The sequence below is a fragment of the Chitinophaga sp. genome (assembly GCF_039596155.1).
Classification (GTDB): Bacteria; Bacteroidota; Bacteroidia; order Chitinophagales; family Chitinophagaceae; genus Chitinophaga.
This window is the reverse complement of the sequence record NZ_JBCNKF010000017.1, coordinates 57,672-115,342: the sequence shown is the minus strand read 5'-3', so window position 1 is coordinate 115,342 and position 57,671 is coordinate 57,672. Positions and strand designations below refer to the sequence as shown.

53 protein-coding genes and 1 pseudogene (2 of these 54 cut by a window edge) are annotated in these 57,671 nt (G+C 46.3%); 19 read left to right on the top strand and 35 right to left on the bottom strand.

Translation table 11 applies throughout. The annotated features are described in order from the left end of the window. Window positions 1–500, bottom strand: the 5' portion of a protein-coding gene (locus tag ABDW33_RS17490; protein ID WP_343691374.1) for an ABC transporter permease. Its footprint begins 286 nt before the window's first position; only the first 500 of its 786 coding nucleotides appear in the window; its start codon is at window positions 498–500; its stop codon lies beyond the left edge, outside the window. A 189-nt stretch (window positions 501–689) separates the two neighbouring features. On the opposite strand from ABDW33_RS17490, the gene ABDW33_RS17485 reads away from it, so the two are divergent. The 5 genes from ABDW33_RS17485 (at window position 690) to ABDW33_RS17465 (ending at window position 5,359) form a co-directional block, all read left to right on the top strand. Next, entirely contained in the window at window positions 690–2,336 is a 1,647-nt protein-coding gene (locus ABDW33_RS17485; protein WP_343691373.1) for a TPM domain-containing protein, read from the top strand. A gap of 61 nt (window positions 2,337–2,397) precedes the next feature. After that, on the top strand, window positions 2,398–3,327 hold the full coding sequence (locus tag ABDW33_RS17480; protein ID WP_343691372.1) for an acyl-CoA desaturase: 930 nt from the start codon (window positions 2,398–2,400) through the stop codon (window positions 3,325–3,327). A gap of 127 nt (window positions 3,328–3,454) precedes the next feature. Next, entirely contained in the window at window positions 3,455–4,108 is a 654-nt protein-coding gene (locus ABDW33_RS17475) for an FCD domain-containing protein (RefSeq protein WP_343691371.1), read from the top strand. A 10-nt stretch (window positions 4,109–4,118) separates the two neighbouring features. Next, the gene (locus ABDW33_RS17470) at window positions 4,119–4,955 is read left to right on the top strand and encodes a sulfite exporter TauE/SafE family protein (RefSeq protein WP_343691370.1); all 837 of its coding nucleotides are present in this window, start codon (window positions 4,119–4,121) and stop codon (window positions 4,953–4,955) included. A gap of 5 nt (window positions 4,956–4,960) precedes the next feature. Beyond that, on the top strand, window positions 4,961–5,359 hold the full coding sequence (locus tag ABDW33_RS17465) for a DUF1634 domain-containing protein (RefSeq protein WP_343691369.1): 399 nt from the start codon (window positions 4,961–4,963) through the stop codon (window positions 5,357–5,359). Window positions 5,360–5,439: 80 nt separating this feature from the next. Here the strand turns inward: ABDW33_RS17465 and ABDW33_RS17460 are convergent, their stop codons facing one another. After that, window positions 5,440–7,236 carry an ABC transporter ATP-binding protein gene (locus tag ABDW33_RS17460; protein ID WP_343691368.1) on the bottom strand — a complete coding sequence of 599 codons (1,797 nt, stop codon included), beginning with the start codon at window positions 7,234–7,236 and terminating at the stop codon, window positions 5,440–5,442. Next, window positions 7,178–8,935 carry an ABC transporter ATP-binding protein gene (locus ABDW33_RS17455; protein WP_343691367.1) on the bottom strand — a complete coding sequence of 586 codons (1,758 nt, stop codon included), beginning with the start codon at window positions 8,933–8,935 and terminating at the stop codon, window positions 7,178–7,180. Before ABDW33_RS17455 ends, ABDW33_RS17460 begins: the two co-directional genes overlap by 59 nt. A 129-nt stretch (window positions 8,936–9,064) precedes the next feature. Here ABDW33_RS17455 and ABDW33_RS17450 point away from each other — a divergent pair, with 129 nt between their 5' ends. Next, window positions 9,065–9,235: a hypothetical protein gene (locus ABDW33_RS17450; RefSeq protein ID WP_343691366.1), complete on the top strand. Its 171-nt coding sequence runs from the start codon at window positions 9,065–9,067 to the stop codon at window positions 9,233–9,235. Window positions 9,236–9,689: 454 nt separating this feature from the next. Here the strand turns inward: ABDW33_RS17450 and ABDW33_RS17445 are convergent, their stop codons facing one another. The 8 genes and pseudogenes from ABDW33_RS17445 to ABDW33_RS17410 all read right to left on the bottom strand — a co-directional run bounded on the left by ABDW33_RS17445 (window position 9,690) and on the right by ABDW33_RS17410 (window position 21,572). Further along, a complete protein-coding gene (locus ABDW33_RS17445; protein ID WP_343691365.1) occupies window positions 9,690–10,499 on the bottom strand; it encodes an SDR family NAD(P)-dependent oxidoreductase in 810 nt (269 codons plus the stop codon). 20 nt (window positions 10,500–10,519) lie between these two features. Then, window positions 10,520–11,365, bottom strand: a complete 846-nt coding sequence (locus ABDW33_RS17440) for an SDR family NAD(P)-dependent oxidoreductase (RefSeq protein ID WP_343691364.1) — start codon at window positions 11,363–11,365, stop codon at window positions 10,520–10,522. Between the two features lie 153 nt (window positions 11,366–11,518). Then, window positions 11,519–12,421 carry a helix-turn-helix transcriptional regulator gene (locus ABDW33_RS17435; protein WP_343691363.1) on the bottom strand — a complete coding sequence of 301 codons (903 nt, stop codon included), beginning with the start codon at window positions 12,419–12,421 and terminating at the stop codon, window positions 11,519–11,521. A gap of 18 nt (window positions 12,422–12,439) precedes the next feature. Continuing rightward, window positions 12,440–13,299 (bottom strand): annotated as a pseudogene (locus tag ABDW33_RS17430) (ADP-ribosylglycohydrolase family protein). Window positions 13,300–13,395: 96 nt separating this feature from the next. Then, window positions 13,396–15,942, bottom strand: a complete 2,547-nt coding sequence (locus tag ABDW33_RS17425) for a polynucleotide kinase-phosphatase (RefSeq protein WP_343691362.1) — start codon at window positions 15,940–15,942, stop codon at window positions 13,396–13,398. Between the two features lie 3 nt (window positions 15,943–15,945). After that, window positions 15,946–17,304, bottom strand: a complete 1,359-nt coding sequence (locus ABDW33_RS17420; RefSeq protein ID WP_343691361.1) for a 3' terminal RNA ribose 2'-O-methyltransferase Hen1 — start codon at window positions 17,302–17,304, stop codon at window positions 15,946–15,948. A 160-nt stretch (window positions 17,305–17,464) separates the two neighbouring features. Further along, the gene (locus ABDW33_RS17415; protein ID WP_343691360.1) at window positions 17,465–20,146 is read right to left on the bottom strand and encodes a glycosyl hydrolase; all 2,682 of its coding nucleotides are present in this window, start codon (window positions 20,144–20,146) and stop codon (window positions 17,465–17,467) included. A gap of 7 nt (window positions 20,147–20,153) precedes the next feature. Beyond that, window positions 20,154–21,572: an arylsulfatase gene (locus ABDW33_RS17410; RefSeq protein WP_343691359.1), complete on the bottom strand. Its 1,419-nt coding sequence runs from the start codon at window positions 21,570–21,572 to the stop codon at window positions 20,154–20,156. Window positions 21,573–21,796: 224 nt separating this feature from the next. Between ABDW33_RS17410 and ABDW33_RS17405 the strand changes: the two genes are divergently transcribed. After that, entirely contained in the window at window positions 21,797–22,267 is a 471-nt protein-coding gene (locus ABDW33_RS17405) for a hypothetical protein (RefSeq protein WP_343691358.1), read from the top strand. Between the two features lie 12 nt (window positions 22,268–22,279). Here ABDW33_RS17405 and ABDW33_RS17400 read toward each other — a convergent pair whose 3' ends face one another. The 5 genes from ABDW33_RS17400 to ABDW33_RS17380 form a co-directional block, all read right to left on the bottom strand. Further along, window positions 22,280–23,815 (bottom strand): M1 family metallopeptidase, encoded by a 1,536-nt coding sequence (locus ABDW33_RS17400; RefSeq protein WP_343691357.1) that lies wholly within the window; start codon window positions 23,813–23,815, stop codon window positions 22,280–22,282. Between the two features lie 9 nt (window positions 23,816–23,824). Further along, entirely contained in the window at window positions 23,825–24,247 is a 423-nt protein-coding gene (locus ABDW33_RS17395; RefSeq protein ID WP_343691356.1) for a secondary thiamine-phosphate synthase enzyme YjbQ, read from the bottom strand. A gap of 20 nt (window positions 24,248–24,267) precedes the next feature. Beyond that, a complete protein-coding gene (locus ABDW33_RS17390; RefSeq protein WP_343691355.1) occupies window positions 24,268–24,690 on the bottom strand; it encodes a hypothetical protein in 423 nt (140 codons plus the stop codon). Between the two features lie 47 nt (window positions 24,691–24,737). Beyond that, on the bottom strand, window positions 24,738–25,679 hold the full coding sequence (locus ABDW33_RS17385) for a glycosyl hydrolase family 18 protein (protein ID WP_343691354.1): 942 nt from the start codon (window positions 25,677–25,679) through the stop codon (window positions 24,738–24,740). Between the two features lie 141 nt (window positions 25,680–25,820). Beyond that, window positions 25,821–26,720: a hypothetical protein gene (locus ABDW33_RS17380; RefSeq protein ID WP_343691353.1), complete on the bottom strand. Its 900-nt coding sequence runs from the start codon at window positions 26,718–26,720 to the stop codon at window positions 25,821–25,823. Window positions 26,721–26,904: 184 nt separating this feature from the next. On the opposite strand from ABDW33_RS17380, the gene ABDW33_RS17375 reads away from it, so the two are divergent. Then, window positions 26,905–28,410, top strand: coding sequence for a S8 family serine peptidase (locus ABDW33_RS17375; protein WP_343691352.1), 1,506 nt, complete (start codon window positions 26,905–26,907; stop codon window positions 28,408–28,410). Window positions 28,411–28,564: 154 nt separating this feature from the next. Continuing rightward, window positions 28,565–29,980 carry an alpha-L-fucosidase gene (locus ABDW33_RS17370; RefSeq protein WP_343691351.1) on the top strand — a complete coding sequence of 472 codons (1,416 nt, stop codon included), beginning with the start codon at window positions 28,565–28,567 and terminating at the stop codon, window positions 29,978–29,980. Window positions 29,981–30,001: 21 nt separating this feature from the next. Here the strand turns inward: ABDW33_RS17370 and ABDW33_RS17365 are convergent, their stop codons facing one another. Continuing rightward, on the bottom strand, window positions 30,002–30,433 hold the full coding sequence (locus tag ABDW33_RS17365) for a response regulator (RefSeq protein ID WP_343691350.1): 432 nt from the start codon (window positions 30,431–30,433) through the stop codon (window positions 30,002–30,004). A gap of 211 nt (window positions 30,434–30,644) precedes the next feature. Here ABDW33_RS17365 and ABDW33_RS17360 point away from each other — a divergent pair, with 211 nt between their 5' ends. The 5 genes from ABDW33_RS17360 (at window position 30,645) to gpmA (ending at window position 37,008) form a co-directional block, all read left to right on the top strand. Continuing rightward, entirely contained in the window at window positions 30,645–32,654 is a 2,010-nt protein-coding gene (locus tag ABDW33_RS17360; RefSeq protein WP_343691349.1) for an OmpA family protein, read from the top strand. A 194-nt stretch (window positions 32,655–32,848) separates the two neighbouring features. After that, entirely contained in the window at window positions 32,849–34,006 is a 1,158-nt protein-coding gene (locus ABDW33_RS17355) for a zinc-dependent alcohol dehydrogenase (protein ID WP_343691348.1), read from the top strand. Window positions 34,007–34,035: 29 nt separating this feature from the next. Then, complete coding sequence (locus ABDW33_RS17350) at window positions 34,036–35,019, top strand: manganese catalase family protein (RefSeq protein ID WP_343691347.1); 984 nt, start codon at window positions 34,036–34,038, stop codon at window positions 35,017–35,019. Beyond that, window positions 34,991–35,671: a DsbA family protein gene (locus ABDW33_RS17345; RefSeq protein WP_343691346.1), complete on the top strand. Its 681-nt coding sequence runs from the start codon at window positions 34,991–34,993 to the stop codon at window positions 35,669–35,671. The genes ABDW33_RS17350 and ABDW33_RS17345 overlap by 29 nt, the downstream gene beginning before the upstream one ends. Before the next feature lie 647 nt (window positions 35,672–36,318). Further along, window positions 36,319–37,008 (top strand): 2,3-diphosphoglycerate-dependent phosphoglycerate mutase, encoded by a 690-nt coding sequence (gene gpmA, locus ABDW33_RS17340; protein ID WP_343691345.1) that lies wholly within the window; start codon window positions 36,319–36,321, stop codon window positions 37,006–37,008. 4 nt (window positions 37,009–37,012) lie between these two features. Here gpmA and ABDW33_RS17335 read toward each other — a convergent pair whose 3' ends face one another. The 9 genes from ABDW33_RS17335 to ABDW33_RS17295 all read right to left on the bottom strand — a co-directional run bounded on the left by ABDW33_RS17335 (window position 37,013) and on the right by ABDW33_RS17295 (window position 45,418). Next, window positions 37,013–37,990, bottom strand: coding sequence for a hypothetical protein (locus ABDW33_RS17335; protein ID WP_343691344.1), 978 nt, complete (start codon window positions 37,988–37,990; stop codon window positions 37,013–37,015). A gap of 28 nt (window positions 37,991–38,018) precedes the next feature. Next, window positions 38,019–38,561 carry an HAD-IIIA family hydrolase gene (locus ABDW33_RS17330; protein WP_343691343.1) on the bottom strand — a complete coding sequence of 181 codons (543 nt, stop codon included), beginning with the start codon at window positions 38,559–38,561 and terminating at the stop codon, window positions 38,019–38,021. Then, window positions 38,558–39,250 (bottom strand): nucleotidyltransferase family protein, encoded by a 693-nt coding sequence (locus ABDW33_RS17325; protein ID WP_343691342.1) that lies wholly within the window; start codon window positions 39,248–39,250, stop codon window positions 38,558–38,560. The genes ABDW33_RS17330 and ABDW33_RS17325 overlap by 4 nt, the downstream gene beginning before the upstream one ends. Beyond that, window positions 39,247–39,825, bottom strand: coding sequence for a D-sedoheptulose 7-phosphate isomerase (locus ABDW33_RS17320; protein WP_343691341.1), 579 nt, complete (start codon window positions 39,823–39,825; stop codon window positions 39,247–39,249). The genes ABDW33_RS17325 and ABDW33_RS17320 overlap by 4 nt, the downstream gene beginning before the upstream one ends. A 272-nt stretch (window positions 39,826–40,097) precedes the next feature. After that, complete coding sequence (locus tag ABDW33_RS17315) at window positions 40,098–41,114, bottom strand: dehydrogenase (protein ID WP_343691340.1); 1,017 nt, start codon at window positions 41,112–41,114, stop codon at window positions 40,098–40,100. Between the two features lie 324 nt (window positions 41,115–41,438). After that, window positions 41,439–42,569: a glycosyltransferase gene (locus ABDW33_RS17310; RefSeq protein ID WP_343691339.1), complete on the bottom strand. Its 1,131-nt coding sequence runs from the start codon at window positions 42,567–42,569 to the stop codon at window positions 41,439–41,441. A 7-nt stretch (window positions 42,570–42,576) separates the two neighbouring features. Next, complete coding sequence (locus ABDW33_RS17305; protein ID WP_343691338.1) at window positions 42,577–43,524, bottom strand: glycosyltransferase family 2 protein; 948 nt, start codon at window positions 43,522–43,524, stop codon at window positions 42,577–42,579. Between the two features lie 23 nt (window positions 43,525–43,547). Next, window positions 43,548–44,078 carry a DUF4199 domain-containing protein gene (locus ABDW33_RS17300; RefSeq protein ID WP_343691337.1) on the bottom strand — a complete coding sequence of 177 codons (531 nt, stop codon included), beginning with the start codon at window positions 44,076–44,078 and terminating at the stop codon, window positions 43,548–43,550. Window positions 44,079–44,143: 65 nt separating this feature from the next. Beyond that, window positions 44,144–45,418 carry a dihydroorotase gene (locus ABDW33_RS17295; RefSeq protein ID WP_343691336.1) on the bottom strand — a complete coding sequence of 425 codons (1,275 nt, stop codon included), beginning with the start codon at window positions 45,416–45,418 and terminating at the stop codon, window positions 44,144–44,146. Window positions 45,419–45,909: 491 nt separating this feature from the next. Here ABDW33_RS17295 and ABDW33_RS17290 point away from each other — a divergent pair, with 491 nt between their 5' ends. Then, window positions 45,910–46,053, top strand: a complete 144-nt coding sequence (locus ABDW33_RS17290; protein WP_343691335.1) for a hypothetical protein — start codon at window positions 45,910–45,912, stop codon at window positions 46,051–46,053. A 9-nt stretch (window positions 46,054–46,062) separates the two neighbouring features. Here ABDW33_RS17290 and ABDW33_RS17285 read toward each other — a convergent pair whose 3' ends face one another. Then, window positions 46,063–46,848, bottom strand: coding sequence for a hypothetical protein (locus tag ABDW33_RS17285; protein WP_343691334.1), 786 nt, complete (start codon window positions 46,846–46,848; stop codon window positions 46,063–46,065). Between the two features lie 69 nt (window positions 46,849–46,917). After that, entirely contained in the window at window positions 46,918–47,499 is a 582-nt protein-coding gene (locus tag ABDW33_RS17280) for a hypothetical protein (protein WP_343691333.1), read from the bottom strand. 211 nt (window positions 47,500–47,710) lie between these two features. On the opposite strand from ABDW33_RS17280, the gene ABDW33_RS17275 reads away from it, so the two are divergent. Both ABDW33_RS17275 and ABDW33_RS17270 read left to right on the top strand, forming a co-directional pair. Further along, on the top strand, window positions 47,711–49,714 hold the full coding sequence (locus ABDW33_RS17275; RefSeq protein ID WP_343691332.1) for an ATP-binding protein: 2,004 nt from the start codon (window positions 47,711–47,713) through the stop codon (window positions 49,712–49,714). Beyond that, window positions 49,707–50,336, top strand: a complete 630-nt coding sequence (locus ABDW33_RS17270) for a response regulator transcription factor (protein ID WP_343691331.1) — start codon at window positions 49,707–49,709, stop codon at window positions 50,334–50,336. The genes ABDW33_RS17275 and ABDW33_RS17270 overlap by 8 nt, the downstream gene beginning before the upstream one ends. 148 nt (window positions 50,337–50,484) lie before the next feature. Here ABDW33_RS17270 and ABDW33_RS17265 read toward each other — a convergent pair whose 3' ends face one another. Next, a complete protein-coding gene (locus ABDW33_RS17265; protein ID WP_343691330.1) occupies window positions 50,485–50,643 on the bottom strand; it encodes a DUF2256 domain-containing protein in 159 nt (52 codons plus the stop codon). Between the two features lie 226 nt (window positions 50,644–50,869). Here ABDW33_RS17265 and ABDW33_RS17260 point away from each other — a divergent pair, with 226 nt between their 5' ends. After that, window positions 50,870–52,486 carry a glycoside hydrolase 43 family protein gene (locus tag ABDW33_RS17260; protein ID WP_343691329.1) on the top strand — a complete coding sequence of 539 codons (1,617 nt, stop codon included), beginning with the start codon at window positions 50,870–50,872 and terminating at the stop codon, window positions 52,484–52,486. Window positions 52,487–52,511: 25 nt separating this feature from the next. On the opposite strand, the gene ABDW33_RS17255 is transcribed toward ABDW33_RS17260, so the two are convergent. The 3 genes from ABDW33_RS17255 to ABDW33_RS17245 form a co-directional block, all read right to left on the bottom strand. Then, window positions 52,512–52,700, bottom strand: a complete 189-nt coding sequence (locus ABDW33_RS17255) for an SDR family oxidoreductase (protein WP_343691328.1) — start codon at window positions 52,698–52,700, stop codon at window positions 52,512–52,514. A 74-nt stretch (window positions 52,701–52,774) separates the two neighbouring features. Next, window positions 52,775–53,734: a hypothetical protein gene (locus tag ABDW33_RS17250; RefSeq protein WP_343691327.1), complete on the bottom strand. Its 960-nt coding sequence runs from the start codon at window positions 53,732–53,734 to the stop codon at window positions 52,775–52,777. 12 nt (window positions 53,735–53,746) lie between these two features. Further along, a complete protein-coding gene (locus ABDW33_RS17245) occupies window positions 53,747–54,799 on the bottom strand; it encodes a hypothetical protein (protein ID WP_343691326.1) in 1,053 nt (350 codons plus the stop codon). Between the two features lie 376 nt (window positions 54,800–55,175). Here ABDW33_RS17245 and ABDW33_RS17240 point away from each other — a divergent pair, with 376 nt between their 5' ends. After that, entirely contained in the window at window positions 55,176–55,607 is a 432-nt protein-coding gene (locus ABDW33_RS17240) for a hypothetical protein (RefSeq protein ID WP_343691325.1), read from the top strand. 52 nt (window positions 55,608–55,659) lie between these two features. On the opposite strand, the gene ABDW33_RS17235 is transcribed toward ABDW33_RS17240, so the two are convergent. From ABDW33_RS17235 to ABDW33_RS17225, 3 genes are all read right to left on the bottom strand, one after another. Then, window positions 55,660–56,379, bottom strand: a complete 720-nt coding sequence (locus ABDW33_RS17235; RefSeq protein ID WP_343691324.1) for a HEAT repeat domain-containing protein — start codon at window positions 56,377–56,379, stop codon at window positions 55,660–55,662. A gap of 125 nt (window positions 56,380–56,504) precedes the next feature. After that, window positions 56,505–57,299, bottom strand: coding sequence for an SDR family oxidoreductase (locus ABDW33_RS17230; RefSeq protein ID WP_343691323.1), 795 nt, complete (start codon window positions 57,297–57,299; stop codon window positions 56,505–56,507). Window positions 57,300–57,349: 50 nt separating this feature from the next. Continuing rightward, window positions 57,350–57,671, bottom strand: partial view of a TetR/AcrR family transcriptional regulator gene (locus tag ABDW33_RS17225; RefSeq protein WP_343691322.1) — the 3' portion only. 260 nt of this gene lie beyond the right edge of the window; 322 of the gene's 582 nt are visible here — the last part of the coding sequence; the start codon falls outside the window, past its right edge; the stop codon is at window positions 57,350–57,352.

The following is a 57,671-nucleotide window of genomic DNA, read 5'->3' as shown; positions in this document are numbered from 1 at the left end:
AATGCCAGTGCATCGGCCATTACGGTAAGTAGCGGCACCATGAGTGTACAAGCCAGGATACGGGTCACTACCAGGTACTGAACAGGGTTGGCACTGGACACTTCCATGGCATCGATCTGTTCCGTCACTTTCATGCTACCCAGTTCTGCGCCTATACTGGATGCGATCTTTCCCGTACAGATCAGGGCAATGATCATAGGTCCTATTTCACGTACAATGGAAATAGCCACCATACCGGGTACGAAGCTCTCCGCACCAAACTGTTTCATGGTAGGCTGTGTCTGGAGGGTGAGCACAAACCCTATAATAAAACCGGAAATGGCGACCAGTGAAATAGAACGGACACCTACTATATAACATTGACGTAGAAATTCGTTCCATTCGAAACCATTCCGAAAAATATTCCGGCCAAACTTGCTGGCAAAAGCGACCTGCTCTCCCACCGCGGCCATGTATCTGTTTAAGGATGAAGTAATTGCACTAGCCATAATCGTTCGCATTGGTTAAGGTTTCATTCTGATGATGCTGCTAGTAGAAATAGATGTAATTTCATGCCACCCTTTTTTGCAGGTTTTTCATTAGAAAATAGCTGAGAAATGGGTATTATTATACACAATTGTAGTGATTCAGTGGGATGGGGACCGCAAAGCAGGGTGATCACTTACTTTTTTTATACTTTTGGACCCATCATGAGAAACAGAAAATGTCAGCTTTTCATTTTATTGCTCCTGTTACTGGTACAGTGTACTTCTAAAAAACACAATTACGCCGAAGAAATCCCTGATCCTATGAAACAGGGTGGATACGTGAGCAATCCGGATCATATTATTTCGGAGGATGCTACTGCGCAGCTCAACGACCTGCTTGGCAACCTGGATCAGACAGGCAAGGCACAGATTGCCGTAGTGCTGCTGAATAGTATTGGCAACCAGGTGATCGAGGATGTCTCGCACAATATATTTACCACCTGGAAGCCGGGCAATAAAGCCACTAACAATGGTTTAGTTGTATTGCTTGTAAAAGACCAGCACAAGATCCGGTTTGAAACCGGGTATGGCCTGGAAGGAGATCTGCCTGATGTGATCTGCTTTCGTATACAACAGGCGGTGATGTTGCCTTACTTTAAAAAGGATGATTATGACGCCGGCATAATAAAAGGCCTTCAGGCAGTAGCGACTGTGCTGACAAATCCGGAAGGCGCAGTAAACGTGGCTGACGATGGTGTGCTGACAGTTGATTCCTCCATACAGGCAGCGGCCGGAGACACAACTGCCGACATAGCAGAAGCGGGTCAGGCATTTGCCGGCCATGCAGCGCATGGGAGCAATCATACCACCGGGAATATGGATAGCACGCCGGATGGTGGTATTGTAATGAGTGATTCCCCTATGCCGGCAGCCGATAGTGCCAAAAGTGCCACAGAAGATGAAACTGCGGCATATATCCCGTCAGGGAATGACATTTCCCGCCCGGGGGTAGGCACGTTCGTTTTTTATATTTTTTATATCATCTTTAGTGCTATTTCATTTTTAGTACTGAAAGGCAACAAACACAAAGGAGACCTGTACAACACCACCTGGCTGGCAAGATGTTTTATCTTCTTTGTACCGGCTACCGTGATGCTGGTACTCTGCTACGGCCTTGATATATCGTATTCCATCTGGATGACCCTGGGGCTTTGCTACGGCGCCTGGATCGTATATCTCTCCTACCGGTACATGCTGGTAAATGCGAGGGAGCGGAAACTCGAAATGGCCGACAGGCATCAACGTTATGAAGCATTGAATATCGCACATAAGAACCTGCTCTTTACAGCCTTTGTATTTCCAATACCTTTCCTCGCTTATTATCGCTGGCATGAGCAGCGGATGAAGCAACTACGTTACCAGCCTTATAACTGCGACACCTGTTCACAACCAATGGTGCTGCTGAACAGAAATAAGAAGAAGCCTTTCCTGAACGCTATTCAGGCTGCAGAGGAGAAAGTTGGATCAGTCATTTACGATGTATGGGAATGTAAGCATTGCAATACACACAAGACAATCGGGTACGATAGTATTTATACCAAAGTGACGACCTGTCCAAAATGTAACAACAAAACCTTTGAAGCAACACATACGCAAACAGTGAAGCGTGCAACGCAACATTCACAGGGAGAAGGTATCCAGTTTTATGAGTGCAGATACTGTAATTATGTAAAAAAAGAGCCTTATGTTATAGCAAGGTTAAGTTCCTCATCATCCTCCTCTTCATCAGGCAGTTCTTCCTCCTCTTCTTCCGGCGGAAGCTGGGGTGGTGGCTCTTCTGGCGGCGGGGGCTCAACAAGTAGCTGGTAAAATGACCGGAGACTGATATTCGTCAGTGATATATATCAGGATAAATAAATACTTTTGTATTATGAATTCTGAAAAACAACTGAGGAAGAGCCCGAACTGGTGGCATCAAATTGACTTTTTAGGTATGCACTTACTGCCTTTACTGGCATTTTTCACGCATGTGACTACATTCGATTGGATATTGTGCGCATTTTTGTACGTAACAAGGATGTTTTTTGTCACCGGCGGATATCATCGCTATTTTTCTCATCGTACTTTTAAAACGTCCCGCTGGTTCCAGTTTGTACTGGCAGGTGGTGCACAGAGTACTTTCCAGAAAGGTGTGTTATGGTGGGGTGCGAATCACAGAATTCACCACAAACACTCTGATACGCCGGAGGATCCACACTCAGCAAACGTATATGGTTTTTGGTATGCGCATATGGGATGGATCATGGGGCCTGAATATAAACCAACCCGTTTTGACCTGATCAAGGATTTCAAACAACCTGAGCTTTACTGGTTGAATAAGTACCACTGGGTACCGGGTTTAGTGTTGATGACGGTGAGCTATTTCCTGGGTAATAAAATAAACGGTACGGGCTGGTTCGACTGGCATGCAGGCCTTTCTACATTGTGGATCGGTTTCTTCCTGAGTACGATCCTCGTATACCATGCTACATTTACTATCAACTCCCTGATGCATAAGGTAGGTAAGCCAAGATATGAAACCGGCGACTATTCCAAGAATAGCGTGGTGCTGGCGCTGCTGACCCTGGGTGAAGGATGGCATAATAACCACCACTACTACCAGTCTGCTACAAGACAAGGTTTCTACTGGTGGGAAATTGATATTACCTACTACATTATCAGGACATTAGGTGCTTTTGGTATTGTGTGGGATATCAGGGGGGTACCTGAGAAAGTGAAGAATTCGAACAAGTTGAAAGAAGGTGGCAAGCGACTGGAGCCTAGTTTCCCAGCGAATGATGCCATAGAAGTAAATAAATAATGTGATTTCAAAATAGTCAAACTCCCGTCTGATAAAGGCGGGAGTTTTTTTTATGCTTTTTTACACCAAACATCTGATGTTTAACCAAAACATCCTACCTTTGTGAAACATCAGACGTTTAATAAAGATGGCAAACGCAATTAAACTGGCAGATAAGGTCATCTACCAATTACAACAGGACATTTCGCTGGGTAAATATAAGCCCGGTGAGCTTATTCCCCCTGAGCCGGTGTTGATGGAGCTGTTCCAGGTAGGCCGCTCAACGATCCGGGAAGCGATAAAGACACTATCCAATGCGGGGATTTTAAGGGTACAACAGGGCGCTGGCACCTTTGTATGTAATATAGAAAACAATGAGCCGCTGGACCAGCGTCTCAGGCGTGCTGCCCGGCTGGAGGTAAACCAGGTAAGGTCGCTGCTGGAAATAGAAATCGCAAAGCTAGCAGCCCAGTTCAGGGATGAGCAGGACCTTGAACACATTTCAGCCGCGCTGGCAGACAGATCGCTGGCTATTCAATCATCGCATTATGAAGCGGCTGCGGATGCAGATATCAGGTTTCACAAATCGGTTGCCCTTGCTTCTCACAACAGTGTGCTGGCAGACCTGTACCAGACCTTTACGACCGTGATACGGGAATCATTCTCTCAGCGTGAAAAACCGCATGTACAGCAGTTTCAACAAACGCACCAGTTGCACGCCGATTTACTCACTGCTATTAAAAACCAGGATGCAGCTGCTGCTACCAAGGTAGTTACACAAATCCTGGAAACGAACTTCTAAACTTATTGTCATGTCAATATTAGTATTTTCACTGATCCTGCTTGCCGGGGCTTTCATGGCCGGCCTGCTGGGTAGCCTTACAGGTCTCGGGGGAGGCGTTGTGCTAATCCCTCTGCTCACACTTGTATTTCATGTAGACATCCGCTACGCGGTGGGTGCTTCGCTCGTTGCCTCTATCGCTAACTCTTCCGGGGCTGCGGCGGCTTATATTAAGGAAGGTATTACCAATGTACGTATCGGTATGTTCCTCGAAATTGCAACGACGACAGGGGCAATTATTGGTGCTTTGCTGGCGATCTATACACCGACTTCACTGGTAGCGATCCTGTTTGGTATTGTACTGCTCTTTAGCGCTGCGATGACGATCCGAAAGAAGAACGAACACGGAGATAACACCAGCAACAGCAAACTGGCCGAGGTGCTCAAACTGAACAACTCCTACCCTGTAAATGGAGAGATGGTGCCTTACAAGGTGCGTGGTGTAGGTGGAGGATATGCCTTGATGACGCTTGCGGGAATCGTATCTGGTTTGCTGGGTATAGGTTCAGGTGCACTGAAAGTACTAGCGATGGACAACGTCATGCGGATTCCATTTAAAGTATCTACTACTACCAGCAACTTCATGATTGGTGTAACAGCGGCTGCGAGTGCTGTAGTGTATCTGCAAAGAGGGTACATTGATCCGGGTATTGCGATGCCGGTGGTATTGGGTGTATTGGCAGGTGCTTTTGGTGGTTCGAAGCTGCTGATGAAAATGGATGTAAAGAAACTAAGGTTGTTGTTTAGTGTAGTGATCAGCGCACTGGCCATACAGATGATCTATAATGGTATAACTGGTAAATTGTAAGCACGATGAAACGGATATTTTCAAAAGAATTCTGGCAGGAAAGAGATGTAGAGATGTTTATCGGGCAACAATTACGCTGGGGCGTGATTACGGCAAGCGTGATTGCATTTATTGGTGGCATTATCTACCTGATCAGTCATGGTAATGGCATACCGGCATACCATGTTTTCAATGGTGCTCCTGAATATGTAAGGCACTTACCGGGTATATTTCAGGGAGTTGCCAGACTGGATGGAATGGCGATTATTCAGTTGGGCGTCGTTGTATTATTGGCAACGCCAATTACACGTATTGCATTTTCGGTTGTCGCATTTGCGATGGAAAAAGATAAACTTTACGTGGTGATTACCCTGATCGTTTTGAGTATAATTATCTTTAGTATATTCAGCGGACTGGGAGGTTGATCCTCCCAGTCCTGCTGGTTATCAGCGATGTTTTAGTTCGCTGAGGGGATGGCTGCTACATAATTGTTGCAGGCATCTTTTTATGAATTCCTTTCATGATGCAGCAGCATATTCATAGCATGACTGAAAGATCCTGCCCGCACGATTTCTCCTGCATTGATAAAGAAGATCTCATCAGCATTTTCGATCGTATTTAATCTATGTGCGATGATCACGCGTGTGGTATGCGCTGGTAATTTTTGTAAAATCTCTTCGAGGAGTTGTTCGGTGACCGTGTCAATATTGGCGGTTGCCTCATCCAATACTAATAACTCCGGTTCTCTCAGCACCGCTCTCATAAAAGCGATGAGCTGTTTCTGTCCCAGGCTCAGACTATCTCCGCTACTCACAACCTGTGTTTCCAGTCCACCGTCGAAACGGGTAAGCAAAGTATCTAACCCGGTCGTGCGAATTACCTCGAGGAGTTGCTCTATGGTATAGTGTTCGTACTTCTTATTGCCATAGATAATATTCTCGTAGATACTACCGGTAAATAAAAACGGCTCCTGCAGGATAAACCCGATCTTCCGGGTACGTTCTTCATCAGTAAAGCTGCGGATGTCTCTTCCGTCCAGCAGCACCTCTCCTCCTGTGGGATCAAACAACCTCGCGATCAGGGATGCGGTCGTAGTTTTCCCACCACCTGTAGGTCCTACCAATGCGTAGGTTTTGCCTTTTTCCATTTCGAAACTGATATGATGCAGGATGTCTTTACCATCGGGATAATGGAAGTTGACATCTTTAAATGTAAGCAGGGGGGCATTTGTTTCCTTAATGGCAGCGGGTACTACATGCAGGTCAGACTCCATATTGAGGATATGCGAGATCCTGTCCCATCCGGCCATAGCTACCTGGAAGTTCGTGTACAGGATAGCGAACTGGCGCATTGGGTTGTAGAAGTAAGTACAGTAAGACAGATAACTAATGAGTAAGCCGATAGTGAACTCATGTTGGGAAATGAGGTAGATACCGTATGCTAAAACGGCCAGTTGTGCGAGGTTGGCACAGAGGCTGAATAAAGGCATGAAGAAGTTATTTACCAGCCCTGCAGTGACCGCGGTTTTGTATTGCTCATTATTGGCAATATCAAAGCGATTGCGGAAATAATCTCTGCGGTTAAAGGCAATGATCACTTTGAAATTATTCAGGCTTTCCTGGATCTCTGCACTCATGCTGCCCGTGCTTTTCATATTCTCTGCGTTCTTCTTTTTTACGATCGGACCAGTAATCCTGGTGACGATCAGTAATAACAATGCCGGGGCAATGGCGGCAATACCCAATGTGAAATGGATACTGAGCAGGAAGATGGCGGCGCCGATCATGGAGGCGAAACCGGATATGAATTGTACCAGTGATTGTGCGAAGAACTGGTTCAATTTGTCCGTATCATTATTGATGCGGGAAATGAGGTCGCCGGCTTTGTTCTGGTTGAAGAAAGCGATCGGCAATGCCTGCAGGCGGCTGAAAACATCGTTGCGCAGCCGGTACAGGATATTCTGACCCACCGTTCCCATGAGGCTTGTCTGAAAATAGCTGGCAGTAAGGGAAATGAGGAATATGCCAAAGAGGATGCCTGAGAATAACAGGACACCGTTATAGTCTTTGTGTGTAACGTATACGTCGATAGTATGCCCTATCAGGATAGGGATAGATAAGTTCATGGAGGTACTGATCAGGATCGCGAATATCGCGGCGAGCAGTGTATTCCGGTCTGGTCGCAGATAAGGTAAAAAGTTCCTGAGCACCTTACCGGTTTTCGTTTCCTGGCCCGCAGCCAGTTTATTCAGGTTGTAGCTCATAGTTGCTGGTGCTGCGTTGAGAGTTATAGATCTGTACATATTCAGGGCAGGATTGCATCAGCTCACTATGTGTGCCGATAGCCACCACCTCTCCTTCCATCAGGAGGATGATCTGATCGAAGTGAGCAGCAGAAGCGATCTTTTGCGTCACAGAGATCAGGGTCAGATCCGGGTAATTTTCCTGTACATTTTGCAGAATGCGTTGTTCTGTATTAGGGTCTACCCTGGCGGTGAAGTCGTCCAGCAGTAAAATGGTCGGGTTGATCGCCAGTGCTCTTGCCAGCATCAGGCGTTGCTTCTGACCACCTGACAAGCTGGTACCACGTTCGGAAACGATGGTTTCCATACCTTCCGGCAGGGTCGTGATAAAGTCTTTGAGTTCTGCGGTGGAGATGGCTTTGTCCATCAGTGCATCGCTGACGGAGTCGTTGAAAGCGATGTTTTCCTTTAAGCTCATATTGAACAGGATACTATCCTGGAATACGAGACCTATTTGTTGTAACAGATGTTCCTTATCGTATTCTTTCAGGTCGGTACCATCGTAGGTAACCTTTCCCTCATTGGGATTGAGAAGGCCAACGAGTACGTTGAGCAACTGGGTTTTTCCTGCCGCTGTAGGACCGATGATGGCGGTGCGGGTACCAGCTTTTACGCTGAAAGAGATATTTTTCAAAACAGGTTTGCCGGCGAGTGTCAGGTGGATGTTTTCCATTGTTACGTCGCCATCGATCTTACGCTGTATCGTACCGGTATCGACGACATCGGGTGCGTAGAGCACTTCGGCAATGCGGGCATAGGATGCGGCAGATTGAGCGATGAGGCCACTCATAAAGCCGATGACAACGATGGGGAAGATAAGGATGGCAACGTAGCTGTTATAGGCGGCCAGTTCACCGAGTGACATGCTTCCTGTGATGACGAAATGGCCACCGAGCAGCAGTATGGCCAGCAGGGACATATTTGCCATGAAGGAGATGACAGGAACCAGTCCGGCAAAAAGCCGTACTACGGCCATGCCTAGTGTTCTGGATTCGCCGTTGGGTGTGATGAAGCGGTCGTACTCCTGTTGCTGGGCATTGAGCACGCGGATGAGGGCAGCGCCCATGACACTTTCATTGATGATTTTATTCAGGCGGTCGATCACTTCCCTGCTCTTTTTAAAGATGGCCCGTACCTTATTGAGCACCATGTAGAAGGCCAGGCCAATGACCGGGATGATGGTGATGACACAGAGTCCCAGTTTCCAGTTCATGACGAGGAGCAGGGTGCTGGCGCCGATGATAATAAAAAGGGAGGAAGACACGGACACGATACCCTGTGATACGAACAGTTTTACTGTGTCAATATCGGAGGTAAGGTTGGTCAGTAACCTGGATGGGTTGGCGGCCTGGATGGCGGCGTATTGCTGACGGGAGATCTTGTCGGCCAGTTTGGTACGCTGTTCACGTGCCACTTTCTCAGAGGTGTAGGTTTGGATCACGCTCTGCAGGTAGCTTAAGATGAATATGCATGCGGCAGCGACCACGAATTCTGTGACCAGTCCCGACATATTGAGGTGGTCATTGGTGTAGGCGTCGATTCCTCTGGAGATGAGCCAGGGCAAAACCAGGTTCAGGCCATTGCTGAGCAGGGCCAGGAAGATCAGCAGGGTGAGCATTCCTTTGTAGGGCTTCAGGATGGAGGTGATACCAGGAAGGGCCGGTGCTTTGTCAGCAGGGGGGCTTTGTTTTTTCCTCATAAAGTAATAGTAATAGTTGTCTTGCCGGTGTGCCGGCGGCAGCGGCTAATTTACGCCAAAATGGTAGACGAAGGAGGGATCGGGATATTTTATAACACTTGATAAATAGTGGAAAATAATTTGGTTATTATGAAAAAGGGACCTGGGAGAGGTGTTTTGCAGGATGGTGTTCAAAAGTGTGTGAGGACGGAGGTGGATAATGGGAAGATTGGTTGCTCAAAAGCGTCGTTGGAAGAGTTGAATAATGGTGTGATTGGCTGTTCAATAGTATCGTTGGGGCGGAGGCGGATAATGATGTGATTGATTGCTCAAAAGTGCCGTTGGGGCGGAGGTGGATAATGATGTGATTGATTGCTCAATAGTACCGTTGGGGCATAGTTGGATAATGATGTGATTGATTGCTCAATAGTACCGTTGGGGCATAGTTGGATAATGGGAAGATTTTTTGCTCAAAAGTGCCGTTGGGTGTTTCAAAAAAAATGCTCCGGGTGTTTTGCCCGGAGCGGAAATTTGACGCGTCCGCGTCACAGTTATTTTTGATGGAGCAACCCAGTTAGGCGATACTAACTGAAGGTTTCCATGAATATACTGTAGATGCCATGAATACCTCCTTTTCTTTGATGAGTAATGAAGTTACGCATTTTTCACGTTTAAAAAAAGACCAACTTTTGTGTCATTTTATGCAGCGAGCGGTACCTTTTTTATTAGCATGCTGTTACATCAGACTGTGCGCCATGTGAGACAGCGCCTCACATTAATAAACAGTATTCACAGTAAGTTCCTTCCATTCATTGATCTCATCCAGCACGCTCTTAAATTTTTCAGGCACCATTTCAAAAGCATCCTTTCCAATCAGGAAATTCAACGGAGGATTTTCACTTTTTGCCATTTCAATGATAGCTGCTACCCCTTTTTCCGGATCTCCGGGTTGTTTACCATTCATGTCCGCATGCCACTGGATAGAATCCTTTACTGACTGGTATTTACTTTCAGTGACGCTCAGATCGGCACCTAAGAAGGAGGTTCTGAAATAACCTGGTAGTACTACTGTTGCTTTCACACCGAATTCCCGGATCTCTTCACGCAGTCCTTCTGTCAATCCTACTACTGCAAACTTCGTAGAACAATAGATGGCCCAACCCGGGAAACCGCCCAGCATGCCACCTACAGATGCGATATTGATGATATGCCCGGAGCGTTGTTCACGTAAATGTGGCATCACTTGCCTGATTACATTCAGCAGGCCAAATACATTCACGTTGTAGTTCTCACGCGCATCTTTGTCACTTACTTCTTCTAAAGCGCCTACCTGGCCATAGCCGGCATTGTTTACGACTACATCTATTTTACCAAAGGTGTTAATAGTCTTGTCAATTGCAGCTTTCACGCTGGCCTCGTCTGTGAGGGAAACTGTGAGCGGCAGGAAATTATTTCCTGAGAATCCGCTTAAGGAAGCAGCATCACGGGAGGTAGCTGCTACCTGATATCCCTGTGCTAATAACTGAGATACTAAGATGCGTCCAAAACCTTTGGAGGCACCGGTTACAAACCAAACTTGACTCATAATTAATAATGGGTTGATCGTTAAAAATTCAACTGGTAATCTGTGGATTTTGTTAATGATTCACTGGCTTTGAAAGCTTCACTTAGCTGTTCAAGTTTATTCAGTGCCCTTCTATATGCATCGCTGCCTAATAACAGATACAATGGTGGTTCCGGCATATTGACCAGTTCCATCATGACTGTTGCGGCTTTGTCAGGATCACCCTGCTGCTCCCCGTTCATGGTAGCATATTTTGCATGAGAAGCCCTGATAGCCGTGTAATCATCGATAGGTGTATCTGTCAGGACTAATGAATCGGCCGTGAGGAAACTGGTTCGGAAAGCGCCGGGGGCGACTAAGGTAACGTTGATACCGAACTCTTTAACGTCCTGTGCCAGTACATCTGTGAGCCCGGTGACAGCATATTTGGCGGCTGCATATACAGACCAGCCTGTATTGCCGGAAATACCAGCGATAGATGAGATATTGATAATATGCCCGCTTCTTTGCCGGCGCATGAAAGGCAGTGCATGTCTGATAACGTTCAATGTACCGAACACATTGATGTCAAAGCTGGTACGGGTTACCGTGTCAGAGAGTTCTTCTATGCTGCCGCCGATGCCGTAGCCGGCGTTATTGACAACGACATCTATCCGGCCGAATTTCTCGATCGTAGATTGAATAGCGGCGGCTACACTGCTGTCATCAGCGAGGTCAGCCTGTAAGGGAAGGAAATTTGTTGTATCTGTGTCTACGGCTTCAGTTAATGCCGCAGCATTGCGGGAAGTAGCTGCCACGGACTGGCCGGCGGTAAGCAAATGCTTTACCAGTGTGAGGCCAAGGCCTTTGGAAGCTCCTGTTACAAACCAGGTCTTTTTGTTGTCCATATCTTTGCTCGTTTTGATAGGACAAAATTAGACCAGGAAGGGATGCCGGTTATTACAAGGTTCAAACGATTGATTGCAAAATTCAAACAACAACGATTTGAGATAGGAATAGAGGAGAGTGACGGACCTATGGTACCTCTTATTACACTTTTTCTACACGACTCTATAAGAAGAAGGTGTACTCCTCGTATGCTTCTTAAAGAAATTATTAAAGTGTGCCGGTTCTTCAAAGCCCAGGCTATAACTGATCTCAGCGATGTTCCAGTTTGTATGTTTGAGCAGGGCCTTCGCCTCTCCCAGCAATCTTTCTGCAATATGGTCAGTCGTGGTCTTACCGGTCGTTTCCCGGATCGCCCTGTTCAGGTGATTGACATGGACCGCCAGTTTATCAGCAAAGTCACGTGCGGAGCGCATCGTAAAGCGCTGGTGGGTAGTTTCTATCGGGAATTGTCTTTCAAGCAACTCTGTAAAGATGGCTGTAATGCGGGCATTGGCATCTGTATGCTGGTACAGCATTTCAGACGGTTGCATCTTCAGGGCATAGTGAATCATTTCAGTTACATAGTTCCGCAACAGGTCATACTTATATTTATAATCGGAGTTGATCTCCTCCAGCATCTTCTTAAAGATGGCACTGACATGCTTATCCTGGGTTTTGTTCAGCATGTAGGCTGGTTTGCTGCCGGTAGCGAACATGGGGAGTTCATTGATGTTTGTTCTCAATGATTCGGTGAAAAATGACTCTTTGAAGATACAGAAGAAGCCGCTCCTCTCGTCATTCAAAGACTCGTATGTATAAGGTACGTTAGGATTAAAGAACATCAGGGCAGTCCCGTCTGTTTCTATACTTTTATCTGCGTAATGGTAGACAGTACGGCCACGGACCAGGCTGATTTTATAAAAATCCCTGCGGGCATAATGAATAGGTGTAGCGCCGGGGGCGAGTGTGTCTTCTATTCGAAATACGTTAAAATGCCCGATATCCTGTTTGAGGTTATCAGGCAGCCAGTTAAATTTATGCTGGTAAAAGTCTTCGAGTGTTTCCCTGTTTGCCATGGGGCGAAGTTACGAAATTCAAACAGAATGGAGGATACGTTGTATCCATTCATATTCAGGCAGGATTTGGAGCTTCCTGTACAATGTTCCGGGGATTTGATCTATTCCAAGCTGAGCGCCCCGGATCTGACCAGCTATAGAGGCATTGGTATCGGTATCACCACCAGCTTTGATTAACTCGATATACATTTGTTCCATATCGCTTTCATTAGTTGCTGCGAAAATGGCCAGAGGTACTGAGTTTACTACGTAACCATTATTGCCTAAAGCTGCGGCTGCTGTTATAGAATTACAACGTTCTATTTCAATAATCCTGTCACGTACCAGGGTATCAGGCAGGTGATCAATAAGTGCGGTCCATACTTCCTTTTCTTCGATAATGGCCCTAATCGCCAATACAACCGCCAGTGCACCGGCATAGGCTTCTGTATGGTGATGTGTGATCCTGCAAACATCATAAATCCCTTCCCGGCTAATATCACAAAATGCCAGCGGCGCAATTCGCATTGCAGCGCCATTACCAGCAGCATACTCCCCTATACGGCCAGCGTATTGCCATGGAATACCGCTTCGAGATCTCTCAGGGCTTTGAGCGTGCTGGCCCCTACCCCGCTTAGCCTTCCTTGCTTGTAATATAATAGAAAATGAGCCGCCAGTACGGCAGGCTCAATTTTCCTGTGCATCCCTAATATCTCACACGTTGCGAGCGTGAGTTGTGTATCGTCTGTTAACTTCCAGCTGCGATCCGGCTCGGGCTTTTTGCCCCAGTACCAGGTCGTCTGGTCATCCATTTGATTGTCAGACTCCCAGGCACTTCCCCAGGCATCGCCAATGGCGCCACCGATAATACAGCCTTTAAACCGATCTGCTATATGCATAGTTAATAGTCTCCAGTTCGAATAAATCACATACGTATTTATACCATGAATCAGGATCGTTCACATACTGTAATTACCAACCCTGATATGCACTTGTTACAATCTCGGATCCACCGCCTCACTCTCCATCGCCAGCACACCAAACACACATTGATGCACCCTACTCAACTGCGCCTTACCCGCAAATCTTTCCAACGCCTCCACGCCCAGCGCAAACTCCTTTTGCGCCATGATCCGCTTTGTACTCAATCCTCTCTCTTTTAACCGGGTCAGGTTTCTTTCCAACGTATACTCAGGTCCATAAATAATCCGCAAATATTCTCTCCCCCTCACCTTCACTGCAGGCTGCACAAAGAACTTCTCATTCATCGTGATAAAGTCATATGGTTTTACCACCATCCCTTCTCCCCCATTTGTTGTCATAGATATCCACCACGCCGTGGCATCAGCCACCTTTGCGTCATCGGCCAGGTCGACGACCTGATACTTCGTCGCAATGACGGGATTCCCTTCACCACCGGCAAATACAGCTAACTGCTCCATATGCCATTCATGGTCCTTATCGAAGTAAGTCCTGCCTTCTGTAGCTAATAAGTGAAACGGTGCCAGCTGATAATCGTCCAGTCCCTTCACATCCCAGCAATATTGCCTGTAAGCTGTGGCAAACTGATCGACCATGATGGCCCTGTCTCTATACTCTCTCAACAGTGGCAACGCATCCGGATTAGTAGCCGCCTGCTCCAGGCTTGCTACCGCATCCATCATGGCATACCTGCCTGCAGCTGCTGTGGCACCATATTGATTACGCAGCAACTGCTGTGCTTTCAGGTTCCATGGCATCAGCTCACAATCCAGGCACATCCAGTCTGTATCAAAGGCCTCCCATCCACCACGTGCTGTAATGATGGCTGCGATTTTTTTCAGGAAAGCCTGCTCTATGCCCTCATCATCAAAAAACACACGCCCGGTGCGGGTATAGATGATACCGATACTTTCTTCTATGATGCCGAAACGCTCTTTTACCACCTTTTTATCTTTACATACTATCACCACTGCCCTCGAGCCCATATGCTTTTCCTCACAAATGACCTTCTTTACCCCTTCTCCTGCGAAATAGCTGAATGCCTCAGCAGGATGTTCCAGGTAATCAGGCAATGCACTGGTAGCAGTTGGAGACATTGTAGGAGGCAGATAGATCAGCCATTTAGGATTTACCCCGAAACGGCTCATGATTTCCAATGCAGCTGCGGCATTACCCTCACGGATACTGATCTTTTTCATCAGGCGCGTTTCTATCAGTTGTTTTCCTATGACGTCACTGATGTCAAGTACACTATCATGCGTCTGCTGTAAACTCAGTTCATTCATTGACGCTTTGATCGGTCTTGCGGGTACCGCATATTCCTGTGCAGCAGGCACACTCACCAATTCTCTTTCAGGATAACGCAGCGCTGTCAGGCTACCGCCAAATACACAACCTGTATCTATATCAATTGTGTTATTGAACCATTCAGGACGCACCACCGGTGTGTGACCGTATACGACAGCCGCCTTACCACTGTAATTCGCCGCCCAGTTGAAACGCACAGGTAGTCCAAATTCATCGGTTTCTCCGGTGGTTTCACCATATAAACAGAATTCTCTCACTGCACCAGATCCCCGGCCCTGCATGCTTTCCTTGAGTCCCGCATGTGCAACTACCAGGTTGCCATGATCCAGTACATAATGGCTCACAAGGCCATCCAACCATTTTTTCAGGGCTTCTATCCATTCCTGATCGGTGCCTTCCAGCTGTTCTACTGTCTGCTTCAGGCCGTGCTGAAGCTGTACATTCCTGCCTGTCAGGTATTTCAGTAATTTGGCGTCATGGTTACCCGGCACACAATAAGCGATCTTTTCTGTCGTCGCCTGCATCACGAGTTTTAGTACAGCAGGCGAAGCTGGCCCTCTATCAACAAGGTCACCCAGGAAGATCAGTTTTCTGCCATTGCCGACGGTCACACGATGGGCCTCCTTATCTACGGTATGACCCAGTTTCGTAAGCAGTGTACACAGTTCGTCGTAACAACCATGTATATCACCGATGATATCGAAAGGTCCTTCTTCAGTTTTGAGATCATTGTAGAGCGGCTCTCTGACAATGCCCTGTATGTCGTTTAGCGCTTCCGGAGTTCGGAATTCAAAATGCCGTCTAAATCCTTCTTCCCTGATCTTGCTGATCCCACTTTTCAATGCCATCATCTGGCCCTTGATCACCCGTGATGGCAGGTCCCGGTCTGTACGTAGTTTATTTCTATCCTGGCAAACCCTGTCAGACATATTCAGGATGATCGCTACAGGCAATACATGGTATTCCCTTGCCAGCGACACCAGTTGTTTCCTGTATTGTGTGTTTACGTTGGTGGCGTCTACTACTGTGAGCAAGCCTCTCTTCAGCCTTTTGGCGATGATAAGGTGCAGTAGTTCAAATGCATCTTCAGAGATGCCGGTGGTATTTTCATCATTGCTAAGCATCAGCCGGATAGCATCACTGCTAACGATCTCTGATGGCCTGAACCATTTTTTTGCAAAGGTACTTTTCCCTGATCCCGATGCGCCTACCAATACCACCAGGGAAAGTTCCGGAATATTTAATGTCATCATTCGTTATTGTTTTGAGAAAATGGCCATCTGGCTGGGTGCGCCTACCGCTTCGATCTCCTCACCCAATGGCTTTATGTCGTAGGTATATTTATATGCGTCTCTGATGTGCTCACACCATGCCTGGAATTCAGCACGTGTCCATTCGAACCGGTGATCTGCATGACGCATTTTATTTTCATCTTCGGTGAAGGTCGAGTTCCATTCCTTGTTAGGCGTAGTGAGCACGACTGTGCTGGGTTGAATTTCGTTGAATACATTCTTTTCCAATGCCGTCAACCTGTCTTCGTCCAGGTGTTCTATCACTTCAACCATTGTAGCGACGTCATAGCCCTGTAAGCGCTTATCGCGGTATAAAAGAGATCCCTGCAGGAGATTGATACGCTTACGCTGGCTGTCGATCATCTTATCCAGTTTGAGCCTTCTGGCGGCTATTTCAAGGCTGTAGGCTGAAACATCCATACCCGTGATGCGCTGCAATTGTTTATTCTCCAGGAGCAGTTTAAGCAGGCGCCCCTCCCCGCATCCCAGGTCGATGATGGATGTCACCGGCAGGCGCGCGATTTCATCGCTGACTGCTTGCAATCTCACATCATGCAGGCGTTGTTTCGGCTCTTTTTCTACCACAGGCGCATCTTCCAATACAGTCATGGCTGCCAGTGCTTCGTTGGAGAGCTTATGCTGATTACGCAGGTACCGGCGCACAATCAGTTCCCTTGCAGGATGTGCTTCCAGCCAGCCTTTCCCTTTGTTCATGAGCTTTGTGATCTCATCTTCATTTACCCAGTAATGTTTTTCATTGTCCATAACCGGGATGAGTACATATAGATGGGAAAGCAAAGCCTGCAGGGTGATGGTATGCTTCAGGGTCACTGTAAAGTACCGGCTATTGCCCCATTCAGGAAAATGCGGATCCAGAGGATGCTGTATAGCGGAAATTTCATATCCCAGTGGTTCGAACAATTGCTGCAATATGGGTTCGCCTCCTCTGATGGAGAGGACAGACAACTTTACTTCAAGTTGCAGAGGTATGTCTACCAATTCTGGTCTGGCTTTGCAGTTGCCATTCAGCGCAGAGCTAAAGCCCTTTGATATGGCGCTGGCCATAAAAGAGGAAGCAACATAAGGGCGGTCATTAACGTATTGATCCAAAGCAAAGGAGTTGCCGTCACTGTTCCTGACCAGTCCAACAGGGTCCATGTCCAGCAATATCGCGCAGGTACATTTTTCTTCGCTTACTTCCGGGTAAAAGACATGTGCTTTGCCGTTTACAACTTCAACAGATTGAACCTTTGCGGGATGTTTGTGAAGCAAGAAACTCAGGTCAGTAGCGGGGTAACGTAAGTTTGTGATAGTTAATAACATATTTGCAATATAAAATATATCTGCAAATTTGAGAAAGATGTGTGAAGGGTATTTGCGCAGTTGTGCTGACATATAATTCCCCTGAAGATGAAAGGAGACTTTCGCACTCCTTCACCTTCCTGTCGGTCACTTCAGTGAAAGGGCTGATATGCCCGGGATTTTAATTAAATGCGGTAATCGTTACCTGGCCAGCTAACCCCGAAGGCTGTATCTGCCAGTTCGAAGCATCGAAATCCTTGTAGTTAATATTCACGAAATTGATTTCATGATACTGCCGCCAGGGTATATGGTGTTGGTCCATGTACCTGATACGATTTGCCATGAGATTAGCGACTTCAATACGAATTTCGTTCTTACCGGCGCGCAGGTATTTGCCGATTCTCAGTGTAAAAGGAATGCTCCACATAATGCCTGCATCCTGTCCGTTAACCCATATATGCGCACTTTCATGCACTTTATCCAGGCGGAGCAGGTATTCTCTGGCACTCCTGGCGGGTAGATTAAAATTTGTGGTATAGACGCCTTTTCCTGAGAAAGATGTAACAGCTGTATCCAGTAATGTAGTCCAATCTACCAGGCTATCCAGTTTTACAGCAGCGGGAATAAATGGCCCTCCATCTTTGAATTCCAATTGCCAGGGCCCGGACAGGATCACTGGTTCCTGCGCAGTGGAAGTATTCAAATACATCCATGCAGGGTAGTTCGCTTTTGAATGCATGCCTTCTGCCTTTAGTATAACAGATTCTCCGGCGGCCAACTGTACCTTTACCAAAGTAGTGGTATCAGTTGCCGAAATTGCCGCCAATCCGCTATCTCCTCTTAATGGATCTAACAGTATCACACGGGATACACGGCTGTTAATCGGGATGTTTTTTTCTATTGTACCTGCTGTATGATTCACCAGGTAATACCAGGTATCTGCTCCTTCTTTCCGGCGAATGAATTTCAGCCCTGCATCTGTCAATGCTTCACGACGCACGCCCAGCTGGTATAGTGCACTTTCCACATCAGCTGTGATGATGACATTCTTTTTACCTGCCAGAGATTTCAGGAGTACCTTCATTTCTTTTCTGCGTGCTTCGAGGTCATTCAATCCCGGTACATCTTCTGGCAATGCATCGAAAATGACCCTGGTACCGCTGTCTGCCAGTGCAATAATCTTCTTCAGAGTACTTAGTGGCAGGAAGTGTGCCTTCGGAATGATCAAACCTTTGTATCCCTTCGTTTTATCTATCCAATGATCCGACACAAAATCCAATGTGAACCCCTTCTGCTGCAACCCCATCACCTGCTTATAAAAATCGGTGGGGTACAACCACTTATCAATATGATGCACGGACAATGGCATTTCCATCCCAGCCGCGTCGTTCCATATATCATATACCGGCCAGTACACCAGCACATCGTTGTCCGGCTTACCTGCCTGTAACACGGATTGCACTCTTGTGATATATTCATTCAGTCCCGGCAAATGTGACCACCAGCTATTAGCAGGCACAAAATTCACCGAGGCATAAAACAACCAACCCGGAAAAGGCACCTCCTTTGGAGAATACGTAGTTCCATGATAAAACACATGGTTCACCCCAGCCAGAAACGCCTGCTCTACCTCTGGTTTACATTGCGACAATGACGTCTTAAAATGCTCTGTCAACCACGTAAATGTCTCACTGGAAATAAGCGGGTGCCCTGCAATATGACCAGCAGACGTAGCAAACTGCATCATAATCGGATCGGGGCTTACATTCCGGATATCTGCACTATCCCTTCTCAGGCCAGGAATAGGAAAGTAAGTGGACCCGAAGGTCTCGCACTCCGGGATATCTACTGTTGCGTATAAGTCAATCAGGTTCCCCGGCGAGCCGTGGGCCTGGTTCCGGGTAATACGATGGGAATGATGCGCCCAGGCTGTCCAGGGCTTTGTAAAATTATCCAGCAGCAGGTCGGCCATTGTTTCCCTGTAATCAGATTTTATCCGGGCGGTCGTATCGCCGGTTCCTTTTCCGGTCAATTCCTTTATAAAAGGTGTGAGGTCATAGCCCCTCCGCTTCTTAAACTCAGGTAAAAAAGAAGGTGTCCAGTCGGCGCCGTATACTTCGTAACTATCATTGTAGAACGCCCTGATACCAGGTACTTTACCATGAAAAGCGGTATCAAAGCGATGCAGGTATACCTGTACTGCTTCCGCAGAAAGATGATCCAGTGTATATCCCTCTCCTCCAGGCGCTGCACGTTTAACCTTCTGTTTAGTATGGGAGCTATACAGTGCATATACACTGATATTACCGGCAGGGTGCTGCCAGTGAAGGGTACCATTTTTCACTTTGTCTGAAATAGATTCCGGTGTGGCGCCATTGTAGGCCACCAACGCCTGCAGGATGCCGGGTGTGGTATCTATCTTTTCGGGTAGTGCTGTATCTATAGATTGCCGGAGCACTCTCAGCTCCATCCTGGCAGCTGCATGCTTCAGGTCTATTTGTGGGCCGCCGAAAGGCCAGCCAGTGCCTGTAGTGAGATCCACCCCCATGTGTAAACGGGTCGCCTGCCGGATGGTCAGGTTCAGCAAATGCAGCCATTGGGGTGACAGAAAGTTCACATACTTCCTTTCAAACCCTTTTGCCCCATAAATAGGTGCTATTTCTACCCCACCCAATCCCACTTCATTGTAGGTATGCAGGGCATTGGTCAGGCCTGCGCTATCCACGGCGTTTCCCATCCACCACCAGCGGGTCCATGGCTTTGTTTCCTTCTTTACAGAAGGCCATACAGAGGTTTGTGCAGTCGCCTGAAAGGCGCAAAAGAGCAGGCCAATGGTAGCCAGCCGGTAAAAACGTGGATGCATATATCTTTTATTTCTCGGTATCAGACCAGTCAAATTCCCTATTCTCTGCCGGGGTTTTCGCTTTTGCCATGATGGCCTGGAGCGCCTTCACTTTAGCCGGGTTATCAGCAGCAAGGTCCTTTGTCTCGCCAATATCGTCAACTATATTGTACAATTCAAATCTTTCCTGTTTTCCTTTGTATTTAAAACGGATCAATTTCCAGTCACCCTGTAATACAGCCTCCTGGATATAGCCTTCATTAAACTGCCAGTACAGGTAATCATGTGTCTTTGCTGGTTTCCTGCCTGCCAGTGCCGCTGAATAGTTCAGGCCATCGATGCCCGCCAGGGTCTTTGATTGGGTCAACGCACTCAATGTAGGCAGCACGTCCCAGAATGCCCATTCCTCTCCGCTGACTTTGCCGGCAGGAACACGACCGGGTGCACGTACCAGCAGTGGCACGCGGATGCCCCCTTCATACAGGTCCCGTTTCAGACCTTTCAACGGCCCGGCGCTATTAAAGTAGGCAGGATCAGCACCTCCTTCCCTGTGAGGTCCGTTATCACTGGTGAAGAAAATATAAGTGTTATCATCCAGTCCCAGTTGTTTAATCAGTGCCTGGATCTGCCCTACATTTTGATCGAGCTTACTTACCATGGCTGCAAATGCGGCATGGGGGTACTGCTGGCTGCGATAGGTGCTCCGATTCTGCACGTAGGGTGTTTCAGGCGCCAGCCTGGAACTCCCATCAGGATTCAGCCATTGCTGCAGGTCCTTTTGCGGGGGAGCCAGTTCTGCGTGCGGAATGGTAATAGAAAGGTATAGAAAGAACGGTTTGTCCTTATTTTCATTGATAAAAGAATAAGCATGTTCCATGATATCATCATGGGTAAACACCGTCGTATCATGAGGGATCTTACTGATCCTGCCTTTTCTTACCTGGAAGAGGTAACTGGTATAATAGTCATGTGCATGGCTTTGATTCAGGTAGCCATAAAACTCATCAAAGCCTTTAATTTCCGGAGAGCAGGTCGTTCCTATTTCGCCCAGGCCCCATTTGCCGAACATCCCTGTAGCATAGCCATTCTGCTGCAGTAGCTGCGCCATGGTACTATCCTGCGGGCGTAATGGCAGGCGGGTATTGCCCCTGATGTAAGCATGTCCCATATTCCTCCCCGTTAGTAATGCACAACGGGAGGGTGCACAAACCGTATTACCGGCATAAAAGCGGGTAAAGCGGATGCCCTCTGTCCCCAGGTTATCAATATTTGGGGTTGGAATCGGGCTCTTGGGGTTATATGATGTGAGGTTGCCATAACCCAGATCGTCTGCCAGGATAAAGATGATATTGGGTTTGTCAGGATGCTTCTTTTGCTGTGCCATGGCGGGAATAGCGGAAATAAGCAGGCAGCCTGCCAGCAATATTTTGTAAAAGCTACATTGCATAGTTTTTCATTTTCTGTTGGCTAATGTACAAAAACCTACAAATTTGATAGACTAGTAATTTATGAACGGTTTTGGTCCAGAATTGTAAATAATTTGCTCAGAACAGTCCCGTATCAGATACTTTTTTTATATTTGGTATATTTTCGTTTCAATTGTATTAAATTCATATCGCCCTCAGTGTCAAGGTTTATAGAGGTTATGTGAATGATTTAAATCAATAGAAAATGATGGTGAGATACTATGCAATATTTGGAGATGGTAGTTACAGTCCCTTGCATTCCCTGGAATCGGTCTCTATACTTCCGGAATATTCCTACATTTTAATGACAACGGATACACTAAAACCGAATGGTTATGTGGAGTCGACAACTTATCAATTTGTCAATGAGAAAGGAGATGTGGAATTGTTGCGGATCAATAACTGGGAATTGTTGTATATCAGCCCCTGGACGCATAGTTCTGATGGTCTCCGCTATTGTTTGTACAATCATTTAACCAAGACTGCCCACGAGTTTTTCGGGGAGGAAACCGGGCTTCACTTTTTCAAACACGATCTCTTTCCAAAGCTCAGAGAGCTTTCTATTATTTCTGACTACAACCAGTACCTGCTGAGTGAAAAAGTAGACCTTTTGGAGGTAGAGCTGACCGAGCTAAGGAGAAGATTGTATGAGTTGGAAAAAGTGCTGCGGAAGTAAGGACGTCGATACCTACTTCGCAATATCCGCCAGCAAATTCGTATCCGGATCCAGCCAAATGCCGGCAGGCTTTGTGGCTGCCGGTATCATAATTGTAGTTATTCTATCCTTCACCTGTACTGTTTGTACCGGTTTCGTCTTGTCCAGTGTATATTCCAGCGGGAACTCAAATAACGTAGCCTGCTGCTGCACGACTTCCATTTTTACAGTATGGGTACTTTCATTGTACCCCAGGTTCACCTGCAACTCCGGCATAGCGGACGTGTATAACCATTGCGTAAAGAAAGGCTGCAGGTCCTGTCCACTTGCCTTTTCCATTTCCCTCCTGAAATCATCTGTACATGCATTCCGGCCGTTGTAATCTTTGAAGTACTGGCGAATACCCGCCCAGAAAGGCGCATCTCCTATCTTCCTTCTCAACATGTGTAACACCCAGCTACCTTTTTCATAACTATTTGCATTCAGCAACTGCATGTAATTACTATGCACAGTTGTATCTACTACAGGTGTTTTCCGCTCTTTTGCAAACCCGATAATTTTCTCTCTATCTTCTTTCAGTGAAGATTGCAGGGTATCACTTCCATATGTATGCTCCATATACAACAACGTCATATAAGTGGCAAACCCCTCACTCAGCCACAGATGCTGCCAATCCGTTTCGGTAATCGCATCTCCAAACCACTGGTGGGCTATTTCATGTGCCAGCAGAGATTCCAGTCGCTCATAGCCAACAGAGTTCTCTGCATAAAAGATAGCCCCCGCATTTTCCATCCCGCCAAATATCGTTTTAGACTGAATATTCGCCAGCTTTTCGAATTGAAAGGGACCTACCTGCCGGATAAAAAAGGGTAAGATCTTCGTAGCTCGTGCATACCCCTGGTGCGCTGCATCTTCCCTGAATACATAACTGTACACTGGTATGTTCCCGACATCACCGGCATGCGTAACAGTAAAATCAGCTGCCGCTATTGCCATGACCTTTGTGGCCAGCGGTACCTGCTCTTCATACCGGGTTCTTTTCAGGTTTCCCGGCAAGTGTTGTTCTGACACCTTTGCCCCATTCGCCACCACTGTATAATGGTCGGGTGCCGTGATCGTAAAACTGACGGTGGCCTTGTCCGCAGGATGGTCTATGCAGGGTAACCATTGATGTGCCCTGTCTGGCCAATGATCGGTGAAGAAGGTTCTGTCCCCGTATTTATTTCTGGAAATGATCAGGCCATCTTTGGGTGTACCGGCATACACTATAGTAAAAGCAGCTTTATCGCCTGCTTTTGCATTTACTTTTATATAGAGGGAATTTGCATCCTGCTCAAATTGGAATGATTTTGAGCCGGCATGTACTTCGCTTACCTTCATTCCTGCCAGATCAAATTTTAAGCTGTTTGTCTTTTGCAGATAATTTACCGTGATGGTCACCTTCCCCTCTATCCGATTCGTGGTATCATTCAGCGTCAGGTCTATTCCATAATGCTGTACATCTACCTGCTGCGCCCTGGCGCTGGTAAGCCACAAGGCACACAGGCCAATGATAAATGCTTTTCTCATGATCATTTTTTATTCTCCCCAGACTGTTATTACTAAACTTCTCGCCCCACCATAATCCCGGTGTTCGCACAAATAAATTCCCTGCCAGGTGCCGAGATTAAACCGGCCATTTGTGACCGGTATCATCACAGAGCTGCCCAGCATGGCCGCTTTCAGGTGTGCAGGCATATCGTCCGGCCCTTCGTCGTTGTGTTCGTAGTCAGGGTCGTTTTCAGGCACTGCCTTATTAAAATAGGTCTCGAAGTCTATTCTTACTGTCGGATCAGCATTCTCATTGATGGTCAGCGATGCAGAGGTATGCTGAATGAATACCTGGCACATGCCGGTCCTGATCTCCCTCAGCTGAGGGATAGCCTGCAACACTTCAGCTGTAATGAGATGAAACCCTCGGGCTCTTGCGCGTAGTTGTATCGATGCCTGGTATACTTTCATGCACCGAAATTAAGCCATTACTACTTTACTTTGATGTAATGCTCTATGATTTCATGATCTACACCGGCGCCTTCTACCTTTTCAATGCCTTTCTGGATCAGCGTATCACCATGAATACTAATGGTGAAATTAAACACGCCTCCCTCCCAGTCTTTGTTATTATAAAATTCCAGGTGTTCAGTATACTGGTCGCCTTTCAGGGTATAGCGGCCTCCACCAGCGTCGAATGCGCTGCCATGTTTCAGAAATGCAAAATGTGTGTCGTTGATTATCTTGATCATCTCCTGATCCTTTGTATAATCGGTAATGGTCGTATCCCCTTTGGCAATTGAATATTGGTTCAATAGTCTCCAGGTACCCATTAAATGGTTAGCGGGTTGTTGGGTAACGGATGGCCCGCAGGCAAACAATAACGTGGAAAATAGCAGTAAGTACAGTTTCATTATAGGTATCGCTTTTGCCTAAATTTAGGCAAAAGCGATTGAAAAACTCATTTTTTCAGGTGCCTGATGATTTGCTGTGTATATGAAATATCCTTTGTAATATTCCCATTGGCATCTTTATGATGATAACTGCAGCCAAATACAAACTCCATCATACCTGATCCGGGTGATGCTGTTCGCAGGGTATCAGCAATCTTTGTCTCCTGCCCTGCCGGCGTTGCCTGTCCCGCAGTGATCGCGCACCCCTGTCCTACGCCGATCAGTACGTTCCTGTTGTTCCCGATAGCCGCGCCGTATGACTTTACGATATTCAGGACCTGTGCAGCTGTATTCCAGTAAGACATCGTCATTACATAGTCTATATATTTATTGGTACGTTTGATCTGGTTGATGTTGTAGTTATTATAATCTACAACAGACAGTATCCTGCCGGTCTTCGAGTCCGGACCCAGGTACTTACCTAAAGCAATCACAGCGCTGTCAATATTCTTCGTAGTAGCACCACTGTATTCCAGGTCCAGATCCACGCCGTCCAATTGCCATTTATCCAGAGAATCTTTGACGATGGCAGCCATTTTTGCGGCTTCTGCACCCGATAAATTGACCATGTTGCCGGAAAAGGACGTACAAACTATCCTGATTCCTTTCTTTTGCAGTGCGTGTGCCTTAGTCAATACATCATTCCAGTCATTGTAACCCGATACACCCCTGTGCTCGAATTCCCAGCTACCGTTCGTCGTTTTACCTATACCAAGTGTAAAGATGTTCACCACATCTACGCTATCAGGTATAGCATCCAGGGGGCCTACATCATTGCGATCATAACAGCAGCCACCCCAGTATTCAACCATCAGCGGACGTTGTGTAAGCAAAACAGGCGTATCAGTTGCAGGAGACGGTGTTGTGTTCGTGTGTTCCTTTTTACAGCAGGCGACGAAAATAACAAATAGGACCAGGAGTCGTGGAAATTTACTGGAATTGCGTGTCATGAGACAGTACCTTTTTTTGAATAAATGAAAAAGAGCTAACACCAGCCTGATGCTGATATTAGCCCCTATTATGCTTTGGAAAAAAGAATTGTATTAATGAGAACGCAATCCGCAAAAATTTATGCGCGGGATGCTAAAAATTTATTTAATGATAGGAATTGATTTGGTTTTGGTAACAATATCATCGTCTGTGAGCTGGCTGTAATGAATGATCACATAACCAGGCTTTTTGGGATCTTTCTGAATTGGCTTTACCCCTTCTTCCCACTGGTTACAATGTGTAGAAATCACTGGTACCGCATTGATCCATTTTCCATTCTTCAAAGTATATACATGATAGCCACTCCAGCAGCTGGTCCACCATTGCGGGTTAATGCCAATTTCGTCTTTGCCGTCGTTATTCAGGTCACCCAGGATATCTACTGTTGCATCCAGGCAGTTTGAAATTCTCAGTTCAGGGATCGCCTTGTTAGAGAAACGAATAACCGAGGTACAACTATCATCCAGGCAAGTCATTTCTTTGGTGGTGTCAATAGGTGCCGGTGTTAAATAAGCATACTCTTTAACACCATCTCCATCTACGTCACACAACACGGCGCCTTTGGCTTTCATTTTCCTCTTTTCTACATTGGCATCGGTGGTCAGGTCACTCTCTGCTATTATTTTCCAGGCATTGTTTACCTTATGAAACACCAGATATGACGCATATGTTTTGGTTGTGCCACTGGTATTGACCGCCTTGTCAAAACTACATTTTACGTCCCCGTTATCCAGTGTCTCTGATTTTACCGGACCGGCAATCTGCTGATCGAGTGTTGGGTATTTTTTAAAGATGGACAGTTTGCCGGCAATACAATCCTGCTTTTTCAGTTTGGTTCCATAAAACAATACTTCATTGTCATAAAACAGAATGAGCATACCGATATCCTGCTTGTTGTTGGCTGCATTCCATTCCTGTACTAAAGTGGCGGGATCTTTGGCCTGTTGTGCATTTGTAGTTAAATACAACAGGCAAAGGAGTAAACTAACGAATGATTTCACGTGACTTAATTTAGCGATGTAAAGTACAAATAAATTATATTGAAATTTCAAAGTAATTAAGTACATTCATAATACCCTTGAAAGCCATAGCATAAAAATACCACCTATAACGCTATTCGTGTTTTTCGAAGACCCTGACTATTCAACCATGACCCAAATTCAATAATTGTTAAACCAAAACCACATGAAAAAAAATCTATCGCCTTTATCATTCCACCTCTTACTTTTACTGTTACTGGCAGCCTGTTCCAAAGACACGCAGGAAGTGAAACTGGCCAAAGGGCTGGTAAAAACCCCGAAACAAGACAGAGGATTCCTCATTCTTACTGAGCAAAACATTGATCAGAGCGCCATCTCGGAGGCCATCTCCAGTCTTGGCGTAAAGAAGTTTGTATTTAAAGAAGCGAATAAGGAATTAGGCTTTATTCGTGTACAAACACCCGATCCGACCTTCCCTGAAAAGGCGAGAAGGGTGCCCGGAGTACAATCTGTATCTGTGGATATCGTACAGAACTGGCGCCTGCCAGAGCGCAATTTCCGCTCTTCCATTCCTTATGGCTCCAGCACCGGTACTACAGCTCCTTCACATGCCTACGCTAAATCCGGTGCTCCGCTCACTGACAGATATAGTTTCCTGCAATGGGGCCTGCAGGCCGTTCATGCCCCCGAAGCATGGGGCAAAGGGTATAAAGGTACAGGTGTGAAGGTAGCCGTACTCGATGGTGGATTCCTGCTTAACAATCCTGAAATTAAACCTAACATCATTCTCACCCATAGTTTTGTAGAGGGTGAAGAAGTACAATACCATGGTGCTGAAGGTTTCAGCCACGGTAGCCACGTAGCAGGCACAATTGCCGCTGTGAAAGATTCCAATGGGGTAGCCGGTGTGGCTCCCGAAGCGAAACTGATACTCGTAAAAGTATTGTCCGATGCCGGTTCCGGTGCCTTCAGCAATATCATAGACGGAATCTTCTATGCCACCAACCATGGTGCAAAAGTGATCAACATGAGCCTGGGTGGTGAACTGCCGCTCAAGACCTTCACGGATGATAACGGGACACCCGATGATCCCTCTGACGACTATGTGGTAGAATATAACCGTGACGTAAAAGAACTGATCACAGCGATCAACAGGGCCACCCTCTATGCTACCCTGAATGGTACTACTGTGATAGCAGCTGCCGGTAACAATGGTTATGACTATGATACAGAAAAACGCTTTATCACCTACCCTGCTGCGGCTTTAGGTGTATTGGCTATTTCATCTACCGGTCCGCTGGGATGGGGTATCAACCAGGATACCTCCCTGTACCTCCCATCTATCTTTACCAACTATGGCAAGCCATTCATTCACTATGCTGCTCCGGGTGGTAACTACAGCCTGCCTGTAAACACCACTATTGTGAGTGTAGGCGGTATTATCAACTATGAGTATCTCTTTGATTTCATATTCAATATCGGCTTCTGGGATGAAGCTTCCGGCACTTACTACTACGGTTGGTCTGCCGGTACGAGTATGGCATCTCCGCATGCTGCTGCAGTCGCCGCGCTGATCTACCAGAAATATCCTTTCGCCAATCCATTACTGGTAGACCTGGTGCTGAAAGCCTCCTCTACCGACTATGGCGCTCCGGGCAAGGATAAATATTTCGGCGACGGCCAGGTAAATGCTGCGAAGGCCGTTAAATAACGACTAACCCCTTCCATATACAACCAAAAGAAAACGCTTTTGCCCTCCAGGCAGAAGCGTTTTTTTCTTTTTCTATCAATATCAGGTAAAATATGCGCACTCAAACCACCAATATTCCGCATCTTAGTGGCTGAAATTAAAACAGGTCGAATACATGAAGAAAACAATCGTTGCTTGCTCCGTTTTATTTGCAGCTATGCTGTCTGTAAAACAAGCAACAGCCCAGGAAACTGATGGCTTGCACCACATGTCCAAGGACTATGTGGCTCCCACTGATCCCCTGGTGATCAAAAAACTGGATAAATGGCAGGACCAGCGCTTTGGCTTATTTATGCACTGGGGGCCTTATACCATTTGGGAAGAAGTGGAGAGCTGGAGCATCTGCCCTGACGACTGGGTGGTGAGAAAAGGGCCTTATTCCGCAGATTACAACGTATATCGCGAAGCCTATGAAAAATTGCCGAATGAGTTCAACCCGGTAGACTTCAACCCGGAGAAATGGGCAAAAGCCGCTAAAAATGCAGGCATGAACTACGTGGTATTCACTACCAAACACCACGATGGTTTCTGTATGTTCGATACAAAGCAAACGGACTACAAGATCACCGCTCCGAACGTACCTTTCTCTAAAAATCCGAGGGCAAACATTGCGAAGGAGATCTTTGATACTTTCCGTAAGGACAGTTTTATGATCGGTGCATATTTTTCCAAACCGGACTGGCATAGCCAGGATTTCTGGTGGAAATATTACCCGGTAATGGGCCGTAATACCAACTACAATATCAAAATGTATCCTGAGAAATGGGCTGCATTTAAAGAATATACCTACCGTCAGATTGAAGAGCTGATGACCAACTACGGTTCTATCGACATTCTCTGGCTGGACGGTGGCTGGGTAAGACCAGGTGGCAAACAGGAGATCGACATGCCAAAGATCGCTGCTATGGGTCGTAAGAACCAACCGGGCCTGATCGTAGTAGACAGGGAAGTACCGGGCGAGTTTGAAAACTATGCCACACCGGAACAAACCCTGCCTGAAAAGCCCCTTCCCTACCCATGGGAAACCTGCATGTCTATGGGTGACAGCTGGACTTATACCCATACCGATCAGATGAAGTCTTCCCTGAAACTGGTAACACTGCTGGTGAAGATCGTATCCAGAGGGGGTAACTTCCTGCTGAATATCGGCCCCAGTGCAAAAGGAGACTGGACGCCGCAGGCTTACGAAAGACTGGCTGACATCGGTGCATGGATGAAGATCAACGGCGAAGGTATTCATGCTTCCCGCCCGGTAGCACCTTATTCAGACAATAATGTGTTTTATACACAGCGTAAAGATAGCTCTGCTACCTATGCATTCTTCACTTCTGACAGCGATGTGGTGAAACTGCCTGAGACAGTTGCATTCGCCTTCGAAAAGCCTGCAAAGATCAAACGTGTCACCTTGCTGGGAACCAAAGCTAAGCTGAGCTGGAAACTCAACAACGGTAAACTGGAGATCAGAATACCGAAAAATTTACAGCAGCAAAGTGGCCTGAAATACGCCGCTACGTTCAAAGTAGAAGCTTAATATACCAGAGCTGGCCACCGGTTAATAAATACCTTTGTGGCCAGCTCTTTTCTTTTGCCAGAGCTGGTCCAGCATTTCCTGCCGCACCGTAGCACTCATATACTTCTCCCCGTTTAGTACTGTTCGTACTGCATACTCCATTTCTTCTTTCTTCGCACTCTTACTCAGGTAACCATCGGCACCCGCCAGTAAATTGTCAATCGCAAAGGTCTTTTCATCTGCAGCGGTGTAGATCATGATCCTGATGCCGGGACATTTGGCCTTAACCGGCCCCAGTAAATCGGGATGCAGGTCAGTGATAAGTAAATCAAAACACCGGGTATCCAAAAGGGTCAGGGCATCATCGCAGGTATCGGTTGTTTCAATGTCTGTTGGCAGGGGCATCGTAGCTATGATCTGTTTAAGTCCATAGCTGAAGATAGATGGGTCTAATGCTATCAAAATAGTTTTCATCAATAAAGGCATATGATTACATGCTACAAAACTAGAATAATAGATTTTCCCCATTTGTAGTACTTCTACTACAGGCTTATAGAATATCTACTATGTGATGTAGACCAGTCCCTCGGTAATTTTGCAATGCGATATGAGATGAAAGGTTGCAGCTTTTTGACCTATGTGAAACTGATCCTACGGATCCATTTTTTAACCGTTCTCCCTGTATATGAATAAAAAGATTGCACTGTTCAGCATCTTGCTGCTCTCTGCCTCCCTTTCGAATGCACAATATGTTTTAAAAGAAGCAGATAAACAGGCATCCTTATATAATTATAGTGCTGCCATTCCTTTGTACAAGAAGGCCTTCAGTAAAAAGGTAACAGTCAGGGCAGCGCGTGGTGTTGCAGATAGCTACCAGTTACTGAATGACTATGTAGCCGCTGAACCCTGGTACCATAAGCTGGTAGTACTTCCGGAGCATACGGCCAACGATGAACTACACTATGCAAAAGTACTGATCAACAATGCAAAATATGGGGATGCGAACGAAGTACTCAACGGCTACCTGGCTAAGCAACCGAATGATGCACTGGCGCTCAGTATGAAACAAGGTTGTGACAGTGCCGTGAAGTGGAAAATGAAACCTGTGAAAGGCGACCTGGAAAACCTGAAAGCCATGAACACGCAATGGGCAGACTGGGGTACCGGTTTCAGAAACGGACGCCTTGTATTTGCATCTGATCGTCCTTATGATTCATTGCGTCATGACCGGTTGTTTAACAATTCTAATATCAGCAGGAAGAAATACGGTTTTACAGGCCGCAGCTATCTTCACCTGTATGAAAGCGATGGATTTGACAGCAGCACTACCCGCCTGCTTTCACGTAATGTAAATGGCGACTACCACAGTGCAAAAGCAACATATACAGCTGATGGAAATACCATGTATTATGCTGTGACAAATATGGTGAAGAAGAAAGGTCGTTTTGCAGAGCAGCTGTACACCCTGAACGTCGCATTAAAAGCAGCCAAATGGAACAATACGAATGGCAACTGGGAAATAGACAGCTTTCCATATAATGAGATCTTTGATTACAGTGTAGGTGATCCTTTCATCAGTGCAGACGGACGTACACTTTATTTTGTAGCCGACTATGGCACACGTGGCTTGGGAGGAACAGATATTTATTACTGTACACGTGGTAAAGACGGCAAATGGGAAACTCCTGTCAATATGGGCCCATCCATCAATACTGCAGGTAGCGAGCGGACACCGTTCATGGATAGCACCGGCGTTTTTTATTTTGCAACAGATGGCAGACCTGGTGTTGGCGGATTGGACATCTTCTCCGCCACGCAGAAAGATGGTCAGTGGGCGGTGAAGAATATGGGGTACCCTGTCAACAGTGCGCAGGATGATTTCAGTCCAGCTTACAACACAGGCAAATCCTTGTATTTCTCATCGAACAGGCCAGGTGGTTATGGCAGTGATGATATTTACCGCTTTACACCCTGGAAAATCCTGGTGTTCAGCCTGGAAGGGAAAGCATTTGATAAAGTGACGAAGGCCCCCCTGAGCAATGCGACGGTTACCCTGGCGAACAAAGTGACGGGCCATGTGGTGACAGCTGAAACAGATGAGGAAGGTAATTACAAATTTGTACTCGATAGCTTGTCTGACTACGGTCTGAATGCCAACAGGGTAACGTACAGTCCTTCCGAAAATGCAGTGGTCACAACAAACGGGCTGACAGAATCGCAGATCTTACACCAGGATGTATTCCTCCAAAAGATCGAAATCAAACAGGTCACCGCACCGGAGAAAAAGCCTTTGATCATTGCAAAAGCAAACGTGACGGGGCATAAAATTGATTTAGGAAACCGCTTCAATCCGGCCAATGTATACTTCGATCTGGGTAAATCGGCTGTAAGGCCGGATGCGGCAAAAGAACTGGATAAGCTGATCGCGCTGATGAAGGAAAATCCATCCTGGAAGTTGGCAATGGGTTTCCATACAGACAGCCGTTCAGATGACAATTATAACATGAAGTTATCGCAGAAGAGAGCTGCGTCAGTATTACAATATTTCATATCCAAAGGCATCGCAAAAGAGCGTATGACAGCGACCGGATATGGTGAAACGAGATTAATTAACCGTTGCGCAAACGGTGTGCATTGTTCGGAACAAGAACATCAGGCCAATAGAAGGACAGAATTTGAAGTGTTTGATCGATAAGAAGGATGGTGTTTGATAATAAGCGGTTCAATGGTTTGCATTGAGCCGCTTTTTTATTTGGGTTACGCTATATTTCTTTTATTTTCCTGTTATGTGTATGATTAGAAACATTGTATTGGCGCCCTCAACCGGTATTGTTTGTTAAAAATGGCATGGCCCTGTCTTTGCCCCTTGTTCTATTCTAAAAGAACAATATGAAAGCAGCAGTATTCCACCATCCCGGTAAGATCTCTTATGATAGTGTAGCAGACCCGATTATAGAAAAGGATACGGATCTCATTCTGAAAGTTACCTCGACAGCAATTTGCGGCTCAGATCTACATATATATGACGGCTTTTTTCCGCAGGGCAAAGATATGGTCATGGGCCACGAGTTCATGGGTATCGTGGAAGAGACTGGTCGTGGTGTCACCAGGTTTAAAGCTGGCGACAGGATTGTTGTTCCTTTTCCTATTGCCTGTGGGCAATGTTATTTCTGTCAGCACAAGCTTCCTACTGCCTGTGAGCATTCCAATCCTGAAAATTATGGTCCTGAAGGTGATATGCTGAAAGGTAAAGGAGGCGCACTGTTCGGCTATACAGACCTATATGGTGGATATAGCGGCGGGCAGGCTGAATATGTCCGTGTACCTTATGCGGATGTGAGTCCACGCCTGGTACCCGGCTTTCTTTCTGACGAACAGGTATTATTTCTCACAGATATTTTTCCTACAGGCTGGGCGGCGATTGACTGGGCACAATTAAAGGGCGGAGAAACAGTCGCTATTTTCGGTTCCGGTCCGGTAGGCCTGATGGCCCAAAAAGCTGCATGGCTGCAGGGAGCAGGCAGAGTCATTGCCATCGATCCTTTGAATTACAGGCTGAACAAGGCCAGAACAGTGAACAATGTTGAAACCCTGAATCCACATGAAGTAAATGTGGTGGAAGCGATCCGTGAGATGACCGGAGGGCGTGGTGCTGATGTGTGTGTGGATGCGGTCGGTACAGAAGCAGAACGCTCCTTCTTCGACAAAGTAAAAGCCGTCGTGAACTTTGAAAAAGGTACAATGAAAGTATTGGAGCAGTGCTTTGAAGCGGTGCGCAGAGGGGGAACTGTTACAGTAGTAGGGGTATACGGCAGCCCTTACGATAACTTCCCGGTGCACCGGATCTTTGACAAAGGAATCAAGATGCAGTTTGGGCAGGCGCCGGTTACTAACTACATCGATCATCTTCTGCAACTCATTGAACAGGGAAAAGTCATTTTGCATGATATCGTAAGCCATCAGTTACCCTTAGCCCAGGTATCGCATGGATATGACATTTTTAAACACAAGGAAGACGACTGTGTAAAGGTTATACTCAAACCCTGATTTGTTTAATCATTTAAACTATTACAAGCATGTTTTACCACGTAAAAGACCTTCAATTCAATGCAAGGGTATCTAAACCCGACCCTGCGTTTGCTACATTGTTACTGGAACAATTTGGGGGCGCAAATGGAGAACTGGCAGCAGCCCTCCGGTATTTCGGACAGGCATTTGCGGCCAGAAACCCATTCCCTGACAAATACGACCTGCTAATGGACATCGCAACAGAGGAGTTTAGTCACCTTGAGATAGTAGGTGCTACGATCCAGATGTTACTACAGGGGGTGAATGGCGATCTGAAAAAAGCTGCCGATGAATCAGAGATCATGCAGATGCTGGATGGCAGAAAAGCGAAAGAAGAAATTATTCATAAATCGCTGATAGCGCCACAATTCCTGACCACATCAGCAGGAGGACCGGCGTATACAAACAGTCAGGGGGTACCCTGGTCTGCCGCCTACATCAACGGCGATTGTAATGGAGACCTCACGGTAGATCTTCGTTCTGATATAGCAGCAGAGTCACGGGCCAAGATCACTTATGAATACCTGTTACAATTTACCGATGACCCTTACGTAAAAGAAACCCTCAATTTCCTGATGACAAGAGAGGTGGCACACTACCAGATGTTTGAGGCAGCGCTGGAAACGATTCAGCCGAACTTCCCGCCTGGGGTGTTACAATCTGATCCACGCTACAGCAATTTATACTTTAACATGAGCAGTGGCGCAGATATCAGAGGACCCTGGAATGAGGGAGAATCTTCACAGCTGGGCGAAACCTGGCAGTTTATAGAAGATCCTGTAAGCTATGTACTCAAAACGAATGGTCTGACAGATATCGAGCCTAAAGGAACTGCCAGAACACTGCAAGGTGTCGATGAAATCAATGCCGGTATGAGTGCACAGCGGAGTGAAGAGATTAATATGGCAGTGCCTATTGGTGAACAGGTATGGAGTCAGTCAGCAAAAGATCAGGAACTGGAAAATGGCAGCAAGCGTAGAAATAAAAAATAGTACTGCAATAGAAGTTGTGTGTTACACCGACCCACTATGTTGCTGGAGCTGGGCTTTTGAGCCGGTACTGCAGCAAATGAATGTGGAGTATGGTGATATGATTTCCCTGCGATATTGTATGGGGGGCATGTTAGCTGACTGGAAGCGTTACCACGATCCGGTGCAGGCAGTTTCCCGTCCTTTACAAATGGGGCCCATATGGATGCAGGCTAAGCAAATGACGGGAGCTGCTATTGACGATAAGATCTGGTTTAAAGATCCCCCGGCATCTTCCTATCCGGCTTGTGTGGCTGTGAAAACAGCGGCTTTACAATCGCAGGAGATGGAGAAGAAATATCTTCGGCTCTTATGGGAAGCTGTCATGGTAAAAGGGAAAAATATTGCCAGGAAAGAGGTACTGCTCGACATTGCGGCGGCGCTTGAAAATGCATATCCGGAAAGCTTTTCTGCGGAGAAGTTTGGCATACAGTTGGGCTGCAAAGCTACTGTAGATGCTTTTAGAGCTGACCTGCAGGAAGTGAGTTACAGGCGGATTGAACGTTTTCCGTCGTTGTTGCTGACTTCACGGATATCAGGACAGGCGCTGCTGCTTACTGGAAACCGGCCATTTGAGGCTGTGGCAAAAGGATTGGAAAAATTGCTAAATGGCTGATGTATTATATATCTCTGTCAAATAGGAAGCCTATAATTGACTATAGGCTGCATAATTTCTAGCCAATTCATAATCCTAGTGCTGTGACTAAGAGTTTTGAACAATTCTCAATGTTGACCAGGTCGTTTCATGAATGCTGCAGGAGGTAGTCAAAAGTAATAATTACCTGATTTGATTCGGGTACTGAAAGAACGAAATTTCTTATAAAAATTCCGAAGCTTTCAAATTACTTTTGACTCAACCTCTTGTTTTTTTTGTGTCACCTGTTACCCTGATCACGGGTTTTTCTACTTGCCTGCGTGATAATATAGATAATTACACCTATGACAACTACAGCTAGTGCGATGAATGGTACGAGCATAGAATATGTTTTACTTATTCTTTCATAAATAGTGCCACCGGGCAAATGACAAGTTCGCCAAACCGAATACCACAAAGGATTTGCGGGCGCCACCTTTGCTAAAATGAACGACGAAGCACTTCGTTTTAAGCTTCTCCTGTAACACCATTCCTTTCCGGTCGATGTAATTAAAACGGCGGGCAGCGACCTACCTGAGAAGCAGGTGGAGGCGCCATAGGAAACATAAGACACATTAAGAGAGGTATGCGGGCATAAAAAATAGCATCATTTTTGCGCATCTGTCTGCATGCAGAAATTAGTACTCCTACGCCACGGTGAGAGCGTCTGGAACCTGGAAAACAGGTTTACCGGATGGACAGATGTAGATTTATCCCAAACGGGGGTTGAACAGGCCATACATGCCGGTAAATTACTGGCCGATAATGGTTTTCATTTTGACGTCGCTTTTACATCTGTACTTAAGAGAGCGATTAAGACATTGCATTTAGCGCTTGAGCAAATGAATCAGTTATATATTCCTGAGCAGAAATCGTGGCGGCTGAATGAGCGGTTTTATGGCGCATTGCAGGGGTTGAATAAGGCGGAGACGGTGAAACAGTATGGTGCGGAACAGGTACATAAATGGAGAAGAGATCCGCATGAACATCCCCCCGTGCTGGAAAAAACAGATCCCCGTTTTCCCGGGAATGATCCAAGGTATAAGGATTTGTTGCCGGGTGAGTTACCGGTTACAGAGAACCTGAGTGAAACGATGGATCGGGTACTTCCTTATTGGACAAATACAATTATACCAGTACTTCGTCAACACAGGCAGGTGATTATTGTGGCACATGGAAACAGCTTACGTGCGCTGATACAGTATATTGATCATCTGACTGATGAGGAGGTAACGGATTTGGATATTCCTACCGGTACACCGTGGGTGTATGAGTTAAATGATGATTTAAGCCGGATCAGGCATTATTATTTACAATAAGCCATTATTTTGGCTTCTTCTTCGACGGTTGCTGCTGTATGGTCTCCTCATTCATTTCCTCTGCCGTCCGCGGTTTGGTCAGGTCTTTCCTCTTCATATCCAGCGGCTGCCCCACGGGATACTTCCCTAACTGCAGCGCATCATGAAACACTTTGTCAATATGCACCCACTTCCCACCTTTCCATTTAAACCCTTCATAATCCAGGTCTGATACAAAAGTAGACGGTTTACCCGGCTGATTCGTCTCGGAAATCAAGTGGTCATACACGATCATATCCATCTCCTGATTATAACTCAGGCTCACCGTTCCATCCTTTTTATACTCCAGTATGAACCGGTTCTTCAACGGCCTGGGCACACTATCCTCTGCAAAACTAAAGAACGGTCCACCAAACACAGGCTTGCCATCCTTGAATGACAGCATCTCAATCAGTTTCTTCTGGCTCCGCATATTATTTGCATCCCAGCCAAACAATGTATAATAATCTGTATTAAAAAACCTGCGCTGCAGGATCTTATAATACATACAACCATACCAGTTCTTATTATCCGTAATTGTATCCGTATTGAGAATATAGTCCGACGCATCGAACAACGGGAACAATTTTAACTTCCCATCCTCAGTACGCATCTGTATCGCACCATAATGGTGGAAAAAGGTGTTCTCACTCTCAACCCCCCATGTAAAGATGCGGAAGGTACTGTCCTGCGGATATTGTATAGAGATCGTCGTAACAGAATCAAAAGGAAAATAGAAAGAATTCGGGGTTTTCAGTGCCTGTACCAGCTTGGGAATAAAGCGGTCGTTGGCATTCTGGCGGGCATCTTCATCCCTGCCACGTAAGATAAGGTCAGATAAGTATTTCAGAGAATCCTGTTGTGCGTTCAGCAACGCAGCGTCAGCAGTCTTGATTCTTTGGCCTTTCACAGCGGCCGCTATAAACAACAGACAGGATAACCCAATTATGCGCACTTTCTTCATAGCCTTATTTACGTTATATGAAACAAATTTATTGTATGACCTTCGAAAATTCCAATAAATTGTCACACTTAAAATCGATCATCGGATCAGGAAATGCCTGCTCCGGTTTTGTAGAAGGGATAAATACCGTTGTCATTCCCAACTGCTTCCCAAATTTCATATCCCCCATGGTATTGCCCACCATTACTGATTTACTGAAATCTATCTCCGGAAACGCTGCCTTTGCCTGCATGGCCATACCTGATTGCGGCTTACGGCAGGGGCTGTCATTATTGACATCCGGACAATGGTAAATAGCATCTATCCTACCCCCATGTAAACGGATCTCAGCCAGCATATGGTGATGAATGGTCTGTAATCCTTCTTCCGTCAGTAATCCCCGGCCAATACATCGCTGGTTCGTGGTGATCACGATACGGCCAAACCGGGCATTTAAAACAGGCATGGCTGCCAGCACACCTTCCGCAAACCGGAACATATCCCATCGCAACACATACCCATCCCTGATCTCTTCATTCATGACCCCATCGCGGTCCAGGAACAATGTCCAGCTTTTGTCTATTGCTATCATGCCAATTCTTGCTGCGCACGCTCATAGTCTGCAGGTACGCCAATGTCAATAAAATAGGAATCACTTTCAAAACCGTATACATTCCCGGCTTTTACCTGTGTTTCCAGTACATCTTTTTCAAAGGAAAATTTCTCGGGCAGGTGCAGGCTTTCCAGGTACTCCCTGTTGGCAATGTAGATACCGCCATTGATCAGCCCTTCATCGCAATACTGTTTTTCCAGGAAAGCGGTGATCCTGTTATTTTCGTCCAGTTGCACACTTCCGTAACGATCAAATTGCTGCATTGGTTTAAGGGCCAGTGACAATTTGCTTCCCTTTTCCTGGTGCCAGTTGGAGTAATCGAACAAGTCTACATTGAATAGTGTATCTCCATTCATGATAAAGAATTCGTCCTCTTCCAGCTCTTCCAGTGCATTCATGATTGCACCACCGGTACCGAGTGGCTCCGCTTCGATCACAAAATCGACCTTCATGGCCCATTCGTTGGATTCAATATATGCTATTACCTGCTCTGACAGGTGTCCTAAAGAGAATACGACGTGCGTCATACCTTCCTTCAGCAGGTATCGCAACAGGTAATCTATAAAAGGCACTTCGCCCACAGGCGCCATGCACTTCGGTTTATCTGCCACTACACTACGCAAGCGGGTACCAAGCCCTCCGGCTAATACAATACATTCTGTAATCATGATCCAAACAGATTATTTTCTACGATTTCACAAATGATATGACCAATAGTGATATGCGACTCCTGGATACGAGGGGTATCGGAAGAAGGTACATTCAGCAAGTAATCGCTTCCATCTTTCATTTTTCCACCGGAGAGTCCTGTCATACTTACCACGATCATACCTTTGGATTTTGCCACTTTGATAGCCTCCAGGATATTCGCAGAATTACCTGAAGTAGAAATGCCGACAAACACGTCGCCTGGCTGGCCTATTCCCCGCAGCATGCGGGCATATACCTCATTGTAACCATAATCATTTCCAACCGCTGTCAGGAAGGATGTATTACAATGTAATGCTTCGGAATACAGGGGTGACCTGTCTTTATAAAACCGGCCGGAAAATTCCGCCGCCAGGTGTTGTGCATCCGCTGCACTACCGCCGTTTCCGGCAAATAATACCTTATGGTTTTGTTGAAAGCAGGCTGTCATTACACTGGCTACCTGTGCAATGGTTCTTACTAATTCTTCATCCTTTATAATTGCCTCTTTTACTGCGATGCTTTCCTGAATTGTTCTGATTATTTTTTCTGTCATTACTGCTACATTTAAAAGTTCCACGCCCTGTTCATGTTTACCTTTCCGGTAATGGCCAGGTTGTCTGATACATGATCTGTAATATAAGCACGTTTAACCTTTCTTTAAAAAGTGTGCCTGTTTGAAGAGTAACACAAGGTGCTGATGTGCACTACCTGAGGCATACAACTGTAATAATAGTTCACATCATCACGCCCTGCCGCACACAACTGCAACACTTACTCCGCACGACATCGTCCCCATAATCACACTCTGATGCATATGCTCCTGTACTACATCGTCCACGTATTCACGCCCTGATGCGTGAAATGATAACGTTTCACCTGTCCGCCAAAGGCACTCAGTGCATCTACTACAGCATAACGTGTATTCCCGGGACAGTAAAATATCATAAAGCCACCGCCGCCTGCACCAGAGATCTTACCGCCTGATGCCCCCGCACGTTTAGCTGCCTCATAAATTTCATCCAGTTGAGTATTGGAAATACCCTTTGCCATGTTCTTCTTATGCTGAAAACCAAAGTCCAGGATCTCTCCTATCTTATCGATCTCTCCTCTCAGTAACGCCTCTTTCATCATGACCGCCTGCTCTTTCAGGTGATGCATCGCGTCTATACTCGCCTCTTTTTTTTCCGTTACATTCTTCTGTTGCTCAGAAATAATGCTGCTGGATAAACGGCTGGTAGAGGTGTAGTATAACACCAGGTTATTCTCCAGTTCATCGAGGTATTTCTCCTTGATGCGCAAGGGATTTACGATCACTTTATCGCCGTAGAATTCCATGAAGTTCACCCCCCCGAAAGTAGCTGCATACTGGTCCTGTTTACCACCGGCCTGTTGCAGGTCTTCTCTCTCTATGCAGTAAGCAAGGTGTGCCATATCATACTCACCCAAAGGTAATTTCAGCCATTCCGCAAAGGCACCCAGTATGGCGACCACCAATGTAGATGAAGTACCCAGGCCTGAACCCGCCGGTGCATCTACGAATGTGGTCAATTTAAAACCAGAAGGAATACCATAATCTTTCGCAATACGGTTGATCACTCCTTTCAGGATATCCAGTTTGCCATCGCAGGTGAGTGGGAAAACGGCTTCGCATTCCAGCTGCTCTTTTCTGTCGGCCGATTCAAAGATGACCTTGTTCTCAGCGATTGGCTCAATAGCTGCTCTGGCGTATAAAGAGATGGTAGCATTCAGAATGGCGCCACCAAACATATCAGAATAAGGACTTACATCCGTACCACCGCCTGCCAGTCCCAGGCGTAATGGTGCTTTACTACGATAGATCATATTTAATTTATATGGACCGGCAAGATAAATGATTCCTGCGGCCAAAGATGTAAAAAACCGTTAAAATATACTTATAAACTTGTACGGGAAGGCATTTCTCCGCCAATTTGTTGTAGGTGCGGCTCATTATCCAGCCAGGAGGTGCTGCTTATTGTCCAGCCAATAGAAGAATATATGGCCCGAAATACTGTCAGCAAAAGCATCTCCTTTGTGAGCCCGGATCACGAATATTTACTATACCCGGCCAGGAAAACATTTCCCGGCCGATATGTTCAAGGAATTACCATACTGACAGCAAAAAAATCCCTTTGTTCCATTCCTCTCCTATAATCCGGTAAGACGAAGAATCTCTTTCGCCAGTCTGTCCCACGAATACTTTTGCTTCTCAACGTGAACTGCCGCAGTCATATCTGCTTCCCTGTTATCCCGGTAGTATTGTTCAATCTTAGCCGCAATATCTGCCGGTTCAGGTTCGCATTGAAAACCTATTACGTTATCCGGTACCATCTCCAGCAATCCTCCTACCCTTGTTACCACCATTGGCTTCTCAAAGTGATAGGCGATTTGCGAAATACCACTCTGGGTAGCACTTTTATATGGTTGTACTACCAGGTCAGCAGCACAGAAGTAATTTTTCACCGCATCGTTCGGAATGAAATCGGTGTGCATGAGAATGCGATCACCCAGTTGTAGTTTTGCCAGCAACTCCTGGTAAGGAGCCGCGTCTTCGTAGTATTCTCCTGCTACGATCAGGTGTACATCCAGCTGCTTCAGCCTTTCATCGGCCATTGCCCGCATGAGCAGATCTAACCCTTTATACTGGCGGATGAAGCCGAAGAAAAGAATGTATTTTTTGTGCTCGTCCAACTTCAACACCGCTCTGGCAGCCGCCTTGGAAATCGGTGTACCATAGTTGTCATAGATCGGATGAGGTATGAGTGACACCGGTTTGTTAGGTTCAAACACCTTGAGGTCATCCAGTACAGACTGGCTCATGGCGATGAATGCATCTACCGGTTTCAGGAAATATTTAGTGAACGCCACATCTCCCGGACGTTTTTCATGAGGTACCACGTTGTCCAGAATAGAAAATGCTTTGGTAGTACCTCTTTTACCCAAACGCAGCAGGGAACCCAATGCTGGTCCCATGAGCGGCAGCCAGTATTTGGCAATAATGAGGTCCGGCTTCATTTTGCGGATCTGCCGTCCTAACTTCAGCCAGTTCAGCGGATTAATAGAATTGATCCTGCGGGTGATGTTCAGGTGAGGCGGTGCCGCTTCAGTTGCATATTGACTCTTGCCGGGAAAAAGGAATTTTGGATATTGCAGGGTGAATGTCCAGATCTCTACATCTGCATCTTTTTGCAGTTCTTCTGCCAGTCTTTCATTATAGGCAGCAAGACCGCCCCGATAAGGCCAGGCGGGTCCCAGGATAAGTATCTTCTTTCTTCCCATTAGGCGATTATTTCGTTCGGTCAAGTGTAGTTTCTACGAGGTAGTCGTTTCTTTCAACTGCATTCCTGGTTACCAGTTCACCAATGAACCCGGCCAGGAACAGCTGAGAACCAATGATCATGGCCAGCAGTGCCAGGTAGAAGATCGGACGATCCGTCATTTTATAGACGTCATGAAACAACTTCTCATAACCGAGATAAGCGGCTATGAGGAAACCGATCATAAAGAACAAGGTACCCAGCGCACCGAAAAGGTGCATAGGGCGCTTGCCGAACTTGCCGATGAACATGATAGTAGCCAGGTCGAGAAAACCGTTGATAAAACGTTCCAGACCGAACTTGGATACCCCGTATTTACGGGCGCGGTGCTCTACTACTTTTTCGCCGATATTGCGGAAACCATTCCACTTTGCTATTACGGGAATGTAACGATGCATTTCGCCGTATACTTCAATGCTCTTCACCACTTTTTTACGGTAGGATTTGAGGCCACAGTTCATATCGTGCAGCTTCACCCCACTCATCCTGGTAGTGGTCCAGTTGTATAATTTGGAAGGGAGGTTTTTAGTCAGGGCGCTGTCATAGCGTTTCTTCTTCCAGCCGCTCACGATGTCATAACCGTCTCTTTTGATCATGTTATACAGCTCCGGAATTTCGTCAGGACTATCCTGCAGGTCCGCGTCCATGGTGATGATTACATCACCTTTGGCCATCTTGAAGCCTTCATTGAGGGCAGCCGATTTGCCATAGTTACGCTGAAATTTGATGCCTTTAATACTCGCATTGGCGGCAGCCAGTTGCTGGATCACTTCCCAGGAATTGTCTGTACTACCATCATCTACCATCCACACCTCATAGGAAAACTGGTTCTCCTTCATGACACGGTCTATCCATGCTGCCAGTTCCGGCAGTGATTCATCTTCGTTTTTTAAGGGAACGATTACGGAAATATCCATCTTAAATTTCTATGTGTTAATGGTTACTTTCTGCGTACAATCAGGGAAAGTATCGCGGAAAGGATGAATGATTTAATCAGCTTTTGCAGATAATTTATGACACTGCCTGCAATTGTCACGCCATATTCACCAGTTTCTGCCTGTTTCAGTTCCGTGTTGTAATCGGATTCAGAGTAACCCAGCGCTTTGTATAGGTTTTTCATATCCCTCACATCGGCAATATGCGCCTGTTTCATCTGTTCTACCAGCGAAGGATCTACAAAATTGAATAGGACATAGGTAAAAACGACTCCGATGAACAGGGAGATCACGAACGTCGTAAAAATAGGCTGTAGGGCGGTCTTAAACTCGATTTTTCCCCCGTAGGCTTTCCTGCGTTCCAGGCCGGCCAGCAGCGCGCATGCGGCGGTAGCTGCCAGTTCAATACCTCCAAAAAGAAGGCTTTGCAGCTTGACCGGGTTGGTAAAATAGAAGACGAGCCCGGCTACGATACCTATTACGCCCGCTATTAAACCCCATTTTACGCCCTGGTTGGGAGAAGGTGCATTACTCATACTCAAAATGACATTTATTAAAGTTGGGCTTTGATCCCATTATTTCTGGCACTTTATCGCCCGAATCAGGCAGTTATACCAGCTATCTGTGCGTTGGTGCCGTTTATGATGCCTTTTACAGCACCTTTTAACCGGGCGCCAAGATACGCCGAATTTTTGGACCTGCTCGCCAGATGTGCAGGGGTCAGGGTCCACTCTTCTTCCGGATCAAAGATGGTCAGGTTTGCTACAGCGCCTACCACCAGGCTATGTGCCGGCAGGTTGAAGATCCTGCGTGGCTGAATTGCCAGCATATCGATCAGTTTCTCCAGCGGCACCTCCGGCAGGTATAGGCGAAGTACCCCAAAGGCACTTTCCAGGCCAATCATTCCATTCTTAGCATATTCAAATTCAAGCACTTTGGCATCCCAATCCTGTGGCAGGTGATGGGTCGCAAAGCAGTCGATCAGGCCATCTTTCACTGCCTGTTGCAGGGCTTTTACATCTTCCCTGCTGCGCAGCGGTGGGTTGACCTTGAGGTTGGAATCATAACTTTCCAGCTGGCCATCCGTAAGACTCAGGTGGTAAGGCGTTACCGAGCAGGTAACTTTTACACCTTTTTTCTTTGCCTCCGCAATGAGCTGGACGGCCTTTGCAGTACTTACCCCTGTAAAGTGAATTTTTGAATCGGTGTACGCTGCCAGTTCAAGGTCGCGCTGGATAATGAGTTCCTCTGCAATGGCAGGTTTTCCCGGCATCCCCAGCTGTGTGCTGTAAATGCCTTCGTGCATGAGACCATGAGCGGAAATGCTCAGATCATCAGGCAGTTGTATGATAGTGCCGTCTACGGCTTTTACATATTGAAGTGCTTTTAGCAGGATGCCGGGGCTCTGAATAGGCTTCAGGCCATCGGAGAAGGCAACAGCGCCTGCTTCTTTCATTTCGTACATTTCTGCCAGTGACGTGCCTTCGATGTTTTTGGTCACTGCACCTATAGGCAATACCTGCACACCGGTGTGACGGGTACGGCTGATGACATACTCAATTTGTGGTTTAGTATGCAGGGCTGGTTGGGTGTTCGGTACGATAAGTACTGTGGTATATCCACCTTTTGCCGCAGCGGCAGCCCCACTCTGGAGGTCCTCCTTATATTCCTGACCCGGATCAGAGAAGTGAGCAAACAGGTCGGTCCACCCCGGGGATGCGTGCAGGTTTTTGCCTTCGACAATCCGGGCATGGGTTGCGGAAATGTTGGTTCCGATCTGGCTGATAATGCCATTCTCGATTAAAATGTCTTGCTGCTGGCCATGGTTTGGAGCACCTGGCGCAATGATTTGTACGTTTTTGAGTAATATATGCATGCTATACTAACTGAATCTAAAACCTTTCTGGAAATACCGGGGACAAAAGTAATAGAAATTCGGGGTAAGGAGAGCAGCGGTGTGAAAAAAGGATAACTGTGTGGGAAAAGCGTCCCCTGAACCTTTTGCTGCTGGCTTTAAACAGCATTTGTGGGTAATACGGTTCCCGATCAGTTGAACAGAAAGCTATCACCCGGGCTGAAGTCAATTTCGGGGCGCTACGGAAAAGAGAAAGGTAGGTTGCCATGTCCTGATCTTTAATGACCCGGCAAAATCACAACGTATGCATGTCAGCAATGCGGTGCAGGTGAGCGGATTGTATCTAAAAAACAATGGATGAAAGTAACCCGTGCAAATTAGGCCTGCAGATAAAAATTAATAATCGCAGTTGGGTAAATGCCCGGGTAAGCTGCCAGCTGGCCAACTCATACTGACGAATAGACGGAAGGAGTTCTTCAATAAAAGTATTCAGTGAAGGCGTATATGGAAAAATGAAACCCTCCGTTTTTAAGCACCTGAGCCCCGAAGGTGCACTGACATTTGCTAACGCAGATCCTGGTGCCACCTGGTCAGGTGACAGGCGACACCAGGATATTGACTACAAGATCTGCCCCCCAAAGGCACCATCTCGTTAGCGGGTACTATTATCTGAACCCATAAATTTTAAAGTTTCCCACCACTACCCTGGCACCATTTTTATATTCCCAGGGTGCGGTAATGTAGAAATTCTTGGCGGCAGACGGATTAAACATCGTCCCGTCATACAGCTTTTGGCCATCCAGGTATACAGCCATTTGCTGGCCGTCTACGAACAATGCAATATGTAATTTCCGGTTAAGGTAAACAGCCAGGTCAAATGTCGTATTTACAAAATTTTGAGGACTGCTGTTACTAAAGTTAACTTCATCACCATCGTAATATTGCAGTTCGGTGTAGGCCCCTGCACCACTGGTGTATTCCCTGGCGCTGTTGTCAGTGGCAAAGCCGAAAGTTAACGGTGCAATATCCTTCACATTGTCGCCCGTTGCCAACAGATCAAATTCAACTGTGAACTTTCGGGGATAGATCAATGCCCTGGATAGTTTGTAAGTGGCCTTATCACGAAGCGCCAGCCATTTCCCGCCAAACCCGCTCACCGTTTCCACATTTGCCACCCCGTTACTTTTGAAACTCCTGCTGGAAGTTCCCGCGGGCGTGCCCGAAAAGTCTTCTGCAAAGATCAGCGAGTCCCCTGCAATGAAATTCCCTGATCTTTCCCCGGGGGTAAAAGTTCCTGACTTTTTAGCATCACCGGTATTCACTTCTTTTTCCAGGACTTTTCCGGCCTTGTCTTTTGCCTTTTTTATTAATACATCCAATTGTGCCTGAGCGGGTATTTCCCAGGAGAGCAGCAACAGGATCAGCCATGTCAATGTCCGCTTTGTTCTCATATCATTCCTTGTTTTCTTCTGTTGATCATCATGATTGGGTTGGATTGCTCCTCACCGATTGCAGAAATATCACGGATTTACGATCGTCTCATAAGGCAGATCGAAAACACCTTCTGTAATACTGATAGCATTACCGTTTATATCACGCACGGTACCGGAAAATGTGCCTTTAATCCCTTTCTTGCTGATGGTTTCTATATTAACTGTAAAAACGTCATCTCCATTGGAGGTGTTATAAACCTGTGTGCCATCCTTTGTCTGAATGGCATAACGGGCAATCATTTCCTGCTCGGCAGGTGTAGCATACGTACCAGGCCCTATGTTGCCGCCCAGCCGCCAGATCTCGAAATCGAGCGACGGAGGCACCTGCGCGCCCTGTGTGGTCGGATAAGAGGTTTCATAGCCGCCAATCACTATCTGCTCCCAGCGGTCGTCATTACCTCCCCCCTGGAAGTTGACCGTATGGAAATCGATCTTCTTTCCACCAACATTGGCCCTGAAATAATAATTCTGAGCAGGAGCGGCACCTCCTTTATCCTTGGAGCAGGAAGAAAATGTCAGGGCCGCTATTGACAGCAACATCAGCGTTACCAAACTTACACGCCTGTTTGTACACACAGCTTTTGGATGCTTTAAATAGAACGTTATCATTACTAAAGGCTTATCAAATAAAGTATAGGCAAAATTACCGGAGCCATTTTGCAATGAAAATCCCGGGTTCTGATGCTTTTTTTCTACTGGTTTTTAGGTATTTTTTATCCCGGGGTGCGGCAGGTAAACGATATTGATTTAAAAACCGATATTTACGGCCAACTAAATCAGCTGATCCCACGCATCAGTGCCGGATCAACAGTATTCTCATATGCGTAGCTTCCTTGTATATATATTATTCCTGCTGGCATCAAGTCAACTCTATGCACAGCAACAGGTTCCCTTTAATGAACAGCGATACCTGGACAGCCTCCAAAGCATTCTCCGGTTAAAAACAGCTGATAGCCTGAAAGCCGATGCCAGCTTCCTGCTTGTAGAATACTGGAAGATAAAAGACTCCGTCAAATGCAGGCAGTACCTGGAGATGGGGAAGCAATATGCGAAGACTAATTCCTATTATAGCGCGCTTGGGCACTTTTATGAGGGACAGTATTACTTCAATTCCGACCATGCAAAAGCGGCGAAGGCTTTTGAACGGGCCATTAATGCCCTCACGCCTTTCCATACTCAGAAAGCATATGCCAAACTGGCTGCAGCATGGTACAATTTTGGGCTGATGAACCGGGAAGAAAAAGGATACGATTACCTGGCCAAAATCACGCTTGAGAAGGCGATCCCCAATGCGGAGAAGGGTGGCGGCTCCAAACTGGTTGCACAATACTACACGCAGCTCTCGACCATCCTGATGAACAATTACCAGTTTACAAAAGCGGCACAATACAGTCAAAATGCCATTGAACTGCTGGAACGGGAAAGCCCCGGCTCCACTGATCTTTTATTTGCCTATCTGAGCGCGGTGAGCATCAACTGCTACGATCACCATCCCGAAAAAGCCAGGGAATTTCTGCTGAAAGCCCATGAACTGTTAGCACCATTTCCCCAGTCGCTGAACAATGCCCTGTATTATTATAATGAGACCCTATACTACCTAACCACTGAAGAATATACCCATGCCCTGGTAAGTATAGACAAGGGCATGACGCTAGCAGAGAAATACAACCAAAAGCAGCTCTACCAGCAGCTGCGGTTTCGCCGCTACGAGATTTACGGGGCCATGAAAGACTATGTCAAAGCACGTCAGCTGCTAATGGACATCGTCAGGGAAGGAACACTGACTGCCAACAGCAATGACAGGGCTGCTATCTATCTGGAAATTGCACAAACAAGTGAAAAGCTGAAAGACTACCGCGAAGCTTATAACTGGCTCAACCGCCACCGTGCACTCACTGACAGCATTTACAACCAGCAGACCAACCTGAAGGTCACGGAGCTGGAAACCCGGTACAGGACTTCCCAGCAACAACAGCAGATTGCAGCTTTAAAAGCCAGGAACGAACAGGCGTTGCTGATGGCTAACAATGAGCGCATGTTCAGCTGGTTCATGGGAGTTACCTGTCTTTTCCTGCTGGTCATCCTGGGCTTCGTCCTGCTCAATGCCCGGAACCGGAGAAAACTGAACGAGCAGAAGGAGATCAATTACAGACAGCAGCTCTCCGACATGGAGCGGAAGCAGGAGCTGAAAGTTACAAGGGCTATGCTGGATGGAGAAGAACATGAAAGAGAACGGGTGGCACGGGACCTGCATGACGGACTGGGCGGCATGCTGGCCGGGGTGAAAATAGGCCTTTCAGGTTGGAGCGATACCCGTCCGATAGCTGCAGGAGATAAAGAACTGAACAGGATCATTGCTCAACTGGATTCTTCCGTTGGGGAGCTACGCCGGATTGCCAGGAACATGATTCCTGAAACACTGATGAAGTTCGGACTGGAAACGGCGCTGAAGGACCTTTGCGAATTCCATATGCGCGAAAACCTTCATATCAATTACGAAGCATTCGATATCCGGAGAGACATTGCATTGAATGTACAGCTGAACATCTATCGCATTGTTCAGGAACTGCTTTCCAATGCCATCAAACATGCGCAGGCCCGGAATATCATGCTGCAGTGCAGCCAGAACGGTTCCATGTTCTTCATCACTTTTGAGGACGATGGTATCGGTTTTGATCCCGCTATATTGAACAACAAAAAAGGAATGGGCCTGGATAACCTTCAAAACAGGATTGCCTACCTGAAGGGAAAACTTGAGATCCTATCCGATATTAATGAAGGTACTACCATCAATGTTGAACTAGATACTACCGTCCATGAATAAATTGCGTACTGTACTGGTAGATGATCATCCTATCGTGATCGCCGGACTCAAAACACTGCTGCAGCATGAAGAAAATCTGACTATCGAAGCGGCACTTCACAGCGGGAATGAGCTGATCTCCTATCTTGCGGCCCATCCTACGGACCTGGTGCTGCTGGATATTACCCTGCCGGATATCAATGGTATGGAACTTTGCCTGATGATCAAGAAGGTATCGCTACAGACCATTATCTTAATCCTGAGTAACCACACCGAAAGGAGCATCATCATGCAAACGATTCAGAATGGCGCCAGTGGTTACCTGTTGAAAAACAGTTCGCTGGATGAGCTCCGGCATTGCATAACGGAAGCGGTAAAGGGCAACATCTGCTATAGCAGGGAAGTGATGGAGATAATCAGCCGCCCTTCAAAAAACCAGTTGAAAGCGACGCCACAGCTAACGCGACGGGAAAAACAGATCCTTTCGCTGCTGGCACAGGGAAAGACAAGTGTTGTCATTGGCGAAGAACTTTTCCTTAGTCCGCTGACAGTAGATACACATCGAAGAAACCTGTTGCAGAAGTTCGAAGTGAAGAATGTAGCTGAACTGATTATGATAGCTACCCAACAGCAAATGCTTTGATGGGGTTGAAGGAATATTCTTCTGGAATTGTTATTGATAGTTTAGAGATAGCCGGCCCAGTCGGGAAATATGCGTAGACAGATTTTGGGAAGATAATATTTACTTTTCTTTGACCAGAAAATGCCCTGAGTCGTTCATCTCGTACTGGTCAATCCCCGTGTTCACTTCGCTTTCGCTCACCGCTGCACCTTTTACTGCAATAACGCACCTGCTCCCAGGTCTTCTCCCATTTTTTCCGCCAGGTAAATGGCCGTTGACACACAGGACATACTTTACCCGGCAGATGCTGTTTTTTGACGTTTTTCATTCTGCATTCAGTTGAATCTTGTATTTTTCATCCCTGTGAGGGATTCAACAATTACCGACACAGGCAAACTACCAAATAAGAAGTTAATAAAAAAATTTACCGCTGCCGGCAGGATTACAGCGATTAAAGGGAGCATATCCCCGTTCATTCATTGAATAATATTATATTACGAAAGTATTCATTTGCCTACCATTTAATGATCCATGTTACAAAATAAAAAATTGTTATGACGACCCGCTTACATCACCTCGCCCTGCTAATGCTAACTATAGGCACTACACTTCTCTTCAGTTCCCAACCTGTAAAGGCACAGCACGAAAAGGCACATAATCCCATCATCTATGCCGATGTTCCCGATATGTCAATTATACGGGTAGGTAACAACTATTACATGAGCAGTACTACCATGCATATGAGTCCCGGCCTGCCTATTATGAAGTCGACGGATCTGGTCAACTGGAAAATAATTGGTTATGCCTATGACACCTTAGGGAGTATGGACGAATTAAAACTTACGAATGGCAGGAATACCTACGGCAGGGGTTCCTGGGCCAGCAGTCTTCGCTATCATAATGGCATGTACTACGTTACTACCTTTTCCCAGACAACGGGCAAAACTTATATCTACTCCACAAAAGATATAGAAAACGGTTCATGGAAAAGCGTAGAATTTAAGCCGATGATGCACGACCACTCGCTATTTTTCGACGACGATGGCAAGGCATACCTGGTATATGGCAGTGGTAAGATAAAGTTGGTAGAATTAAACAGTGACCTCACAGGTATTGTATCGGGCAGCGAGCAGGTGATCATCGAAAATGCCAGTCTGCCGACATCCCCGACAGGCACCGATGTTGGATTGCCGGCAGAAGGTTCACAGTTATTCAAAATAAAAGGCAGGTACTATCTCTTCAATATTACCTGGCCTGCTGGCGGACAGCGATCTGTGGTGATACACAGGGCAGATAAAATAACCGGCCCCTGGGAAGGAAAGACAGGCCTTCAGGATAAAGGCGTAGCACAGGGTGGTCTGATTGATATGCCTGATGGCAGGTGGTTTGCTTACCTGTTTAGGGACAACGGTGCGGTAGGGCGCATCCCTTACCTGGTTCCCGTGAAGTGGGAAAACGGCTGGCCTGTAACCGGTGAGGATGGAAAGGTGCCAATGGACCTGGATCTCCCCGCTAATCAATCAATCGCTCCGGGTATTGTAGCTTCCGATGAATTTAGCCGCAGCTTACATGATGCCGCCCTTCCGCTGGTGTGGCAATGGAACCATCAACCTGACAACAGGTTGTGGTCACTGAAAACAAGGAAAGGTTTTTTACGCCTGACCACCGGCGATTTGGATACCAGTTTCCTGCAGGCAAGGAACACCTTAACACAGCGCACCTTCGGGCCTACATCATCAGCCCTTACCTCGATCGATGTTTCAGGAATGAAAGACGGTGATTTTGCGGGTCTTTGCCTTCTGCAAAAGGATTTTGGGTGGGTAGGTGTAAAAGTGAACGGGAAAAATAAAACATTGGTGATGGTAAATGCCTCAGGTGGTAATCCGGAAGAAGTCGCCCATATAACGTTGAATAAAAATACCGTCTACCTGAAAGCCGATTGCAATTTTACAGATCGAAAAGATATCGCGGAGTTCTATTATAGTTTGGACGGCAAATCATGGCAGCATATAGGCACATCATTGAAAATGAAGTATACCTTACCTCATTTCATGGGGTATAGATTTGGCTTGTTCAACTATGCGACTAAAGAGGCGGGAGGATACGCTGATTTTGATTATTTCCGCATTTCAGGGGATCTCACACAGCATTTGTCCTCCTACCAGCCCTAAGGAAAGCATTTAATCAACCGGGGCTTTAAAATACTAAAGCCCCACCTGAAACTTCAATACGTTGTCCCGTTACCCATTTCGAATCGTCTGAACACAGGCATGCCCCTACCCCACCTATATCATCTGGTGTTGCGACCCGATCTAAGGCCGCAATGCTGGCAGCCCATGCCTGTGATATGAACGAAAAACATATTGAAGAGCAGCCCAGGTACATGTAGGACTTTTACACCGCAGTGAACGGGAAGAGGCTATCTTCATTTCATTTCGGAAGATAGCCTCACAAAGTCTTTAAAAATCGAAATCAGTTGTCCCTGTCCAGACGGTGTCTGTCAACTGAAAATGGGGAGTTACATTCAGCGAATCTGTATTCAGAAATACGGAGATGGCAGTCAGTGAGCTGCGTAGGGGCCGGATGGGTTTAGTGCCTAACACCACCGCATTTCCGCTTCCATTGATCCAGGTAAGTGTGACCTGCAGCTGTGCCCCGGGGATGGAATCCTTCGCCCTGAAAACGTCGGCCGTATATATCTGGATGGGAAGGGTATCGTTGGTTCGCATGGTATCGGGTATCATCTGTCCACCGTAGGTAGCTTGCAGGTAACCACTGGTCAGGTTATGGATATCGTAGCGGATAGCGAAAGACAGCCTTCTTAATTGAAGGCTAATTGTCGTATTGCTTGCATTGCGGGCCGTGTAGTTGGTACTACCGAAATAAGTATCTGCTTCTGACAAGGGGTAATTAGCAAAAGCGTTTGTAAGGGTATCGGTTACGATCCTCATATTGTCAAGGGAGTCGATGAACCCGGTTTCCATTGTTTCATTTGCAGCATAGAACATGCGATTGCGCAGGGTACGATGTATAGGATAGGCATATTGCTTATACCCATCCGTTGAAAGTTGCCACCACAATCCCATCCCGCTGCCTCTTTTGATAGCAGCTACATTGACGATGTAAGAGCTGTCTTTCAGCAGATCGATACTGATACTGTCAGTGTTGTCAAACAATCCCTGCGCATATAAAGTGCCCTGTCCTGTTCTGATATTCACACCATAAATAGTGCTGTCGTAGGCTGATCTGGCGCCAGATCCGGTTGTGCGAAGATCACCTATACTGGTCGTAATGTCACCGCTTAGCTGTAAGTGTATAGTCACTTTTTCGGCAGTGTTGGGTGAAGGTGGGGGTTGCGTGGTAGCATCTCTTTTGCAGGAAAAGAAAAATGCAGCGAGTATGAAGAGGTAATTTTTCATAATGATAATTACTTAGAATCTGATAGGAGTATTTGTTGACCATGATGTGGTTGAATATTTCAGGCTGAGCGTATTCTTGCCTGTGGTAGTACTACTATCCAGAGCGGGCAGTGTAATATTCACGTTGAGGAGTTGATTCCGGCCGGGCGTAGGCAATGCAGTCGTGCTGCTTCCTATCGTATAAGTACGACCGTCAGGCAACTCCCATTTAATGCCTGCGTTGATATTATATTCACTTAGTATTGGCAAAGTATCTGCCGTTAAGAAAGCGATAGCAGAATAGATACCCAGGTCCTTATTAATAGTGTTAGGATACAATACTTTGCTGGGTAAATAATTGGGCCAACCGAAAGTAACCACCAGTCGTCCCTGTGTGAGCTGGGGGCAAGTGTATTTAATTCCGAATACCAGCCGACGCATGGGGATAGTAATGGTGGGATGGGTAGCATCGACGGTATAACCTTTTACTTCTCCGGCGTAGGTGGTGGCTTCAGCCAGGCTTCCAGTGAAGATCCCGCCGGTGCTATCACTGGTAAAGGTCTGATAGTCGTTGCCATTCTCTCCAAATCCGTAAGCATAGCCAGGAATGTTGGGGACGTAATCCAAATGGTTCTGCACGATCCCAGACATGGGATAGATGAAGAGACGTTTGCCGTCGTCCTGTAAATTGCCATAGATCCATCCCCATTCATAAACATCGGTGTAAAATCCATAGCCGGTGCCGCTTTGCAATACTACCAGCCTGATTCGGTAGGTGTATGCCGGGTCAAGCAGAAAATGGATAGAATCGGGGTTGTCAAAGATCCCCAGGGCGTATGTGGTACTGCCATTCCAGACCTGTACAGAATAGTAAGTGCTGTCGCGTGATGTTCTGCCGGTGATCTTGCCGTTTATCGTGCTGGCAGACTGATCGACGGTAAACTCACCTCCGGGCTGAAGGGTTACCATTACTTTTTGGGAGGGTGTGATCGGTGAGGTAGGTTTGGTGTCTGCATTCTTTTTACATGAACAACAGTACAGGACAAAGGCCACCCCGCAAACAATCAGGGAGATTGTAGTTCTCATTTTTTCGGTTGTTGGGTTTAATTATTCTAAGGAAATGCTACACTTTCCGGGCTGATAGGCAGATAGGTATAGCATAAAAGAAATAGTAGTAATTGTAATTGTTTCCCCTTGAGAATAGCAATTTACGGCAAATTTTGGGTCAGAAGATTACTTGTAGTAGTAGACTGAGTAAGGGGTTTGGTACTTCCACCTTTCTTCATTGGCAATTCGTTTGACTTTAACCCTTGCCAATATTCAAACATCGGAACAATGCGCTGAATTGTTTTACAGAGATCCGCACGCTCTGCTATGGAACCTTGCGGACGCACACATTAAAACAGAAAAATGGTTACAGGAAAGCGGCTTAACCTATACCATTCTGAGAACCTCTTTATACATGGAGTATATACCCTACTTTATCGGTAATGTACTGGAAACCGGTATGATTTACCTTCCTTCAGGTAACGGTAAAATGAGTATGGCCTTACGTTCGGAAATGGCAGAGGCAGCAGCAGTTGTTCTAACTACAGAAGGACATGAAAACAAATCCTACCATTTTGTGAACTCGGAAGCCTGGGGGTATGAAGAAATAGCAGTTTATATTACTGAGGCCACTGGAAAAACAATCCGATATATTTCACCCACCGGACAGGAATTCAGGTCTGCCTTACAGCAAAAAGGGATAGCAATGCCGGAGGAATACATCAGTATTATATTGGCACAGGCTGCGGGAGAGGGAGAGATCGTAAGTGATGATATGGAGAAACTTATTGGTAGAAAACTGACTCCTATGAAAGCATTTTTGCAGAAATTGTATCAGCCCGGCTGATGTCAGGAGGCTTCAGTATATCGGGGAATAAGCAAAGAACCATGAGACGCGGTCATCCTTCAATTCTCTTCAACGGTTCACTGATATGCATACGCAGATTGCCATCCCGTGCCTTCTTATAGGCTTGTTGAAGCATAGAGACCGATTTTATCGTACCCACACTCAGCAGTGTACGACAGATCTCCGACTTTAGGCTGCTATCCGCATATGTAAATTCTTCAATGAGCAACTCCTCCACTTCAGGATCATTTGTATGAGCCAACGCTTTAACTGCCGCCCTCATAATAGCTGCGGTGCCTTCTTTCAGGTATCTTTTAATGGGCGCTATATTCATATCACTGCCTTTGTCTACCTTCCCGAGCCGCGATAATATCGATACAATAACGTGTTCATCGTTACTGTTGTCCACAACATCGATCAGGAAGCTGCATAACTCTGCGTCATTGGTGTTTCCGCAAATACTGCCCAAACACCTGTATATATCCGGCAGCTGCCGGGCGTATACTTCGTCATGCAATAATGCCAGTAGTTCGTTTTTGTGTTTCGGAGAAGATAATTCAAAGGAACGTTGCATGGCAAACCAGGAAACGTCGTCTTCAGAGCTAAAGTGTCCGTTTTGTTGTTGCGCAGCTATTATGGGGGAAATGTGCGCTTCAGAGCTCATGTGAAGCAACAGTGTTTTCATATCCATTTTCTGCATTTCCGCTATCAGTTTCTTTTTAACTGACGTCAGTTGACGCTCCTTATTTTTAAAGAAAGAAAAAAAGGCCACAGGTAAGGGTTTAGGTAACTAATATACAAAATCCCCGGGATATGCATGGTAGCAATAATAAAGCGAAAGAGACTGGTGAACGGCGATTAACATGCTGCCGGCAGCATTATGTCACTAAATCTCCTTTACAGCAGCGTATTCAATACGCCGCCATCAGCCCTTATTGCAGCACCATTGATACAACCAGCAAGCGGACTACAGAGATAAGCAGCAATGCCCGCAATTTCATCAGGTTCAATAAATCGCTGGAGCAATGAATGGGCATTTGTATTCTGGAAGATAGCTGCTTTCATCTCCGGTTCTCCGATATTATTGGCCTGCGCGATATGTTTTACTGCATCGGACACGCCATCCGAATATGTTGGGCCGCCCAGTATGGTATTTACCGTCACCGCTGTTCCTTTGGTAAGTTTGGATAAGCCATTGCTCAGAGATAGCATAGCCGTTTTGGTGATGCCGTAGTGGATCATATTGGCAGGAACGTTCACCCCGGATTCACTGCTGATAAACAGGATCCTCCCCCATTGTTGGGCAATCATCTTCGGTAATACCATACGCGACAAACGTACGCCGCTCATTACATTTATATCAAACATGTTCTTCCATTCACTGTCCTCAATGCGCCCGAAGTCTTTTAATGCGAAAATACCAACGTTATTCACCAGGATATCAATAGAAGGAAGCTTTTCCAGCAGCTGATATACTTCGTGTTCGCTTGAAAAATCAGCAGCTATACCAGTAACATCAGCTTCCGGCCTAATGGCGATTAACTTCCGCATCGCTGCGTCTATTTTATCCTGTGTTCTCCCGTTAATAATAACACGCGCTCCCTCTTTCACCAACTGTGCTGCGATCGCAAACCCTATTCCTTTTGTAGAGCCGCTAATAAAGGCTGTTTTCCCTTTTAATTGCAAATTCATATGTATCTACTATTATTGTAGTGATCGTTACAAATATCTATAAAAAAAAGTCAGCCTAGCGCTGACAGTTGTAATTCTATTAGTTTTTGCAGGCTTTGCGGGTTAGGATACATACGCCTGGTGACATTGAGGCCATTCCAAACGGTGATCAGGTAACGTGCCAGCAGCTCTGCAGAAGACGGATTGGTGACCTCTCCCTTTTCCTTCCCTTTTTGTATTGCCCATGCGAACATCTTCTCCACTTCTTTCAATATAATTACCGCTTCCTGTTCCAGTTCTTCGTCCAGAAAAGTCATTTCTACTACGGTATTGGACACAATACATCCTTTCAGATGGTCTTTCTCATTGGCTGTTGCCAAAGACCTGAAAAAA

Excerpts from the sequence above, each read along its gene's own strand:
- ABDW33_RS17485 (WP_343691373.1), top strand. The coding sequence starts at position 690 with ATGAGAAACAGAAAATGTCAGCTTTTCATTTTATTGCTCCTGTTACTG.
- ABDW33_RS17480 (WP_343691372.1), top strand. The coding sequence starts at position 2,398 with ATGAATTCTGAAAAACAACTGAGGAAGAGCCCGAACTGGTGGCATCAA.
- ABDW33_RS17475 (WP_343691371.1), top strand. The coding sequence starts at position 3,455 with ATGGCAAACGCAATTAAACTGGCAGATAAGGTCATCTACCAATTACAA.
- ABDW33_RS17470 (WP_343691370.1), top strand. The coding sequence starts at position 4,119 with ATGTCAATATTAGTATTTTCACTGATCCTGCTTGCCGGGGCTTTCATG.
- ABDW33_RS17465 (WP_343691369.1), top strand. The coding sequence starts at position 4,961 with ATGAAACGGATATTTTCAAAAGAATTCTGGCAGGAAAGAGATGTAGAG.
- ABDW33_RS17460 (WP_343691368.1), bottom strand. The coding sequence starts at position 7,236 with ATGTACAGATCTATAACTCTCAACGCAGCACCAGCAACTATGAGCTAC.
- ABDW33_RS17455 (WP_343691367.1), bottom strand. The coding sequence starts at position 8,935 with ATGAGGAAAAAACAAAGCCCCCCTGCTGACAAAGCACCGGCCCTTCCT.
- ABDW33_RS17450 (WP_343691366.1), top strand. The coding sequence starts at position 9,065 with ATGAAAAAGGGACCTGGGAGAGGTGTTTTGCAGGATGGTGTTCAAAAG.
- ABDW33_RS17445 (WP_343691365.1), bottom strand. The coding sequence starts at position 10,499 with ATGAGTCAAGTTTGGTTTGTAACCGGTGCCTCCAAAGGTTTTGGACGC.
- ABDW33_RS17440 (WP_343691364.1), bottom strand. The coding sequence starts at position 11,365 with ATGGACAACAAAAAGACCTGGTTTGTAACAGGAGCTTCCAAAGGCCTT.
- ABDW33_RS17435 (WP_343691363.1), bottom strand. The coding sequence starts at position 12,421 with ATGGCAAACAGGGAAACACTCGAAGACTTTTACCAGCATAAATTTAAC.
- ABDW33_RS17425 (WP_343691362.1), bottom strand. The coding sequence starts at position 15,942 with ATGATGACATTAAATATTCCGGAACTTTCCCTGGTGGTATTGGTAGGC.
- ABDW33_RS17420 (WP_343691361.1), bottom strand. The coding sequence starts at position 17,304 with ATGTTATTAACTATCACAAACTTACGTTACCCCGCTACTGACCTGAGT.
- ABDW33_RS17415 (WP_343691360.1), bottom strand. The coding sequence starts at position 20,146 with ATGCATCCACGTTTTTACCGGCTGGCTACCATTGGCCTGCTCTTTTGC.
- ABDW33_RS17410 (WP_343691359.1), bottom strand. The coding sequence starts at position 21,572 with ATGCAATGTAGCTTTTACAAAATATTGCTGGCAGGCTGCCTGCTTATT.
- ABDW33_RS17405 (WP_343691358.1), top strand. The coding sequence starts at position 21,797 with ATGATGGTGAGATACTATGCAATATTTGGAGATGGTAGTTACAGTCCC.
- ABDW33_RS17400 (WP_343691357.1), bottom strand. The coding sequence starts at position 23,815 with ATGAGAAAAGCATTTATCATTGGCCTGTGTGCCTTGTGGCTTACCAGC.
- ABDW33_RS17395 (WP_343691356.1), bottom strand. The coding sequence starts at position 24,247 with ATGAAAGTATACCAGGCATCGATACAACTACGCGCAAGAGCCCGAGGG.
- ABDW33_RS17390 (WP_343691355.1), bottom strand. The coding sequence starts at position 24,690 with ATGAAACTGTACTTACTGCTATTTTCCACGTTATTGTTTGCCTGCGGG.
- ABDW33_RS17385 (WP_343691354.1), bottom strand. The coding sequence starts at position 25,679 with ATGACACGCAATTCCAGTAAATTTCCACGACTCCTGGTCCTATTTGTT.
- ABDW33_RS17375 (WP_343691352.1), top strand. The coding sequence starts at position 26,905 with ATGAAAAAAAATCTATCGCCTTTATCATTCCACCTCTTACTTTTACTG.
- ABDW33_RS17370 (WP_343691351.1), top strand. The coding sequence starts at position 28,565 with ATGAAGAAAACAATCGTTGCTTGCTCCGTTTTATTTGCAGCTATGCTG.
- ABDW33_RS17365 (WP_343691350.1), bottom strand. The coding sequence starts at position 30,433 with ATGAAAACTATTTTGATAGCATTAGACCCATCTATCTTCAGCTATGGA.
- ABDW33_RS17360 (WP_343691349.1), top strand. The coding sequence starts at position 30,645 with ATGAATAAAAAGATTGCACTGTTCAGCATCTTGCTGCTCTCTGCCTCC.
- ABDW33_RS17355 (WP_343691348.1), top strand. The coding sequence starts at position 32,849 with ATGAAAGCAGCAGTATTCCACCATCCCGGTAAGATCTCTTATGATAGT.
- ABDW33_RS17350 (WP_343691347.1), top strand. The coding sequence starts at position 34,036 with ATGTTTTACCACGTAAAAGACCTTCAATTCAATGCAAGGGTATCTAAA.
- ABDW33_RS17345 (WP_343691346.1), top strand. The coding sequence starts at position 34,991 with ATGGCAGCAAGCGTAGAAATAAAAAATAGTACTGCAATAGAAGTTGTG.
- gpmA (WP_343691345.1), top strand. The coding sequence starts at position 36,319 with ATGCAGAAATTAGTACTCCTACGCCACGGTGAGAGCGTCTGGAACCTG.
- ABDW33_RS17335 (WP_343691344.1), bottom strand. The coding sequence starts at position 37,990 with ATGAAGAAAGTGCGCATAATTGGGTTATCCTGTCTGTTGTTTATAGCG.
- ABDW33_RS17330 (WP_343691343.1), bottom strand. The coding sequence starts at position 38,561 with ATGATAGCAATAGACAAAAGCTGGACATTGTTCCTGGACCGCGATGGG.
- ABDW33_RS17325 (WP_343691342.1), bottom strand. The coding sequence starts at position 39,250 with ATGATTACAGAATGTATTGTATTAGCCGGAGGGCTTGGTACCCGCTTG.
- ABDW33_RS17320 (WP_343691341.1), bottom strand. The coding sequence starts at position 39,825 with ATGACAGAAAAAATAATCAGAACAATTCAGGAAAGCATCGCAGTAAAA.
- ABDW33_RS17315 (WP_343691340.1), bottom strand. The coding sequence starts at position 41,114 with ATGATCTATCGTAGTAAAGCACCATTACGCCTGGGACTGGCAGGCGGT.
- ABDW33_RS17310 (WP_343691339.1), bottom strand. The coding sequence starts at position 42,569 with ATGGGAAGAAAGAAGATACTTATCCTGGGACCCGCCTGGCCTTATCGG.
- ABDW33_RS17305 (WP_343691338.1), bottom strand. The coding sequence starts at position 43,524 with ATGGATATTTCCGTAATCGTTCCCTTAAAAAACGAAGATGAATCACTG.
- ABDW33_RS17300 (WP_343691337.1), bottom strand. The coding sequence starts at position 44,078 with ATGAGTAATGCACCTTCTCCCAACCAGGGCGTAAAATGGGGTTTAATA.
- ABDW33_RS17295 (WP_343691336.1), bottom strand. The coding sequence starts at position 45,418 with ATGCATATATTACTCAAAAACGTACAAATCATTGCGCCAGGTGCTCCA.
- ABDW33_RS17290 (WP_343691335.1), top strand. The coding sequence starts at position 45,910 with ATGAAACCCTCCGTTTTTAAGCACCTGAGCCCCGAAGGTGCACTGACA.
- ABDW33_RS17285 (WP_343691334.1), bottom strand. The coding sequence starts at position 46,848 with ATGAGAACAAAGCGGACATTGACATGGCTGATCCTGTTGCTGCTCTCC.
- ABDW33_RS17280 (WP_343691333.1), bottom strand. The coding sequence starts at position 47,499 with ATGATAACGTTCTATTTAAAGCATCCAAAAGCTGTGTGTACAAACAGG.
- ABDW33_RS17275 (WP_343691332.1), top strand. The coding sequence starts at position 47,711 with ATGCGTAGCTTCCTTGTATATATATTATTCCTGCTGGCATCAAGTCAA.
- ABDW33_RS17270 (WP_343691331.1), top strand. The coding sequence starts at position 49,707 with ATGAATAAATTGCGTACTGTACTGGTAGATGATCATCCTATCGTGATC.
- ABDW33_RS17265 (WP_343691330.1), bottom strand. The coding sequence starts at position 50,643 with ATGAAAAACGTCAAAAAACAGCATCTGCCGGGTAAAGTATGTCCTGTG.
- ABDW33_RS17260 (WP_343691329.1), top strand. The coding sequence starts at position 50,870 with ATGACGACCCGCTTACATCACCTCGCCCTGCTAATGCTAACTATAGGC.
- ABDW33_RS17255 (WP_343691328.1), bottom strand. The coding sequence starts at position 52,700 with ATGTACCTGGGCTGCTCTTCAATATGTTTTTCGTTCATATCACAGGCA.
- ABDW33_RS17250 (WP_343691327.1), bottom strand. The coding sequence starts at position 53,734 with ATGAAAAATTACCTCTTCATACTCGCTGCATTTTTCTTTTCCTGCAAA.
- ABDW33_RS17245 (WP_343691326.1), bottom strand. The coding sequence starts at position 54,799 with ATGAGAACTACAATCTCCCTGATTGTTTGCGGGGTGGCCTTTGTCCTG.
- ABDW33_RS17240 (WP_343691325.1), top strand. The coding sequence starts at position 55,176 with ATGGAGTATATACCCTACTTTATCGGTAATGTACTGGAAACCGGTATG.
- ABDW33_RS17230 (WP_343691323.1), bottom strand. The coding sequence starts at position 57,299 with ATGAATTTGCAATTAAAAGGGAAAACAGCCTTTATTAGCGGCTCTACA.